59 protein-coding genes and 1 tRNA gene (1 of these 60 running past the window's edge) are annotated in these 54,454 nt (G+C 68.2%); 16 read left to right on the forward strand and 44 right to left on the reverse strand.

The genetic code is table 11. From position 1 onward, the window contains the following. Positions 1–152: 152 nt before the first annotated feature. The 10 genes from fxlA to ACFWVV_RS09100 all read right to left on the reverse strand — a co-directional run bounded on the left by fxlA (position 153) and on the right by ACFWVV_RS09100 (position 5,928). Entirely contained in the window at positions 153–356 is a 204-nt protein-coding gene (gene fxlA / locus ACFWVV_RS09055; RefSeq protein ID WP_248585341.1) for an FxLD family lanthipeptide, read from the reverse strand. A 50-nt stretch (positions 357–406) separates the two neighbouring features. Next, the gene (gene fxlM, locus ACFWVV_RS09060) at positions 407–1,645 is read right to left on the reverse strand and encodes a methyltransferase, FxLD system (RefSeq protein ID WP_384311971.1); all 1,239 of its coding nucleotides are present in this window, start codon (positions 1,643–1,645) and stop codon (positions 407–409) included. A 203-nt stretch (positions 1,646–1,848) separates the two neighbouring features. Further along, positions 1,849–2,496: a hypothetical protein gene (locus ACFWVV_RS09065; protein WP_384311969.1), complete on the reverse strand. Its 648-nt coding sequence runs from the start codon at positions 2,494–2,496 to the stop codon at positions 1,849–1,851. After that, on the reverse strand, positions 2,493–2,696 hold the full coding sequence (locus ACFWVV_RS09070) for a DUF5999 family protein (RefSeq protein WP_055643646.1): 204 nt from the start codon (positions 2,694–2,696) through the stop codon (positions 2,493–2,495). Before ACFWVV_RS09070 ends, ACFWVV_RS09065 begins: the two co-directional genes overlap by 4 nt. A 53-nt stretch (positions 2,697–2,749) precedes the next feature. Further along, positions 2,750–3,214, reverse strand: coding sequence for a DUF6302 family protein (locus ACFWVV_RS09075; RefSeq protein ID WP_384311967.1), 465 nt, complete (start codon positions 3,212–3,214; stop codon positions 2,750–2,752). Continuing rightward, complete coding sequence (locus tag ACFWVV_RS09080; RefSeq protein ID WP_384347742.1) at positions 3,208–3,570, reverse strand: DUF6415 family natural product biosynthesis protein; 363 nt, start codon at positions 3,568–3,570, stop codon at positions 3,208–3,210. Before ACFWVV_RS09080 ends, ACFWVV_RS09075 begins: the two co-directional genes overlap by 7 nt. Before the next feature lie 152 nt (positions 3,571–3,722). Then, the gene (locus ACFWVV_RS09085; protein ID WP_384311973.1) at positions 3,723–4,139 is read right to left on the reverse strand and encodes an ATP-binding protein; all 417 of its coding nucleotides are present in this window, start codon (positions 4,137–4,139) and stop codon (positions 3,723–3,725) included. Between the two features lie 47 nt (positions 4,140–4,186). Beyond that, positions 4,187–4,381, reverse strand: coding sequence for a hypothetical protein (locus ACFWVV_RS09090; protein ID WP_384311963.1), 195 nt, complete (start codon positions 4,379–4,381; stop codon positions 4,187–4,189). Then, positions 4,378–4,626: a hypothetical protein gene (locus ACFWVV_RS09095; RefSeq protein ID WP_384347745.1), complete on the reverse strand. Its 249-nt coding sequence runs from the start codon at positions 4,624–4,626 to the stop codon at positions 4,378–4,380. Before ACFWVV_RS09095 ends, ACFWVV_RS09090 begins: the two co-directional genes overlap by 4 nt. An 81-nt stretch (positions 4,627–4,707) precedes the next feature. Beyond that, the gene (locus ACFWVV_RS09100; protein WP_384311961.1) at positions 4,708–5,928 is read right to left on the reverse strand and encodes a helix-turn-helix domain-containing protein; all 1,221 of its coding nucleotides are present in this window, start codon (positions 5,926–5,928) and stop codon (positions 4,708–4,710) included. Between the two features lie 174 nt (positions 5,929–6,102). Here ACFWVV_RS09100 and ACFWVV_RS09105 point away from each other — a divergent pair, with 174 nt between their 5' ends. Beyond that, positions 6,103–6,735, forward strand: a complete 633-nt coding sequence (locus ACFWVV_RS09105; RefSeq protein ID WP_055643649.1) for an HAD-IA family hydrolase — start codon at positions 6,103–6,105, stop codon at positions 6,733–6,735. Positions 6,736–7,293: 558 nt separating this feature from the next. Here ACFWVV_RS09105 and ACFWVV_RS09110 read toward each other — a convergent pair. From ACFWVV_RS09110 to ACFWVV_RS09205, 20 genes are all read right to left on the reverse strand, one after another. Next, entirely contained in the window at positions 7,294–7,797 is a 504-nt protein-coding gene (locus ACFWVV_RS09110; RefSeq protein ID WP_384311958.1) for a hypothetical protein, read from the reverse strand. Beyond that, complete coding sequence (locus ACFWVV_RS09115; protein ID WP_384347748.1) at positions 7,794–9,242, reverse strand: type IV secretory system conjugative DNA transfer family protein; 1,449 nt, start codon at positions 9,240–9,242, stop codon at positions 7,794–7,796. The genes ACFWVV_RS09110 and ACFWVV_RS09115 overlap by 4 nt, the downstream gene beginning before the upstream one ends. A 41-nt stretch (positions 9,243–9,283) precedes the next feature. Further along, positions 9,284–9,547, reverse strand: a complete 264-nt coding sequence (locus ACFWVV_RS09120; protein ID WP_384311955.1) for a hypothetical protein — start codon at positions 9,545–9,547, stop codon at positions 9,284–9,286. After that, positions 9,547–9,933, reverse strand: coding sequence for a DUF6238 family protein (locus ACFWVV_RS09125; protein ID WP_384347751.1), 387 nt, complete (start codon positions 9,931–9,933; stop codon positions 9,547–9,549). Before ACFWVV_RS09125 ends, ACFWVV_RS09120 begins: the two co-directional genes overlap by 1 nt. Beyond that, positions 9,930–11,366, reverse strand: coding sequence for an ATP/GTP-binding protein (locus ACFWVV_RS09130; RefSeq protein ID WP_384311953.1), 1,437 nt, complete (start codon positions 11,364–11,366; stop codon positions 9,930–9,932). The genes ACFWVV_RS09125 and ACFWVV_RS09130 overlap by 4 nt, the downstream gene beginning before the upstream one ends. Further along, complete coding sequence (locus ACFWVV_RS09135; protein ID WP_384311951.1) at positions 11,363–12,889, reverse strand: SCO6880 family protein; 1,527 nt, start codon at positions 12,887–12,889, stop codon at positions 11,363–11,365. The genes ACFWVV_RS09130 and ACFWVV_RS09135 overlap by 4 nt, the downstream gene beginning before the upstream one ends. Positions 12,890–12,895: 6 nt before the next feature. Continuing rightward, positions 12,896–14,527, reverse strand: a complete 1,632-nt coding sequence (locus ACFWVV_RS09140; protein WP_384311949.1) for a hypothetical protein — start codon at positions 14,525–14,527, stop codon at positions 12,896–12,898. Beyond that, positions 14,508–15,800: a hypothetical protein gene (locus ACFWVV_RS09145; protein WP_384347754.1), complete on the reverse strand. Its 1,293-nt coding sequence runs from the start codon at positions 15,798–15,800 to the stop codon at positions 14,508–14,510. Before ACFWVV_RS09145 ends, ACFWVV_RS09140 begins: the two co-directional genes overlap by 20 nt. A 21-nt stretch (positions 15,801–15,821) precedes the next feature. Next, positions 15,822–16,160 carry a hypothetical protein gene (locus ACFWVV_RS09150; RefSeq protein WP_007447287.1) on the reverse strand — a complete coding sequence of 113 codons (339 nt, stop codon included), beginning with the start codon at positions 16,158–16,160 and terminating at the stop codon, positions 15,822–15,824. 50 nt (positions 16,161–16,210) lie between these two features. Beyond that, positions 16,211–17,188 carry a bifunctional lytic transglycosylase/C40 family peptidase gene (locus ACFWVV_RS09155; RefSeq protein WP_055643658.1) on the reverse strand — a complete coding sequence of 326 codons (978 nt, stop codon included), beginning with the start codon at positions 17,186–17,188 and terminating at the stop codon, positions 16,211–16,213. Between the two features lie 10 nt (positions 17,189–17,198). Beyond that, positions 17,199–17,462 carry a hypothetical protein gene (locus tag ACFWVV_RS09160; RefSeq protein ID WP_327436076.1) on the reverse strand — a complete coding sequence of 88 codons (264 nt, stop codon included), beginning with the start codon at positions 17,460–17,462 and terminating at the stop codon, positions 17,199–17,201. A 784-nt stretch (positions 17,463–18,246) separates the two neighbouring features. Continuing rightward, positions 18,247–18,798 (reverse strand): hypothetical protein, encoded by a 552-nt coding sequence (locus tag ACFWVV_RS09165; protein WP_384311947.1) that lies wholly within the window; start codon positions 18,796–18,798, stop codon positions 18,247–18,249. Positions 18,799–18,881: 83 nt separating this feature from the next. Next, positions 18,882–19,997 carry a DUF2637 domain-containing protein gene (locus tag ACFWVV_RS09170; RefSeq protein ID WP_384347757.1) on the reverse strand — a complete coding sequence of 372 codons (1,116 nt, stop codon included), beginning with the start codon at positions 19,995–19,997 and terminating at the stop codon, positions 18,882–18,884. Continuing rightward, positions 19,997–20,416 carry a DUF6195 family protein gene (locus ACFWVV_RS09175; protein ID WP_384311944.1) on the reverse strand — a complete coding sequence of 140 codons (420 nt, stop codon included), beginning with the start codon at positions 20,414–20,416 and terminating at the stop codon, positions 19,997–19,999. Before ACFWVV_RS09175 ends, ACFWVV_RS09170 begins: the two co-directional genes overlap by 1 nt. Continuing rightward, positions 20,413–20,763, reverse strand: a complete 351-nt coding sequence (locus ACFWVV_RS09180; protein WP_384311943.1) for a DUF4326 domain-containing protein — start codon at positions 20,761–20,763, stop codon at positions 20,413–20,415. Before ACFWVV_RS09180 ends, ACFWVV_RS09175 begins: the two co-directional genes overlap by 4 nt. Next, entirely contained in the window at positions 20,763–21,491 is a 729-nt protein-coding gene (locus tag ACFWVV_RS09185; protein WP_384347760.1) for an ATP-binding protein, read from the reverse strand. The genes ACFWVV_RS09180 and ACFWVV_RS09185 overlap by 1 nt, the downstream gene beginning before the upstream one ends. 2 nt (positions 21,492–21,493) lie before the next feature. Next, positions 21,494–22,354, reverse strand: a complete 861-nt coding sequence (locus ACFWVV_RS09190) for a hypothetical protein (RefSeq protein ID WP_384311940.1) — start codon at positions 22,352–22,354, stop codon at positions 21,494–21,496. Positions 22,355–22,775: 421 nt separating this feature from the next. Continuing rightward, positions 22,776–23,363 carry a WhiB family transcriptional regulator gene (locus tag ACFWVV_RS09195; protein ID WP_384311938.1) on the reverse strand — a complete coding sequence of 196 codons (588 nt, stop codon included), beginning with the start codon at positions 23,361–23,363 and terminating at the stop codon, positions 22,776–22,778. Positions 23,364–23,420: 57 nt separating this feature from the next. Beyond that, positions 23,421–23,795 carry a hypothetical protein gene (locus ACFWVV_RS09200; RefSeq protein ID WP_384311936.1) on the reverse strand — a complete coding sequence of 125 codons (375 nt, stop codon included), beginning with the start codon at positions 23,793–23,795 and terminating at the stop codon, positions 23,421–23,423. Next, positions 23,795–24,109 (reverse strand): transcriptional regulator, encoded by a 315-nt coding sequence (locus tag ACFWVV_RS09205; RefSeq protein WP_384311935.1) that lies wholly within the window; start codon positions 24,107–24,109, stop codon positions 23,795–23,797. The genes ACFWVV_RS09200 and ACFWVV_RS09205 overlap by 1 nt, the downstream gene beginning before the upstream one ends. 345 nt (positions 24,110–24,454) lie before the next feature. On the opposite strand from ACFWVV_RS09205, the gene ACFWVV_RS09210 reads away from it, so the two are divergent. Continuing rightward, positions 24,455–25,321 (forward strand): helix-turn-helix transcriptional regulator, encoded by an 867-nt coding sequence (locus ACFWVV_RS09210; RefSeq protein WP_384347762.1) that lies wholly within the window; start codon positions 24,455–24,457, stop codon positions 25,319–25,321. Positions 25,322–25,361: 40 nt separating this feature from the next. Here the strand turns inward: ACFWVV_RS09210 and ACFWVV_RS09215 are convergent, their stop codons facing one another. From ACFWVV_RS09215 to ACFWVV_RS09230, 4 genes are all read right to left on the reverse strand, one after another. Beyond that, a complete protein-coding gene (locus ACFWVV_RS09215) occupies positions 25,362–25,916 on the reverse strand; it encodes a hypothetical protein (RefSeq protein WP_384347765.1) in 555 nt (184 codons plus the stop codon). A gap of 120 nt (positions 25,917–26,036) precedes the next feature. Then, on the reverse strand, positions 26,037–27,224 hold the full coding sequence (locus ACFWVV_RS09220) for an amidohydrolase family protein (RefSeq protein ID WP_384311930.1): 1,188 nt from the start codon (positions 27,222–27,224) through the stop codon (positions 26,037–26,039). A gap of 23 nt (positions 27,225–27,247) precedes the next feature. Then, a complete protein-coding gene (locus ACFWVV_RS09225) occupies positions 27,248–28,363 on the reverse strand; it encodes an MAB_1171c family putative transporter (protein WP_384311929.1) in 1,116 nt (371 codons plus the stop codon). A 3-nt stretch (positions 28,364–28,366) separates the two neighbouring features. Continuing rightward, entirely contained in the window at positions 28,367–28,945 is a 579-nt protein-coding gene (locus ACFWVV_RS09230) for a hypothetical protein (protein WP_384311927.1), read from the reverse strand. A 678-nt stretch (positions 28,946–29,623) separates the two neighbouring features. On the opposite strand from ACFWVV_RS09230, the gene ACFWVV_RS09235 reads away from it, so the two are divergent. Continuing rightward, complete coding sequence (locus ACFWVV_RS09235) at positions 29,624–30,061, forward strand: pyridoxamine 5'-phosphate oxidase family protein (protein ID WP_384311926.1); 438 nt, start codon at positions 29,624–29,626, stop codon at positions 30,059–30,061. A 103-nt stretch (positions 30,062–30,164) separates the two neighbouring features. Then, on the forward strand, positions 30,165–31,988 hold the full coding sequence (locus ACFWVV_RS09240; protein ID WP_384347767.1) for an SUMF1/EgtB/PvdO family nonheme iron enzyme: 1,824 nt from the start codon (positions 30,165–30,167) through the stop codon (positions 31,986–31,988). On the opposite strand, the gene ACFWVV_RS09245 is transcribed toward ACFWVV_RS09240, so the two are convergent. Then, entirely contained in the window at positions 31,983–32,411 is a 429-nt protein-coding gene (locus tag ACFWVV_RS09245; protein WP_384347770.1) for an NUDIX domain-containing protein, read from the reverse strand. The genes ACFWVV_RS09240 and ACFWVV_RS09245 overlap by 6 nt on opposite strands. A gap of 44 nt (positions 32,412–32,455) precedes the next feature. Here ACFWVV_RS09245 and ACFWVV_RS09250 point away from each other — a divergent pair, with 44 nt between their 5' ends. Beyond that, positions 32,456–33,295: an NTP transferase domain-containing protein gene (locus tag ACFWVV_RS09250; RefSeq protein WP_384347773.1), complete on the forward strand. Its 840-nt coding sequence runs from the start codon at positions 32,456–32,458 to the stop codon at positions 33,293–33,295. Positions 33,296–34,033: 738 nt separating this feature from the next. Further along, positions 34,034–34,993 carry a hypothetical protein gene (locus ACFWVV_RS09255; protein ID WP_384347775.1) on the forward strand — a complete coding sequence of 320 codons (960 nt, stop codon included), beginning with the start codon at positions 34,034–34,036 and terminating at the stop codon, positions 34,991–34,993. Between the two features lie 189 nt (positions 34,994–35,182). Here ACFWVV_RS09255 and ACFWVV_RS09260 read toward each other — a convergent pair whose 3' ends face one another. Then, complete coding sequence (locus tag ACFWVV_RS09260) at positions 35,183–35,893, reverse strand: DUF5324 family protein (protein ID WP_384347778.1); 711 nt, start codon at positions 35,891–35,893, stop codon at positions 35,183–35,185. A gap of 354 nt (positions 35,894–36,247) precedes the next feature. Here ACFWVV_RS09260 and ACFWVV_RS09265 point away from each other — a divergent pair, with 354 nt between their 5' ends. Next, the gene (locus tag ACFWVV_RS09265; RefSeq protein WP_384347780.1) at positions 36,248–36,775 is read left to right on the forward strand and encodes a peptidylprolyl isomerase; all 528 of its coding nucleotides are present in this window, start codon (positions 36,248–36,250) and stop codon (positions 36,773–36,775) included. Positions 36,776–36,794: 19 nt separating this feature from the next. Continuing rightward, positions 36,795–37,709, forward strand: coding sequence for a rhomboid family intramembrane serine protease (locus ACFWVV_RS09270; protein ID WP_384347783.1), 915 nt, complete (start codon positions 36,795–36,797; stop codon positions 37,707–37,709). Positions 37,710–38,016: 307 nt separating this feature from the next. Here ACFWVV_RS09270 and crgA read toward each other — a convergent pair whose 3' ends face one another. After that, on the reverse strand, positions 38,017–38,274 hold the full coding sequence (gene crgA, locus ACFWVV_RS09275) for a cell division protein CrgA (protein WP_384347786.1): 258 nt from the start codon (positions 38,272–38,274) through the stop codon (positions 38,017–38,019). A 415-nt stretch (positions 38,275–38,689) separates the two neighbouring features. Here crgA and ACFWVV_RS09280 point away from each other — a divergent pair, with 415 nt between their 5' ends. The 6 genes from ACFWVV_RS09280 to ACFWVV_RS09305 all read left to right on the forward strand — a co-directional run bounded on the left by ACFWVV_RS09280 (position 38,690) and on the right by ACFWVV_RS09305 (position 43,293). After that, positions 38,690–39,448, forward strand: a complete 759-nt coding sequence (locus tag ACFWVV_RS09280; protein WP_384347908.1) for a DUF881 domain-containing protein — start codon at positions 38,690–38,692, stop codon at positions 39,446–39,448. A gap of 192 nt (positions 39,449–39,640) precedes the next feature. Continuing rightward, positions 39,641–40,336, forward strand: coding sequence for a class E sortase (locus ACFWVV_RS09285; protein WP_384347911.1), 696 nt, complete (start codon positions 39,641–39,643; stop codon positions 40,334–40,336). Positions 40,337–40,393: 57 nt separating this feature from the next. After that, entirely contained in the window at positions 40,394–40,570 is a 177-nt protein-coding gene (locus ACFWVV_RS09290) for a hypothetical protein (RefSeq protein ID WP_384347789.1), read from the forward strand. Beyond that, positions 40,570–41,214, forward strand: a complete 645-nt coding sequence (locus tag ACFWVV_RS09295; protein WP_384347791.1) for an aminodeoxychorismate/anthranilate synthase component II — start codon at positions 40,570–40,572, stop codon at positions 41,212–41,214. The genes ACFWVV_RS09290 and ACFWVV_RS09295 overlap by 1 nt, the downstream gene beginning before the upstream one ends. Beyond that, positions 41,211–42,545: a class E sortase gene (locus tag ACFWVV_RS09300; RefSeq protein WP_384347794.1), complete on the forward strand. Its 1,335-nt coding sequence runs from the start codon at positions 41,211–41,213 to the stop codon at positions 42,543–42,545. Before ACFWVV_RS09295 ends, ACFWVV_RS09300 begins: the two co-directional genes overlap by 4 nt. 19 nt (positions 42,546–42,564) lie before the next feature. After that, positions 42,565–43,293 carry a class E sortase gene (locus ACFWVV_RS09305; RefSeq protein ID WP_384347797.1) on the forward strand — a complete coding sequence of 243 codons (729 nt, stop codon included), beginning with the start codon at positions 42,565–42,567 and terminating at the stop codon, positions 43,291–43,293. A gap of 237 nt (positions 43,294–43,530) precedes the next feature. Here ACFWVV_RS09305 and pknB read toward each other — a convergent pair whose 3' ends face one another. From pknB to ACFWVV_RS09335, 6 genes are all read right to left on the reverse strand, one after another. Beyond that, positions 43,531–45,582 (reverse strand): Stk1 family PASTA domain-containing Ser/Thr kinase, encoded by a 2,052-nt coding sequence (gene pknB / locus ACFWVV_RS09310; protein ID WP_384347800.1) that lies wholly within the window; start codon positions 45,580–45,582, stop codon positions 43,531–43,533. Between the two features lie 287 nt (positions 45,583–45,869). Next, positions 45,870–47,330 carry a peptidoglycan D,D-transpeptidase FtsI family protein gene (locus ACFWVV_RS09315; RefSeq protein ID WP_384347803.1) on the reverse strand — a complete coding sequence of 487 codons (1,461 nt, stop codon included), beginning with the start codon at positions 47,328–47,330 and terminating at the stop codon, positions 45,870–45,872. Next, positions 47,327–48,727, reverse strand: a complete 1,401-nt coding sequence (locus ACFWVV_RS09320; RefSeq protein WP_384347806.1) for an FtsW/RodA/SpoVE family cell cycle protein — start codon at positions 48,725–48,727, stop codon at positions 47,327–47,329. The genes ACFWVV_RS09315 and ACFWVV_RS09320 overlap by 4 nt, the downstream gene beginning before the upstream one ends. Positions 48,728–48,741: 14 nt before the next feature. Next, entirely contained in the window at positions 48,742–50,238 is a 1,497-nt protein-coding gene (locus ACFWVV_RS09325) for a PP2C family protein-serine/threonine phosphatase (protein ID WP_384347809.1), read from the reverse strand. Positions 50,239–50,388: 150 nt separating this feature from the next. After that, a complete protein-coding gene (locus tag ACFWVV_RS09330; protein WP_384347811.1) occupies positions 50,389–50,913 on the reverse strand; it encodes an FHA domain-containing protein in 525 nt (174 codons plus the stop codon). Positions 50,914–50,923: 10 nt separating this feature from the next. After that, positions 50,924–51,778: an FhaA domain-containing protein gene (locus tag ACFWVV_RS09335; protein ID WP_384347814.1), complete on the reverse strand. Its 855-nt coding sequence runs from the start codon at positions 51,776–51,778 to the stop codon at positions 50,924–50,926. Between the two features lie 311 nt (positions 51,779–52,089). Here ACFWVV_RS09335 and ACFWVV_RS09340 point away from each other — a divergent pair. Then, positions 52,090–52,172 (forward strand) — tRNA-Leu (locus tag ACFWVV_RS09340). Positions 52,173–52,284: 112 nt separating this feature from the next. Beyond that, positions 52,285–54,015 (forward strand): glycosyltransferase, encoded by a 1,731-nt coding sequence (locus tag ACFWVV_RS09345; RefSeq protein ID WP_384347817.1) that lies wholly within the window; start codon positions 52,285–52,287, stop codon positions 54,013–54,015. 132 nt (positions 54,016–54,147) lie between these two features. Here ACFWVV_RS09345 and ACFWVV_RS09350 read toward each other — a convergent pair whose 3' ends face one another. Continuing rightward, a protein-coding gene (locus ACFWVV_RS09350) for a MarR family winged helix-turn-helix transcriptional regulator (protein WP_384347820.1) crosses the window boundary here: on the reverse strand, positions 54,148–54,454 show its 3' portion. The gene runs 134 nt beyond the window's last position; only the last 307 of its 441 coding nucleotides appear in the window; its start codon lies off the right edge, out of view — the gene reads right to left on this strand; its stop codon occupies positions 54,148–54,150.

A 54,454-nucleotide genomic window follows, 5' to 3' on the forward strand; every position in this document is an offset into this window, starting at 1 on the left:
GGTTGTCGCGCACGTCTCCCGCGGGCGTCGGGCTTGCGTGGCCGCCGCCCTCCGCGTTCGCGTCCGTGCGCGCGGGGCCGGGGGGGGGGGTGGGGGGCCGGGGGGCGGGGCTCCCCGCGCCCCCCGGCCCACAGGTCAGGGGTCGGCCTGGATCAGGCCGGGTCCTCGGTGAAGGAACCGCAGGCGGAGGCACCGGTCGCGCAGGTGGTGCCGCAACCGTCGCCCGTGGAGCACATGAGATGGCCGTACGAGTGCTCGGCGATGACGACCTTCACGTCCAGGGGCGCGAAGTCGTCGTCCAGGCCCGCCAGCGGGGCGGGCGCGACCGGGGGCGGGGCGAGAGTGGCGCTCGTCATGATGTGCCTTCCTCTTGTTGGGGTGGTGCGGGACGACCTGGCTCCCGGTGTTACGCCGAGGGCCAGGAGAGCGAGACCCGGCTGTGCACCTTGTCGATGACCCGGTCGGCCGGGATCTGGTCATCGGGGGTGCCGGCCGGATAGACCCGGATGACCGGGCTGGGGCCGCCGCGCCGGTTGGCCTCCCAGTCGCGGAGCACGCCGGCGATCTTGTCGGCGAACTGCTCCGCGTGCGGACCGAGGGCGTGCACCCCGTACTCCAGGTGCTTGTTGTCCTCGGTGCGGCGGGTGACGAGATAGGCGAAGGTGTCGTCCTCGACGGCCGCGAGCGCGAACCGCTTGTTCACGGGGGCGACCACGCCCGTGTTCGAGTTCTCGTCGACGGCCATCGTGCAGAAGCCCGGCAGGGAGATCGCCATCGCCATCTGAAGGGTGTCGATGAGTTCCTGGATGCGAACAGTGACGCCGGTCCACAATTCGTGGCGCGGAAACGTGACGGCGTTGTCGAGCCGGTGCGGGTCGGCCGGCAGGCCGTCATCGAACTTGAGCCCGATCTCCGGGGTGCCGTTGACCAGGAGGAGTTCTTCCCGGTGGGCGGTCGAGCCCTGCATCGGGACGAAGCCGCAGATCCGCGCCGACTCGCTTTCCAGGTAGGGACCGTGCTCGCCCGTGACCTGGATGAAGGCGACCGACCGGGTCAGGCCGCGCATCCGCAGCGGGACGACGAGCCGGCCGCCCTGCTTGAGCTGCGCGGTCCACGCCGGGGAGACGTCCCAGGCCCCGGCGGTCACCATCACGACGTCGACCTCACCGAGGTCCGGGATGGGCTCGGCGGCGTCGGCGGTGACGACGTGAACTCGGCCGTAGCCGTGCTCGTTCAGGAGCTGGCGCGCGAGATCGGTGACGACGGGGTCAATGTCCACGGTGACGACTTCACCGTCCTCGCCGACGAGTTCGGCGAGGTAGGCCGCGTTCAGCCCGCCCGAGCCGATCTCCAGGACCCGCATCCCGGGCTTCACCTGGGCCTGCTCCAGCATCATGGCCTGGATCTGCGGCGCGGAGACGGAGCTGAGCTGCACACCGTGCTCGTCCGTCTTGGTGATCACGGCGGCGTACGTGTCGTACGCCTTGTCCAGCGGCGTGTCGGCGGGGGTGAACTCGTGCCGGGGCACCTTGCGCATCACCGCTTCGATCTCCGGGGAGGAGATGTTGCCGTCCGCGCAGAGCTCGTCCACCACCTTGTTCCGCAGGCGGGTCGCCTCGTCGGGCTCGACGGTCGTGTTCGTCATGGACTTCCTTCAGTCGTTCGTGTTCGGGGGGCGGGTGGGCCGGCACGCGTGCCGGGGCCGGGAGGCTATCGGCGAAAGCTCTCCGTTCTCGTCGGACCGCCGAAGGTTGGCGGGTTCGTGCTGGACGGCGCGCGAAGGTCCGGCGCCGGTGGTGAGCCGCCCGGAGGTCCTGTCTGTACCACTCAGGAGAGCCGGGCGGCCGTCTAGGCGGCGGGCCCAAGATCGTCCAAGTTGACGACCTTGTACTCCCGCAGTTCCCGTACGAGCTGGGAGGCCAGGAACATGCCGATCTGGGGATGGCGGTAAGGGATGGGGGAGTCCATGTCCGAGAGGGCCTGTAGGCCGTTCGCGCTCCACTGGTACGCGTGGCCGATCACGCCGTACAGCGGGAAACGGGTGGCGAGAAGCGCCACGTGGCCCCTTGCCCTGAGCCGTGGGCACCGGCCTGCCGCCATCCGGGCGTGCTCCAGACAGACCGGCGGCTGCGCGGTCTTCACTGGACCGTCGTAGCTCTCTTCACCCGCCGTTTCCAGGAAGAGGATGCCGTCGGTGCGCTTCAACTGGACGGTGCATACCTGGCACCGCAGCAGCGCCATCGTCACGCGTTGACGGTGCGGGTGAACCATCCGCCAGTGCGGTGTCCCCCAGGGCTGCCCGAAGGTGTCGAGCGACATGGAGTAGCGGGCCCAGAGCACGCCCTTGAGGTCCCGGTCCGGCGGCGCCTCATCCACGTATCGGAGACGTGGCCGGCCGTCCGGCCCGCGGCCCATGCGCAGATTGAGGAATGAGTCGGCCTCTTCGCCCTCCCGGGCGGTGATGTAGGGCACGACGATCTGGGGAGCGGTGGTCACGCGGTGCTCCCGGCGGCGAGCGCGACCGGCCGGTGCGGAGCGACGATCTGGCCGTCCGGCAACAGCTCGCCGGTGTCCTCGAAGAGCAACACCCCGTTGCACAGCAGGCTCCAGCCCTGTTCAGGGTGGGCCACCGTGGGGCGGGCGGCCTCTCGGTCGGAAGCCTCGGCCGTGGGACACGGCGGGGTGTGCTGGCACATCGTACTCGTCGTCCTCTCAAGGCAGTGTGGGGAAGTTGGGCCCTCTTCGGCGACTACGAAGCCGTGGGGGAACACGGAGTGGAGGTTGCCGAAGAGGGTGTCTGTGGGCGTGCACGTACAAACGAGGTGATGGCGGACTCGCTGTAGCCGTAGAAGCGGCCGAAGACCGCGTCGTCCTCCCACCACTCGGGAGCGGGATCGCCCCACTCGACGGTGTGGCAGGTATCGCGGTACGGCGACCATCGGACGCGGAGGTCCGGAAACCCCGGCCGGTTCGTGAGTAGGTCGCGTGCCCCTATTGCCAGGGACAGCAGATCGAAGGACATGTATCCGCCGCGACGCGGGGCGCCGACCGGCACGGCAAGCAGTGGTGCCCGGAAGACGCGTACCGCGACAGCGTGAGCAAGGACCTCGGGCCGGGCAAGGCGGTCCCGGAAGTGCTCGAAGTCGTACGCCTCCTCGGCAGGGCAGAGGGAAGGACCGAACGAACGCGCCGAAGCCTTGGTGGTCGTCAGCACTCGACCAGCCCCCTGACGATCCCGGCCTCTTCCAGAAGCTCGGCGAGATCGAGGGTGAGCCGCGCCAGCTTCCGAACGAGTCCGATGGTCTGTCCCGCGTCGCCGGCCACTACCTCGGCACGCAGCGTGCGGGCCTGTCCGATCAGAGCGGCGATGTCCGGGTGCTTCTCGTCGGCTTTGTCTCGCAAGGCGCGGGCTACAAGCAGCTTGAGCGCCATGAGGAAGCGCTGAGTAAGGGCATCGTTGTCGTGGTTGGGTAATGGTGCTCCGCCGGACGGGCCCGCGGCGTGGTGGCTGATCTCTTCCTCGCCGTGCAGGATGGTGTCGAGGTCGTCGTACACCTCGTTCCAATCCACGCTTGCCCACTCGCGCACTGCGCTCAGGTACCGCCGGGCCTCCTCCTCACCGTGTGGAGGAGTCCAAGGGTTCGTGGGGACCGTCGGGTCCTTAACGCGGACCGGCATGGTCTCTGGGCTAGTCGTCTCGTCGCGTAATGCGGTGTTCGTCATCAGCACGCCACCAAACTCAGCTCGCACCACGTGGTGGCGCCGTCGTCGCTGACACCCCACGCGCCGTGTCTGCTTCGGGCGATCTCTTCCACGAGCACCAGGCCGCGACCGTTCTCGGCGTCGTCCTCGGGGCACTGAGCAGTGGGGCGAGGTCCGGGCACGCCGTCATGGACACGGATGCGCAGGACGCCATCGCGCACGTCAAGGGTCAGCCGGATTTGCCTGCCACCGCTGTGCACGATGGCATTGGTGATCAGCTCAGAGACAACGAGTGTCGCGTCGTCGGCGACGCAGGTCAGACCGCGGGAGGTGAGACGTTCGCGGGTCACGAGCCTCATGGCGCGGACGCGGGACTCGTCTACGGGAGGGGGGCGCTCGCCCGGGGAGTGCTTGGTGATGAGGAAACGCTCCTCCAACAGGCCGCCGGTACGAGTTGCGGTCGGGCGCTGCGACGCCGGGCCGATCACCGCTCCGTCCCGATCTGTGAGGCGGCCCCGTCTTCCGGGGCGGCCCGGTCGTCGAGGGAAACGAGCGGGCCCGTCCGGCGCTGCTGGCCCGGGACGTGCCGGAGCAGTCCGGCAAAAGCGGGCAACGGTGTGTTCGCAGCGTCCGCGAGGTTGCGGCGGCGCTGACGATCTGCGGGAGTTCGTGCGGTCATCGGTGGTCCCCTTCCGTGAACGGGAAGAGGGCCCCGAGCCTGCTGTGCAAAGCAACCGCTTCATCGGCCGTCAGGACCAGCGGAATGGTCGCGGGCTCCGCGGCCCCCTCGTGCAGGTCGAGGGGGACCGCGAAACGACCGGCCTCCGTGTGCGCGACCTCGGCCTCACGGGCAAGGCGGAGGTGGCGCTTGGCGGGCGGTAAAGGCGCCGCGCCAGCTTCCGTCTGAGCGTGACTTGTCGTCATGACCCGTAAACGTAGGGCCACTTCGGAACCCCACCCCTGAGAAAAAATCAGGGCTGAGTAACGCTCAGGGTTGGCATATGCCTACGCGGCGAGCCCGATGTGCTTCGCTACCGCACGAAGGTCATCGCGCCACATCGGCTTCTCGCGCTTCAGTAGGTCGGCCACCGCCTCCCTGACCAGGGGAGAGAACACGATCTCCTCCGGAGACTGCTTCAGCAGCTTGCCGAGAATGTGCACCGTCGCGTAGTCGTCTCGCTGGATGCGGTTGAGGTTCATCACCTCGATCAGGTACCGGGTCCGACGTTCGAGCGGGACCTCTTCGTTGACGAGGACGTGATCGGCGGCGCGAAGCGCTTCGCTGGTGTCGCCCTCCTCCGCCTTCAGGTGTACCTCGTGCATGGCGAAGTTCGTCGGCCCGAAGCACGTGTGCCAGTGGTTGAGGTCCGCGCCGACCCGGTCCACGGCCTGCTGCGCTCCGTTGTACAGATCCCACGCCCTCGGGCCCTTTGTAGCGCGTACGGCGGCAACGGCACCTTGCAGGTGCAGTGCGCCGTACGCGGACCAGTGCTCCGAATTGGAGTCGTCGTGCGGTCGGCACTGGGCGATGGTCTGCCGGGCGAGTTCGTAGCTGTCTTCCACATCTCCAGCGGAAGTGAGAACGCAGGCCAGGTTCCAGGCCGCAGCGGCGAGGAGGGCTGGGTCACCGGCGTTGTCCGCGAGGGAGAGGCCGCGGTCGGCCGCAATGCGGGCGAGGGTCGGTTCACCGACGCGACGAAGCCAGATCTGGTGCAGGCCGTAGAGGCTGATGAGCTGCCGGAGGACGGTGCCCTCCTGCTCAGGCGAGGCGTCGCGCAGAGCGGCGTGTCCCTGCCGCAGCAGCGTGGGCAGCCGCTCACCGACATCGCGGTACCGGTCATCAGCCTGCGTCTCGTAGACCTTCCAGGCGTCCGTAACCGACGCCTCGAAGTCGTCGGAGGTGACCGACCCGATCCGTTGCGGAAGGAGGGAGGCGGGCAGCGACAGGGCCTGTCGGATGAGCGGAACGTGCTCGTGCTCCGTGCCCGCCGTAACGATTCCGGACACGTAGCCGCCCGTCAGGTCCTCCAGACTGCACCGCAGCTGCTTACTCAGGGCGATCAGGATCGGAAGCCGGTCCAGGGGCATCCGGTCGTTCTCAATCTTGTAGACCCAGTTCTCTGACCTGCCAATTAGGTCTCCCAGCATCCTTTGGGACAAGCCCCGGCGCTCACGCCACCACTTGATCCGTTGGCCGATGCTGAACAACTCTCCGTCATACACCATGGGTTGACCGTTCGCCGTAGTGGACAGGGCACTCGTGTCAAGCGTAGGCCCAGGTGCTTAGGGGAGGGGCGATACTGGGGGTCTCTCCCTCTGGGGAGGGCACTCAACGGTCCCCCTGTCGCCCCGCGACCGGGGGACCGCGTACAGGTAGGAAAGATCGGCAAGGAGGCCGCTTTGCCAGCCCCATACCGTGGCCTGATTCTCGACTTCGGTGGTGTGCTCACCACTCGGATGCGACTGAACGGGCAGGCGTTCGAGAGGACGGAGGGATTGACTCCAGGCGCGTATTTCGCGGCGCTGAATGAGCATCCCGACGGCGTCGCGATCTACGCAGCGCTGGAGGTCGGTGAGGCAACCCAGGAGGACTGGAACCGTGTCATCGGCGGCATCCTCGGTATCGACTCCACCGACCTGATGCGGCGCGCTCTGGCCAACCTCCACCCGGAGCCTCAGATCGTCGCCGCCGCGAAGCGCGCTCGCGCGGCGGGGATCAAGGTGGCCATGCTCAGCAACTCGTTCGGGATCGAGCCCTACAACCCGTACGAGGACAAGGGCATGTGGACGGACTTCTTCGATGCCGTGATCTTGTCGGAGCTGGAGGGCGTACGGAAGCCGTCGCCGCTCATCTATCAGCGTGCGCTTGACGCCCTAGACCTGACCGGTCCTGAGTGCGTCTTCGTTGATGACCACGCGGAGAACCTGCCGCCCGCTGAGACCCTGGGCATCCGCACCGTGCACCACACGACCGATCCCACCGGGACAGCTGCCATCCTCGACTCACTTCTCCTCGACCCCGCTCCCGCCTGAACGAACAGAGCGAAACAGCTCGCCGGGGACGTCACGCCGGCCAACGAACGGCAGCAGCGTTCGAGGAACCGCTAGGGCTCCTCGAACGCTGAAGGACAGGTAGGGGCTCTTGCTGGAGGGCGTTCTAGATTGCTGGGGACTCGGGCCCGTCGGGTTCGCCCGGCCCTTCTGAAACGGATACGCCCCCGTACGTAGGCCGCCTTGTCTCCGCTCTTCCAGGCTGATCATCTTTCGCGCCCACTTCGGGGGTGACCTCACCAGGCTCCCGAGCGGCGACCTTCGTGAACACCTGCTCCGCGCGCTCCAGGGTCAACCGCATCGTGCCGTAGGGACCCACGGAGTACCCGGTCCGGTGCCCGTGCAGGTGCAGTTCCTCCACTGCCTGAAGGCCGGCGTCGACCTCCGGCACGTCGTCCGGTGGGACGAGGGCGTGCAGTTCCTCCGCCCACTCCCAACCGAGATCACGGAGCACGGTCCGGGCTTCCTCCTGCTCCCAGCCGCTTCGCGCCACCAGTCCGTGACGAGGGTCCGTCGAGAAGACCATGTTCGGGTCCGTCATCATCCGGCCATCTCCTCGACTCGGCTCGCAGATCCCGTCTCCTCGCTCTTGGCCGTGGGCCAGGCCGCGAGCTGGAAACGCGCCGGACGGTCGTCGTGCTTGCCGACGCGGCATTCGTCGCCTGCCTTGCCCAACGACTTGTTCATTCGAGTGAGGAAGCGGTCGTACTGCTCGTGCCAGATTACGGACGAGCCCGCCTCCGCATACGCGTCTCCCCTGGCGAAGGCCAGGGCCGCGATCTCGTATGCCAGGCCCTCGTGCTTCGCCCAGCAGGGCGGGATGACGTCCTGCGGTTGCCAGGCGTAGGTCCTGTTCAGCCAGCGGCACACGGAATCGAGCCACGCAGGCATCGGCTCGATCAGCTCCGCTGACAGGGCGCCGATGTCCCACGGAGCAGGACCGTCGGCGGCCACAGATTCCTCCGTGCTCCGTTCCGCTATGTACTCCAGGATCAGTGCGGGCGGCTCGGGAAAGGGCTCGAAGCGGGTCAGGGTCTCGGTCATGCGGCAGCCGTTCCTTCACGGCCAGCCCACGCCGCCGCGTGGACCTTGGCCTGGTTCTTCTTCTCGGTGTCCCGCCGGGTCCGCTCGGCTTCGTTGGCGGCTCGAAGGTCACGGACGTGACCCTCGATCTCGGGCCAGGAATCCCAGGTCCACATGCCGTCGAGCCGGGTGACGATCGGCGGGAGGTTGTCCGCGAGGACCAGAGCGTGCCCCGCGGGCAGGCCCCTGATCTCGTCTCCTCGAAGAACGGGTTCGAGCGCCATGTGCGTGGCCGTCGAGTGGCCGCCGCGGTCCCCGCCGGACGTGGTCTTCGTCGTGCGCTCTCGCTCGACCTGACCGCACAGGTCAGACATGTCCTTCAGGAAGTCGGGGTCCTTGTCCCCGGGCAGGACGATGACGTTGTTGGTGAAGGCCGCCAGCTCCTTGGCGGTGTCCTCGCCGAAGCGGGCACGCGCAGACGCCCACGCCTGGAGGCCGTAGACGACCGTGATGCCACGGCCCCGGCCGTCGGCGACGCGTTGGCGCAGGGAGGGGATCGGCGCGATGTTCGGCGCCTCGTCCAGGGCCGCGAGGAGAGCGGGGTCGAGCCGCCCGGCCGGGGAGGCGAGGGCGTGCGCCTCCGCGAGATCCAGAAGGTCTTCGGCTATCGCGGTGGTCAGCGGCGCGACGCTGTTCACCTCGCTGTCCTTGCCGAGGAGGTAGAGGGTGCCCCCGGCGTCGAGGAAAGCGCCGAAATCCGTGGGGTCCTCTCGGTCTCCCTGGAGGGCGTTGATCACCGACTGGTGCATGAAGGGTTCGAGAGCCGCGTCCAGGGTGCTGGCCGTGTTGCCGACGGTGCGGCTGTCGCCGGTGGTCGCCGTGCGGAGCATGTCCGCCCAGCCGGGACCGGCACCGGGGTGAGCGTTGAGGATGCCGAGGGGAGCGGGGTCGGTCAGCTTGCGGGCCCACCGCAGCACCCAGTCGAGGGAGGCCCCGTCGAGGGCGGCGGCATGGAAGAAGGCAGCGAGGATCTTGGACGCCTGCCCCTTGTAGAAGGCGCTGCCCTCGCTGGATTGTGCCGCGCCGTTGGGGGTGCGCGAGCCCGCGACGAACGCCTTCCCACGCATCATCGCCACCTCCGTGTCGGCTGCGCCGTTGATCGGCGTCCACCGGAAGCGCGGGAGGCTCGGCGCGATGTTCTGCGGGTCGAAGACCGCGACGGGGCGGCCATCCCGCTGCCGCGCGTCGAGGGTCAGTTCGACCAGATCGGGCTTGGTCGAGGTGGCCAGGACCGGCCCGACCCAGTTGCGGACGAGCGGGGCGAAGAACCTCATCGTCTTTCCGCTGCCCATCGGGCCGATGACCCGGCATGCCTTGTCGGCGCGGGACCAGAGATCGACGCCCTTCGGGCGCTGCGAGGTGCCCAGCGAGTAGCCGAAATCGTGAGGATCGAGAAGGTGGTGCATGACGTACTCCGGAGCGAGGTGGGCGACGAGGAGAGAGAAGGTCAGCGAGCGGCGGAGCGGTCCTTCGCGAAGCTCACCCCGGCTGCGCGGCTGGGGTGGCCGTCGTCGCTGGTGAGGGAGGGCCGAATTTCGGTGGCCTTCAAGACTGCTTTGGCCGACATCTGGCGCTTGAGCTGTGCCTTGCTCGCGAACCCCGCGTTGCGTCGTCCGCGGTTCAGCAGGAACCAGAGCGTCACCAGGGCCACCGCGCACACGGCCGTCACGGCGTACAGGGCCAGGGAGATTCCGCCGGGCATGATGTCCATTACTCGGCCCTCCGGGCGACGCGGGCCGCCAGGTAGCGCATCCGCCGGCCGCACAGCCGCGACATCGACGCATCGGGCCCGGCACAGCGCGGGGGCGCGGTGTGGAAGGCGCTGTGCAAATCCTCGGCGGCTCGCCAGATATGGGCGACGGCCGTACGTACGCGACCTCCCGCGGCGGAGTAGTCGCCGTGGTCCAGCACGAGGGCCAGTTCTTTCATACGCCGGGCGAGGTCGAGCGCTTCGGCGTGCAACTGGTCGATGTCCTGTCGCACCGCGCGTTCGTCGGCGGGAAGCGTGGTGTGGTCGGTGGTGACGGTCATGGCGAGGGCTCGTTCCGAATCTGCGTAAAAGGGGTCGGCGGCGGAGAGGCGGCGGTATCCGCTCATTCGGCATCCGGCGAGGTGCTCGTCAGGTCAGTCATCGAGCCGGAGGAGAAGCACAGGTGCTGCTCGGCCTCCACCAAGAGGTGCTGGACGCCGGGGTAGATCACCTCGCCGACCTTCCACAGCGCGATCCCGCGACGCAAGCGCATGATGTGCTCGGCAGTCCAGGACGGCAGACCCAGCCGGGCCACCGTCGCTTCCGCCTCCGCCTTCTTCTGGCTGTAGATCACGATGGTGTCGGCCATCTTCAACGCCGCTTGGGTCTCCGGGCTGTCGTCAATGTCGGACAGGTGATGGACGATAAAGATGCAGCTCAGCCCGTAACCCCGCGCGAACTTCAGGAACTTCTCAAGCAGCGATGCGAGTTGGGGGGTTCCGAGGATGTGCCAGGCTTCCTCGCAGACGAGGATGCGCTTGCGCTGCGTGTAGCGGCGGCAGCCGGAGCCGGGGTTCGGCCCCAGCTCCCAGGCCCCGGAGTTCGCGTCGACCACGACGCGGTTGTGCTGCCCCGGCTCCGTCCCGCATTCGCACAGCGGGCGCAGCCAGACCTCTTCAAGGAAGACCGAGATCACAGCGACGAGGATGGTCATGGCGACGCCGCCGGACGGAACCTTTGTCAGGTCGAAAACGATCATGTCGGCGTCGAGATCCACGCCCAGGCTCGTCGGGCCGTCGAGCATGCCCGTCAGGTCGCCGGTCGCGTCCTGTTCGCTGCCGCACAGCCGGTCCAGGACGTAGGACGCCTCCAGGCCATCACCGAGAAGTTCGTCCCGCGTACGCTTCTTGGCCGTCGCGTCGGACTCCTCCGGGGACCGCAGCGCGGCGGAGACATCGGCCAGGACCGGGGTGCGGCCGAGTTCTCCCGCCCTCTGGTGGGCCCTGCGGATCGCGATCCGCAGGGCAGAGCCGGCGAACTCGTCCAGGGCCTTGCCGAGACCCAGTTCAACGATCGTGCGCACCAGCTCGACTTGCCGCTTACCCGCGATGGCCGGGTCCATCGGGTTGATGCACGAGGCACCACGACCGCCGCCGGGCGCGAACTTCACCGGGGACTTTCCGGTCAGCGAGCGACCGAGCGCGGCCCACTCGCCCTCCTCGCGCTCCTTCTGCTCCTTGGTGTCGAGGACGACGACCTGACGCCCGAGGCGGATCTGCCGGCCGGCGTACGTCTTGGTCAGGGCCGACTTCCCCCGGCCCGTGTCCCCCATGACGATCATGTTGCCGCCGGGCAGGCCGTCACCGAACGCCGAAAATGGGCAGTAGATGAACGCCTTGCCCGAGTACAGCTCCCGGCCGATGATCGCGCCCGCCGTGCCGAGGGTCGGCGGGGCAATCGGCAGATACAGGGCCTGGCTGGTGGTCGTCTCGGTGTAGAGGGGACGGCGCACCGTCTCGTGCATCGGCGACAGCGGGGCGAGGTCGAGCAGGTCGGTCACTTGATGCCTCCGGCGAGGGGCAGGGTCGTGGCGAAAGCACGGGCGTGTTCGAGGTCGAGCCATTCGATCCGCAGGTGCGCGTTGCGGGCGCGGGAGGCGGTGGTGCGCTTGGTGCGCTCCAGTTCTTCGGCGCTGCGCGAGGAGATGGTGATGTAGCCGACGACGGCGGAGCCGGCCGCGCCGGAGGAGGCCAGGGTCATGCCGCGTGATCCGGTAGCGCTGGCGGCGATCTGGTCGCGCGGGTCGATGTTCTTGCCGCGCTTGCGGTCGCGGTCGATCTCGGCCTGGTTGTTCGTGTCCTCCGCGAGCATCCGCTCCACGGCCTTGTCGTTGGGTTCGAGCTGTTGCGTGATCGAGATGGTGCGGATGACGTCGGGCATCCCGATCAGCAGAGGCGAGAGGAAGTCGGGGCCGACGGGGCTCGTGGGCCATCCGACGACGGCGGCCGTGGCGTGGTACCAGCTGTCCGTGGAGCCTGCCGCGCGGGTGGCAACGTGGGCGCCGTCGCGGACGTCGACGTTGCGGGGGAAGGCGTGCGCCTGTCGGAGGTCTGTGTCCCAGATGGCGTGGTCAGGGTCGTAGGAGTTGCGGATGAACGCCGTCATCCGGCCTTCGTCCAGGGGCGCGATCACGGAGAGGTCGGCGTCCTCCGCGCGGGACCACAGCTCATCCAGGTACGCGGCCATGGCGGCGGCGATTCCCTCGTCACCGGTACCGCGGGCGGCGCCCTCGGCCGCCAGGTCGCGGGTGAACCGGGCGTGGATGGTGATGTAGTAGCGGTGTTCCTCGGCGCTGGTGGAGACGGCGTTGGCCAGCACGTCGTACGAGTCCTTCAGCCACTGCGGGGCGTCCGTCGTCGCGGCCGACTCGTCGCGCTGCGCGATGTAACGCTGGTGGGCGTAGGGGTCCGACTTCATCTGCCGGGCCAGGACCTGGATGCGCTTCACTGGGTGTTCTTCGACGTTCCCGAAGGCGTCGAGGAGTTCGCCCCAGCGCTCCAGGGCCACGATCTGCTCACCGACTTCCTTGCCGCCGAGGCCGGGCGAGGCGATCTCCAGAGTGGCTGTGACGCACCCGGCCTCCGGCTGGAGGACCACGATGGCCTGCTGGCCGCGAACTGTGACCGGCACCCACGTCATGCCCGTGACGCCTTCCGGCTCCACAAGAGCGGCGTCCGGGGGCGTGCCATTGGCACGCACGCCGGCCTCGACAGCCGGGGACACCCACACGCCGCCGGTACGGCGGAGCGCCTTGCGGTGGTAGCGGTTGATCCGCCACCAGCGGTAGATGGTGCGCCGCTGGGACGTGCCCTTGGGCCGGTACGGGGCGTACACGATGACCAGGGCGAGCAGGATCGGCAGGACCAGGGACGTTGCGGCGATGGCCGTCACGCCGTTGAAGAGGTAGCCGAAGAGGATGCCGGTGACGGCGCCGCCGCCGAGAACGACCTGTTCGCCGAGGTCGCGGCGGCCGACCAGCCCTGTGGGGCGGTGCTTTCCGAACTGATACGTACGAGTCGACATGGAGGGTCACTGATCCTTGCTGGGGTTCGGTCGTCCGGGTGCCTGGCCGCCCGAGCGCCGCGAGGGCGGCGGGGGCGTGACGGAGGGCCCGGAGCCCGAGGTGGTTCCTGATGAGGAGGAGGGGGAGGCGGGCGGTGTCGGGCCCGAGGTTCCCGTGCCGGTTGACGGCGGGGAGGGCGGCTGTGCTGTGCTCGGTGCCCCGTTGGCTCCCGGTGGGCGTCCGGCCGAGGCGTGCCCACCGGCCGAGGACCAGTCCGGAGAAGAGCTGACGACCGGGTCGGAGGTCGCTCCCTGGGGACGAGCGGCGGCCGGTGCACCGGACGTACCGGCGGTGTCGTCGCCGCCCTGCTGGCTTTCGGGCTGTTCGGGCTTGCCGCCGCCTGCGGCGTCGGTGCCCTGCGCGCCCGGGGAACTGGTGGCCTTGTTCTTCGCCATGTCGACGCCGGCCTTGGCGATGGCGGCACCGGCCGCGACCGGTCCGGCCACAGCAGTTCCGCCGCCCATCTTCGCGCCAGCGGTCTTGGCGCCAGCGGTCTTGGAGCCGCCGACCAAGGAGTCCTGGACACGAGCGCCCATCGCCCTGTTGGCGTGCTGGGCGGGGCCGTCGATCGCGGCGGCCGGGCCGGAGGACTGTGCAGTCTTCCGGTCGTGGTGGAGGCTGGCCATCTCGTCGCCGAAGGCAGGCACCCACTTGTAGAGCGTGGCGGACGCGAAGACGGCGAGCAGGAGGATCAACGCGCCGACCAAGGTCTTGGAGACCGCGTCGGACATGCTCCCCGATGTGTCGCTGAGGATCGCGCCGCCCAGGCCCAGCAGGGCGAACAAGATCGGTTTACTCAGGCCGATGGCGAAGATGGCGCCGAACCACTTCTTCGACTTGCCCCACAGGTCGCGATCGACCAGCCCGGCGTTGACGATCGGCCCGAGCGCGACGGCCACGTAGATGGCCGCGCTGCGGATCAGCAGCTCGATCCACATCAGCAGGGCGCCGCACATCATGATGAGGTTGACGACCAGCAGCTGTCCCACGCCCTCCGTGGGGTTAGCTGCCATGACCTTGAGGATGTTCTCCAGGAACGGCTTGAAGTTGCTCGTCGCGTACGGCTCGAAGACGGCCGTGACTTCGTCAATGGCCTTCATCAGCAGCGCGATTGCGCCCGGCGTCATGGCGTTGACCACGAACTGGAGGAGCAGGAAGCCGATCGCCTCGGAGACGGCGGTGGTCAGGGCGACTCCGCGGACCGCCCGCTTGGCCACAGCGATCAACCAGAGGGCCACGGTGAGCAGGCTGGAGGCCGCGAAGATGATCGCGTACTGCTTCAGGAAGCCGGGGCTCGTCAGGTCGATCTTCGTGGTGTTCTGGATCAGCTCCAGCATCTTGCGCAGGAACCAGATGTTCGCCTCGGTGAGCTTCTGGAGCAGGAACCCCAGCGGGTCCTTGACGAAGTCAATGGCCGCCTTCGCCTCACACACCATCGGGATGTAGCAGAAGGGGTTCGCCACCGCCGAGGGCACAAACACGAACCCGATGATCACGTTGACCATCGCCACCGCCTGGAGGCGGCGGCGCCAGCGACCCGGCGCTCCCCGCTCGATGGTCAGCAGGCCGGGGGCGTCGTCACGCAGTCGCAGGCGCATTGCTGGCACCCCCCACGTCCGCGAAGCTGTCGGCCGGGGCCGCCTCCTGCATGGCCGGCGGAGACGGCACGAGCGGTTCGGACGGCGTGACGGCCGTCGTCTTCCAGGTGCCGTCCTCCCAGACCAGATCCACGGTCATCCGCAGGAAGGCGACCTGCGGGCGCTGAGTCTCGTCCTTCCCGGCGACGCCGCCCACCGACGCCGTCCACAGCTCGATGCTCGCGGCTTGGTCGGAGTAGGAGATCGAGCGGGTGGCGAGCGCCGCAGTCCGCGTGATCAGTTCGCTGCCGTCGGCGGTCTTCCCGTCCGCGCCGACCCCGCGGTTCTCCATGACCAGACGAGCCGTCGAGTCGGTGTCCGAGGTGATCGAGTGCAGCACGCTCGACGCGGCGGTGGCCGCCAGCATCCGGTGCCGCCAGCCCTCATCGGTGAAGAACCGAGGGTCGCCGTAGAGCATGGTGGCGCTGACGGCAGCGGCACGAGCGCCGCGCTCGTTGTGTCCGTACGGTGCCGGGAATCCACTTCGGTCTTCGGCGCCGCTCAGCACGGGGTCTTCTGCAGCGGCCGGAACGTAGTCCGAGAAGTCGCCCGGTACGTTGGATGCCTGCCGCACGTCGCTCGGAACGACCAGTCCCGTCGAGGCCGAACTGTCCTTCAGCTTCCAGTCGTCGGACTCCCAGGTGAGGGTGACCGTCACCGACTGGAAACCCGTCTTCGGTGTCGCGTGCCCGGCCGTGCTGCCGCGAACCGTCGTCGTCCACAGCCGCACCATCGCCCCGTGGGCGTCGAAGCCCAGGACATGCGCCGAGAGGACACCGGTACGCGCGACGGTCTTCTTGACGGAGACCTTGGAGGTGTCGCCCCGCAGGGAGCCGACCGCGTCCTCGGCAGCGTGGTCGGCCTTCTTCACCGCCGCATCAGCCGAGCCCTTGGCCGCCATAACTGCCACCGCACGGTGCCGCGCGTCTTTGTCCGTGAGGAACTGCGAGCTCCCGCTGACCGTCGTGTAGTTGGCCGCTGCCGCCTTGGCGCCGGATCGAGTGTGCGGGTAGCCGACGGGGACGCCGTGCAGCTCCCGCACGCCTTCCCCGCTCGCCTGCGGAGCCGAGTGGGCGGGTGCCGACGCGGAGGGGGCCGTGGCCGGAGGGGTGCCCGTCGTCATGCTGACGACCACCCCGGCCGCGGTGACCACGGCCGCGCCGCCGGCCGCGATGCCCCAGAGCCTGGCCGACGAGCGGCGCGCTCCGCTGGCTTTCGAGGAGGAAACGTTCATCCGGGATCGGGTAGGCATGGGTCACACACCCATGCCGTACGTGATGGCGAAGATGGTGCCGAAGCTGGCTACGAGGAAGACGCAGGTCAGGCCGCCGACCATCATGCCCTTGCCGCGCGAGCTGTCCATCGTGGAGTGGCCCTCACCGAACCACCCCTTCGACTTGCCGACACCGGCGAGGAAGGCACCGGCGCCGACGACGAGGACGACGGCGGCGATGACACCCAGGATGACCTTCGCCGTGCCGCCGAGCTTCCCGAAGGGGCCCCAGTCCGGCTTCACGCCGGACACGACATCGGCTCCGGCGGCGAGGGTCGTGTGCAGGGAGGGATCGGCAGCGGCAGAAAGGAGGTTGTGCATGGTTCAGCCCCTTGGTGCTGTGAGGAATGGTTTGGGATGTTTTGGCATGATTAGCCAACGTGCCGCATCGCGATGATCTGCGGTTTCCAGTAGCTGAGCGGCTTGATCCGCACCTGAGCCCCGGTGTGCGGTGCGTCGATGACCTGGCCGCCGCCGATGTACATGCCGACGTGCTCAGGGCCGGCGCTGCCGGGGACGCTGAACAGCAGGTCGCCCGGGACGAGTTGGGAGACGGCCTTGACGGCGGTCCCGGCGTGGACCTGGTCGTACGTGGTTCGCGGCAGGTTCACTCCCGCCGCTGACCAGGCCATCTTGGTAAGCGAGGAGCAGTCACAGCCGCCCACGCCCTCGTACGGCATGACGCAACTGCCGCCCCACCGGTACCAAGTGCCCAGAGCCGTCTTCGCGGCCGAGATCGCGCGGGCGGCGCCCTTGCCGGCCGGTGCGTCCGGGCTTACGGCGTCGGCCCATTTCGAGGCCAGAGCGCGGATGCTGCGCACGTAGTTGCGGGTCTCGGGGTACGGGGGGATACCGCCGTACTTGATCACCGCGCCGCCGCCCGCGTTGTACGCGGCCAGCATGTTGTCCGTCGAGTCGCCCGGCACCTTCTTGACCTCGTCGGCCAAGGTGCAGTCGTACGCGGCTTGCGCGGCGATGGCGTCGGCGGGGTTGCGGACGTCCTTGACTCCGTCGCCATCGCCGTCCTTGCCGTGCTGGGCCCAGGTCCCCGGCATGAACTGGGCGATCCCGAGAGCGCCGACGGGTGACGTCGCGCCGGAGTTGAAGTGGCTTTCCGTGTAGAGCTGAGCCGCCAGGAGCGAGGCTGTGACCTGCGGGCACTCGCCCGCGTGCTTGTTGATCAGCTCACGGACCCAGCCCGGCACGGGAGCGTCCGTCGTGATGCCGCCACCCGGACCGGCTTCCTGCGCGGAGGCGCTGTCGGCCCCTCCGAACGTAGTCAGCATGGCGACACCGGTGATGAGCCCGGCCGTGACGAGTCCCAGGCCAGCTTGCGTGCCCTTGTTCATCGCGGCCCCGTCACGCCCAGGGCAAGGCGGTGACGCGCCAGCCCTTGGAGGTGTGCTCCAGGCGGAGCGCGAGCTGTTCGCTACTGCTGCGCGTGTGACCGGACTTCGGGGTGGTCGTGAGGGTGTAGCTCACGCGGACGAGAGCGGAGGAGGCCGTTGCCGCAGGTGCGCCGTCGGGGACGGCTGCTGACGTGATCTTGGCCGTCTGATGTGCCTTCTCGGCCCGCAGGGCGGCCCAGGCGGCGTCTTGACCCGGCCGCTTCTGGGCAAGCACGCCAGCGAGTTCCCCCGAGGCGAGCCGCGCTGCCCGGGCGCCGGCATCCGCGTACGAGCTGTCGGCACCGTCGCGGGCGTCGTGTTCTGCGTAGGCCGTAGCGAAGGCCCGCGCCGTCCGCTCAACGTCAGCTGGGAGCCCGGTGGTTGACGAGGAGGCGGTAGCGCTGCTGTGCGGCGTGGCCGTGTCGGGGATGCCCGCAGAGACGGAGTGCGGCTGCGCGGACACGGTCGAGGCCGCAGAAGCGTCGTTGGTCGAGCTGGAGCAGCCGGTCGACAGAAGGGCCAGGGAACCAGCCACACCTATTGCGGCGCATATGGGTATGAAACGGGTGGATCGAGGCATGCGGGGACCACAACCTTGGTGCAAGAGATTCCGGAAGTGCGAGCGGCGCGGTCCCGCGGGGGCTGGGGGCCGCGCCGCTCCTTCGCAGGAAGGAGGGGGATTCCTTCTGCGGGCTTTACCGGCGAATGCCGGGGAAATCGCAAAGCAGGCCGGAGCGTATAGCTCTATCTGCCTGTCTCATCTGCGGAAGAGTTCGATCTTGTTTCGCCTCTGCGAGACGGTTGAGCTGGCGGGCGCGTTACTCATATCAAGGCCATCAGCCCCTTCCGTGATTCGGGCGAGACCGTGAGCAGATCTCTACGGCCGGAAAACGCCTTGTGGCGTTGGCCGTGCCTGAATCCTTGCAGGGGTTCGCGGACAACTCGAATCACGAAAAAAGCCGGAACTTAATTCCAGGAATTAAGTTCCGGCTTTCGCTCGGGGGGAGGCTTTGCGGGCCCTATGCGGCCCCGTGGCGCAGGTGCTCGATCGCCACGCCGAGCCACGGCGCGGCCGGGCCGGAAAGGAGCAGGGGTGCGCACGTGCTGTACGAGAGGACGACGGCGGACGGCTCAGCAGCGACCCCGGTCAGAAGGGCGTGGTCGAACGGCATCCACTCACGAGCCCTCAGCGGCAGGAGCCGTACCCCGGTTGAGGTGAGCACCACTCGGGCGGCGGTGTGATCGCGCCACTGCGGAAGGGCGGCGTCCTCCGCTTCCTGGTGCCGCCGGGCGTCGAGACGACCGTTGCTCACCCACCGCCGGCCGAAGGTCGGGTGATCCTCGAAATACCCGCTGGCCGAGGTGGGGTAGTCGACCTCCGTCCCGTAGAAGCGGGCGGCGGAGCACGCTACGTCCGCGAAGGCGACTTCACCGGCCGCAAGCGCAAGACCGTCCGCCTGGACCGGCACAAGACTGCCCCCGCCCTGGAGGTGAACCGTGAGGGCGGACGCTGCCTGTACGGCATCGGCGCGGATGGCGTCCTCCGTCCGGTCGCGTCGGCGAGACCACATCGTTGTTCCTTCCTGATCAAGCTGACCGGCCGGGGCCTGCACGGCGCGAGCCACACAGGCCCCGGGCCCGTCATGAGATGAGATCACCAGAGGGCGCTGGAGGCAGCGGCGGGTGTCCTCGCCCTCTCGTCGTCCTCTTCCTTCAGCCGGGCCAGCAGCACACCAAGACGGTCGTTGCTGATCGCCTGGTGCTTGCGGACGGCGTCCCCTACAACCTCACGACTCGTCCGTCCGGCCCGCTCGGTGGCGGCTCGCGCGATTGGCAGCAGCTCTGCCAACCAGTCGTCGTCCGCCTCCCGGTCCTGTGGGCATTCCGCGTCGTCCGGGACGGACGGTTTTTCTCCGTCCGTAGGGGTGCGGACCGCCGTGGGTTCAGAGGATTCCGTGCTCTCCGGCACTGCTGTGGTCGGCGGGTGGTCCGCAGGTCCGCCGTCCGGTCCGTCCGCGCTCTTACCCTCCGTCTCCTCTCCGCCCGCTTCCGCGGACGGATGAGACGCGGCGTCCTCCGTACGTGGTTCTACGTCGGGGTGGGGCTCGGCTTTCCGCAGGTCAACGGTCGCTGTGGCGGCGACCTGCGGCGCGGACGAACCGCTTGTCAACGGTCGTGGAGGCATCGAAGCCGGTACTTCCAGCGGACGAGGACCTTGCTGGACCGCGACGCGTTCGAGCGTCGGAGACTCCTCGCGGACCGGTCCGGGACCAGTGGCGGCCCGGTCCGGGACCGCCCGCTCAGCCGTCCGCGCCATCAGGATGTAGAGGTGGACCGATCCGGCCAGTGCGAGGGGCGCGAGCATCGACAGCACACCGACGACGCTGTCCGTGAGGTGCAGCGCGGACCGTCCGGCCTGCGGAGAATCGTTCAACGTGATGGCGTGCAGAGCGTTCGCGCCGAGGCTCGCCCCGGTCGCCGCGAGGAACAAGAACCAGGCGTAGAGCCGTGCGGCGAACCGCTGGTGCCGAAGGAGCACGATCGCCCGCACGCCGTAGGCAATGAACCCGTCGATGAACACCGGGAACAGGTAGGACAAGGTCTCCCTGGCGTGGATCGCGAGGGCGATCTGACGCAGTGCGTCGTATGAGAAGGCGAAGCCGGCCGCGCCGAGCAGGATGATCGCACTGCGGTCCCAGGCCGTCATTCCGCGCAGGCTGTAGCTCTCCTGCCCTTCGGCTTCCGCCGTGTCTATGTGCGCGTGTGACATCAGAGCTTGCCCCCGTCGCGCGGGCTGATGTCCTGCCAGGCCGGGGTCTGCGAGAGGAGCTGCCCGAGCTGTTCCAGAGACGTGACCTCGTGCACGTGCTGACTCGGGCAGCTCACGCACGACACCCGCAGGGAGATTCGTTCTGTGCCGCCGTGATCGGTGTAGTACAGCTCCAGGTGCTGGCCTCCGGTCGTGTCGAGCGACGCGAAGGCTTGCAGGTGTTCCTCGAAGCTGAGAAGTCCCAACACCTCCCAGTCGAGCGTGACTGCGGCGTCCCCCAGGAGGGTGCGTGCGTACTTGGACGCTGCGGTGATCGACCTCGGACCCCAGGAGCGGAACGCGGCCTCCCGAGCGGTCTTGCGCCGCTCCTCTGCGGTGGTGAGGTGCTTGGCCGCAGCGAACATGATCGGGTGACTCATCGGAGGCCTTCCAGAAGATCGGTAGTGCGGGGTGCGGCGCCGTCGCCGGGCTCGTTGGCGAGACGAAGGAGAACGTCCGCGTGGCACGGAGCGTCGAGGGGGCATGTGCACATCAGGTGGAGCCCGCGCAGCGCTCGGGCGAAGCGAGCGGCGTAGTGGCGTCCGACCGGGCCCCGGAGTGTGGCCTCGAAGAGGTCCACCGACTCCGCAGCGTCCATCGGGGGACCGAGCGGGGACCGAACCCCGGTTGTGAACGGGTTCGCGTACCGGCTGCGGGGGCCGACGTATGCACAGGCTGTGGACAAAGCTGCGGCGTCGCGGGGTGCTCCGCAGAGGCGTACAGGCATCAGGCCGCCCTCCCGCCACGGCGCCTGTCGGCGCCGATCATCGGCACGAGGGTCGTGACCATCTCGGCCAGGCGGCTCGCCACGCGGGCCCCGACGAAGTCGCTCAGGTCCGGGCCGTTCTCATCACGGGCCGGAAGGTTGGACGTGATGATCGTTGGCAAGCAGTGGTTGTACCTGTAGTTGATCAGCCGGTACGTGACCTCTTCGGTCCACTCCGAGGTCTTAGCCGTGCCGAGGTCATCGAGGAGCAGGTACTGAACCCGGCTGAGCCGTTGCAGCTCGTGTTCTGCTGCCCCCATGACCTGTGACGGGCGCAGGTTGCCGTACATGTCCGCTGAGTTCACGGCGATCAGCTCGAACCGGTCCGGTCCGCCGGCCGCGATCCTCCGCAAAGCCCCGTATGCCTGGTGCGTCTTGCCCGTCCCCGTGAGACCGGTGAGGAGCAGAGCGCCAGCGGCAGCGTTGTCCGTGAGTGCCCGGTCAGCCCAGCCGATGACCTCCGGCAGCGTGGCCTCGGCATCACGGAAGCGGGGAGGGGTTGCCCGCTGCCAGCGGCTCACGGCGTAGTCGGCCCGAGCCCGGCAGTGCCATTCGCGGTCTCCCGGGTTCTCTTCCGCTGCCTCGTCGGCGGGGTTGACGTCCGGCACGGCCTGAAGTCCTTTCGCAGCGAGTATTCGTTCCATGGCGCGCATCGACCTGGCGCTGCCCGCGCGTTCCGGCTCTGCCATGATCAAAATCCGTTCTGGTAAGCGCTGGGGGCGGCGGTGTTCTGAAAGGGAATCCAGCCTCCGGACTGCCGACGCAACGGCACGACATTCCCCGGGGAGGCTGCTGCGGGAGCGTGCGAGGGCAGATCAGCCCAGATACGCAGCAGATAGCGGGCGGACTTTGGCGGGCGGTCGGCGTTCCATCGCCGCGCCACCATCTCGACCAGCCGTTCATTTCCCCAACGTGCTGCGAGAGCTGTTACCCGATCCCATTCTGATTCGGTCAGTCGCCAGCCGACGAGCATTCCAGCGCTTGTTATGGCTGTTACCAGGTCCTTGGCTCCGTCGGGAACCCTCACCGAGTCCTGCTTGGCGATGGTGTTCTCTCGACGTGACCCCAGCAAGCTAGCTTGCTCTTTGGTGGTGGTAGTACTCCCGTAGGGAGTACTACCACCACGTACGCGCGAGGAAGAAACTTCCAAGTCTGTGTGCTGAAACTTCCCACTTCCGGCTTCCGGAGCGGAGTTCTGGGAGAGAAGTTCCTGGAACCTGGTTCCCTCTTCTGAATCTTCAGGGTTGGGAGTAGGAAGTTCTTTCTCTGAACCGACACGGCCAACGCCATTGCTGCACAGCAGTATCGAGTAGGTGTTCGGGTTGGACGCTCCCCCTCCCCGCTCGTGGCTGAGTTCCCCGAGCTTTGCCAGCTCTCCGAGGCACTTCGTTATCGAGCGAGGCGTAAGACGAGTGAGCGTGGATATTTCGTCCAGGGTCAGCGTGGCTTTGCCGTCGTCGTCCGCCTCACGGGCCAGGGCCAGCATGACGAGGCGTGAACCCCTGCACGACTTTGATTGCGACCAGATCAGTTCGGTTGCTTTGTCGCTCATCAGTGCTCACCGCCAACTATTGCTATGCGACGGTGCAAGGAAAGGCCGAAAGAGTGGTCGTCCTCCGGGATGTAGCCATGCTGGTGCGGCTCTGGGGTGAGGTACAGCGTTTCGGTAGGAAGGTAGAAATCGTGGGCAAGACGCCAGTCTGCGACCTTGCTGAATCCGCGCCTGACCATGCGCGCCACTTCTTCTTCGGTCCTGCGGTCGATAAGCATGCGGTAGAAGTCCGATTCGAAGAGGTGGGTAACAGACCGGCGCTCGGGATAGACCCGCACGAGTGCGGCTGTAGGTGCAATCTCACGGATCGCGGCACTGATATTTGCGCGTCGAAATCCGGAGGGGCTGTTCTGAAGCATGGGGTGAACTCCCGTGAACGCAGGGTCCGCCGTGCGGAAGAATCGTTTCCTCGGGGGGAGCGTCAGGCCGCGTCTGGGACGACGTGGACCGAGGGCGTGCCCCGCCCGGCCTGCGACTTTCGGTAGCGACGGGCGAGCTTCAGCAGGTAATCGTGCGTTACCCCGAGGCCGCGAGCGACGGCGGCAGCGTCCAGTGAGGGATCAGTGGCGAAGCGCGCAATTACGGCGTCCCGGGCGGGCTTGGTCAAGGCAGCGGTGCACCCTCGAAGCGCGCCTTCTACGGCTTTTTCAATGTCCCGGTCTTGCCATGCAAGCCGCAGCTCTGAACGCTCCGAAGCCAGAAGGCCGCCCCGGATTCCGTACTCGTCGTCATCCTTGAGGGATTCCACCAGACACCTGGCGGCGACGGCCAACGGGCATGACGCGCAGAGATTACGAGGACGGTTTAGGGAGATTCCCAACTTGGTTTTCACCAATTCGGGATCTTCTCTCGGTCCGTCTGCGAGAGGGACGAAAATATTGATGTCCTGATTCCCGCAACGGGCAGATTCGGCCCAGTGCTTACCCGGAGCCTTCTTCGACTCCTCCATGAGGGGCAGCCAGTTTCCCTGGCGCGCAGCCTCAATGAGGCTGAATATGTCAGTGCTCATTTGTGTCTCGCGATGTTCGCAGCGCCGCGAATTGTTGCAACCGGGCGCGAGAGGAGATCAGGAACGCTTACGAGAGCGCCTGGAAGGCTGAAGCGCCATCAGTGCCGACTCGTCATCCCGTGGGGTCTTTGCGCCAGGGCTGACGAAATGCATATCGGAAATCGCGTGGAGGTCGTCCTCCGTGAACTGAACGAACTTCCCGAATTTCCGGTGCGGGAGCGTCGATATGCGCTCACGGAGCCACTTTTCCGGAATGTTCAGCCGTTCAGCGGCTTCGCTGTAACCGATGTGCAGTCGCTTGTCGCGGGAGTCCGTAGCCTGACTGCCCAACAGGGCGTCCAGACCGCCGGCCTGAGCCAAGAGGCCGACCACGGTCGCGAGTCCCTGCAAGTCCACGGCCGGGCCCGCATTCGCCGGTGCCACCGCCGCCATCACGCTTCCAGCCCGCGCAGTTCAGCGGTCCGCAGGTCGAAGGCGTGCCCACCGGATGCCGCCCATCCGGCATGAGGGAACGAGCGGATGATCCACCGGGCGATGGTGAGCGCCTTCGCCCGAGGAACGCGAAGGGTGCGTCCGCGGTCGTTCACGGCGGTGAGTCCAAGGTGGGGCCACAGGGTCCGGGGGCCCTGGAGACGCACCTGTACGACAGCGGCTTCCGGCAGCATGGACGCCAGTTGCGCCGCCAGCCGTTCGGCCGGGCCTGAAGGGATCTCCACCTTCGGGTTGCAGTCCGTAGTAGGGGACATGCGACACTCCTTTATGTGGTATGCCGCTCCGTCGTGCCGTGCGAAAGGACACGGAGTGGCCGTGCGAGTGACCAGTGCCCTTGTCGGGGGCCGCGGATCACGAGCTGTCTGGCGTCCGAGAGGTGCGAACTCTCGGACGCCGATGGCGTTTTGAGGGGAGGCAGCGCACCCGAGTGATGCGCGGTAGCTCCTCTCCACCAAGTCGGTCCAAGATGCGAACCGCAGGTGTGCGAAGGCTGAGAGGGGTGCGAACCCCCTCATTTTTCGCTAAGATGAAGCTATCTTGGTTCGCATCAAAAGTCAACAGTCCGAGGATTCCTCGGGTCACCCAAAAAACGAGGTCCGATGCCAGCTCGCCGTTTCGACAGAGAACATGTGCGTGCGGTACGTCGAGCCGCGGACGTCTCGCAGGCCGACGTGGCGTCCGCCCTCGGTGCTGCGGACTCGACCGTGGCGGGGTGGGAGTCGGGAGCGACGACACCCGATCAAGAGAAGCTGCCTGCTCTCGCCAGGGTGCTGAACCGGGATCTGGACGACCTGTTCCCGCGCGACGGCTTGCCCGATCTGACCGACCTACGGTGCGACGCCGGCCTCTACCGGTACGAGACGCGGGCGGTCATCGGAACTAAGAGCGATGGGCCGGTGGCTGGAGCTGAGCAGGGCGTCCGACGGCTCAAGGAGCGGTACGTCCCTCTCCTGGCGGCTGCGTATGGGGTGACCGAGGACGAGCTGAAGCGTGCCCAGGACCGGTCTTTCGGAGAGGCTGACGAGGACGCCGCCGAGGCCGAGAAGGTGCCGGAGACGCTGGCTGAGAAGATCACTCTCCTGCTGGAGCGCTCCTACCCGGGCAGAACCGCTCCGGGGGATCAGGAGATCGCGGACTCGGTGAATGCCTACGCGGGCTCCCAGGTCACATCGGCCGAGGACATCGAGGCCCTGCGGACGGGTGGAGACGACGCACCGGTGCCCGTGGTCCTCGAAGGTCTGGCCAACTTCTTCGACGTCTCCAAGCTGTACTTCGAGCCGAACGAGTCTGTCGCCCGGCAGGTCTACGAAGGACTCCGCCTCATGTCGGCTGCCAAGCAGGGCAAGGTGGGCCGAGTCCGGGCCCGCGGAATGAGCGCCGAGGGCCTGCCGGCCGATGTCCTCTCGATCCTGAACGACCTGGCCAGCGAACTGGACAAGAAGGCCGGTCCAAGCACCAACAACTAGTGCCGCATCAGGCGACGTTCGACCTGGACTGTGGTGATCGTCAGGGCGTATGGATGAGCGGGGTCAACTGCACGCCGAGCTGATGTTCTGGCTCACCGTGCGGGACACCGTCCGCGCCGAGGAACAGGTAGAAGTACTGCGTCGTCAGCGGCCTCGACGGCGAGGTCTCGCCCGCAGTGGAGCCGCTCAGGGCCCCAGCAGAGTAAAAGTGCGGCAGCCACTTGGGGCCCACGATCGCTTCCACCCAGGCCCGCGCCTCCCCCGGGTCAACTGCCTGGCGAGTGCCGAGCTGCTTGTGCCGCGCGGCGACCGACAGTGTCAGCACAGCCCCTTCATGGCCAGGGCGGTCCAGGAGTACGGCCTGGTCGATGATGTCCCCGACGATGGTAAGGACAGCATGCCGGTCGGTCACCGAGCGCACCGGTCCGAAGCGGTGCGGCACCGTCTTTCCCTCCGCCCGCAACTGCTCCAGCATCTCTTTGGGCAGTACTGAGGCCAGTCCGCTATCAGCCGGCTCCGTAGAGAACAGGTCCCGGCGAAAGTGCCGCAGCTCATCCTCCTGCTTACGCAATACAGTACGAATATCCACAGACATGCCGCCTACGGTACAAGCCGACCTAATACGCATCGAATCACCAACTGTTCCTGGAGCGGCACTGGTGCCCTGTTCTCCGGACCCGCGAGGGTCAGGGAACAGGGCACCAGGGTGAGGTTCTTACTGTCCCGTGCTATTCGGTTCATGGCGCAGACCGGAGGCGAACACGGTTTGGACTCCGCTCAGTGCGGAGAGATCCGCGAGCGGGTCACCGTCCACCAGGAGGAGATCCGCTCGGTAGCCGGGAGCGACCTTCCCTGTGATCTCGCCCAGGCCCAGGGCAGCAGCCGCTTGCGACGTCGCCATGTCGATGATCGAGGCGTTCGACAGACCCAGGTGCGAGTAGAACGACAGGGCCTGAGCAAGCCCGTCGAAGCCAGCACGCTGCACGCCTGCATCTGTCCCCGCGATCAGGCGGACTCCGGCGTCGGCCATCTGCCGCACCAGGTCGAACATCGCGTTGGCGCGCTCCTCGCCGAAGAAGCGCGGGAGCATCTGCCAGTGCGGGCTTACGGCCGGGCAGACGGTGATGTCCTTCGCGATGATCTGCTGAACCACGTCGGGCCGGAAATCCAGGCCATCGCTCGACATCCAAGTGCAGTGCTCGATGGTGTCGACGCCGGCCTCTACGGCTGAGGCGATGCCGTCGGCACCGTGCGCATGGGCCGCGACAGGCACGCCCGCTTTGTGTGCTTCCTCCACAAGGGCGGACAGTTCCTCCGCCGTGAACTGAGACTGGTGGCTCCTGGGGCCGTCCTTCGTGAGGCCGCCGCCGGTGACCATCGCCTTGATGACGCCTGCCCCGGCCGCGAGGTTGCGCCGTACGAGCTCGCGGATCTCGGTCTCGCCGGAGACTTCGCCGCCGAGGAAGTGGCAGTGTCCGCCCACGGTGGTCGCCGGGGTGCCCGCGGAGACGATCCTCGGTCCTGGTGTACGCCGATCATTGATTTCCGCAGCCAGACGAAGCGCCAGTCCGCCGCGGTCGCCGAGATCGCGGACGGTGGTGACGCCACTGCGCAGGAGCTGTTCGCTGCGGCGCCGCATGTCCTCGAACAGGGCTTCATCCGTCGAGCCCTGGAGGGTGGAAACCGGATCAGGCCCGCCATCGAAGGCCAGGTGAACGTGAGCGTCGATGAGCCCCGGCAGCACGGTTCCGCCGAACTCGAATCGAGGCACGTCGGCCCCGGCCCGCTCCTCGATCTCCTTGCGCGGACCGACGGCAGAGATCGAGTCGCCCTCGATGAGAACGGCCCCGTCCTCCAGGTAGGTCCCCGACTCGACGAGCACTCGTCCACCGGTAATCAGCATCGTGACTCCTTGATCTTGCGAGGTCATGCGGCTGCGCGCAGTTCGTCGGATACCGCAATCAGTTGTTTCACATCCGACTCGCGGTCGCTCCCCAGCGCCATCGCGAGCGGGACCGCGCGGCGGGGCGCAGGGGCCCCCTTCTCGATCCGAGCGGAGGCCCGGCGGAGCCGGGCGGCAAGCTCGGCGGAGTCGATGTTGAGGACTGTGCTGTCGTCACCCTCGTCCAGCAGGTACGGGCTGATGTCCACCAGGCCGTCGCGGCACTCCACGATGCGGCGGTGGTAGCGCCGGTGCACGCCACGGGCCCGCCATCGGTCCAGCGGAGCAGAGGACGCCGGCCTCAGCACGTTGTCCGGATACGCCTCCGCCAGCAACTCCCACAGAGGCGCGAGGCGACGGTGATCACGCCGGTGTTGAAGCCAGAGACGTAGGGAGGAAATTCGCGCTCGGGCTCCGGAATAGGTGACACCCGCGGCGAACAGCAGGATGGATGCGACCAAGAGGAAGGCCACGGCCGCCATAAGGGGATGGGGCACATCCACGTCTGCTGAGCGAACGGCGACGATGACGGCTCGAATCGCGCACGCTACGGCCATCGCTCCCAGACCGACGGCGGTCATCCAGAGCCCGGTGGAGTGCGGGCGTCGGGACATGCGGGCGTATTGGCGAGTCCACCGAAACGCCATGCCGAGGGCATACATGAGGTAGAGGCCAGCGCCGCCGTAGAAGAAGGCGATCTGGGGAATCGTCATGTCGGCTGTGCTGAAGCTGCCGGTGAAGACCTCGTGCGGCACCGACACCGCAGCCACGGTGATCGCGACTGCGACGACCCCGACGAGCACGGCCTCCCTGCGTGCCCGCCGACGCCCCGCTTCTTCGTCAGCAGCGGAGTAGAGGTAGAAGCACATGAGGAAGTAGACCGTCAGGAGCAACAGCACGTTCTGGATCAGCTTCGCCGTCCCGTGGCCGGCGACGGTGTCGACTCCGGACGCGCCGCCGGGCATCGCTACGGGGTACGAGAGCGCAGCGCAGAGCAGGCAGAGGGTGACCGAGCGAAGAGGTGCGTCATGCGGGCTTCGCTTCCACTGGTAGAGCTTCCAGACCAGTGCGGCCAGGAGCCCCAGGAGCAGGAGTTCCACGAGTTACAGCCATCCTCGCCGGTCGCCAAGAGCCGCCTCAACCCGGCGCAGGGCGGGATCATCAGCCGGAGGAGTGGAGTTTGCGAGCAGGGCCGACCACTCCAGGATGATCGTCGCCACGAGTTCGACGGAGCACTCCTCGCCGTCGTCGTACGAGCAACGCTGGGCGACACGCTTGACCGCCTCAGTCCCGAAGACCGGCAGCAGGGTGGCCCACCCCTCCACGTCGACGGCCGCCGCGTCTTCATCAGGGGCGGTATCCGGCGTATCCGTCTCCACCTCGCGGGCGGAATCCTCGGCTGCCCTCTCGTTCTCCGCCACGAGGATGTGTCCGACCTCGTGCAGGATGATTCCATCCTGGTGCAGCTCGGTCGTCTCCTGCTGGTACAGGATCACGTCGTAGGTGTCGTACTCGGCCCACATCCCCGAGGGGCCGGGCTTGGGCAGCGGAGCTGCACGCAGAAACAGAGGACGCCCGCGCCGCCGGCTCAGCTTCTCGCAAAGGTCGTGAACGTCGAGCGGGGGAGTGACCCCGAGGTCTTGCAGCTCCCGACGAATCAGACGGTGCAGATCCTTCTCCACCGTCCGGGCCGCGGCTGAACGCCAGCGCCCAAGGCGTCGGCGGTTGACTCCGTCCTGAGCGGGAACCTTGGACTCCGCCGAGTCTCGACCACTCTTATACGACCACACTGAGTAATCCCTCCAACCGGCAGGTGATGGCTCCCCGAGCCAGGCGACACCGCGCCCATGTCGATGACGTCCGGTTCCCGGCGCCGGAAGCGACCGCAGGCGGCTGCGCCTGCGCCCCACAAAACCCCCTTGGAGGGGGGAGGGATGCCAGGCATCCAGGCCGTCCCGTCGCTTCGGATGTCACGTACGTGAACACGCACTGACGCCCCGAGCGGGGCCGCCCCGTGGAGCTCCCGGGAACCTCTTTGGACAGTACGTGACGCTTCCGACAAGGCATGGCCTGAAAGTCATGATCGATTCGTGTAGATGGCAGGTAACTTCGACCGGTCAAAGCGATGTAAATCAACCTTGTTCAATCCCGTACGAGGCTCTGAACTGGGGCTTTGCGGTCTGGCGTGAACGGATCAACTTTCACGAGTCTCTGGGTGACTCCGTTATTAACCTGAGACTTTAAGTGGGACGGGCACTCTCGCAAACGCCCGCGAAATGGACAAAGTGGCTGATCGGAGGGGGTGTGGTGGCGGTCACTCTGGGGCAGTTCGGGCAACTAAGGCGTTTACGCTTTCAGTCATGTCGAACGCGATATCCGCCCAGCCGGACAGTTACCTGGAGTTCTGGAACGAGTACCATCTGTGCACATTGACCACGCTGCGGCCCAATGGGCGACCGCATGTCGTGCCCGTCGGTGTGACGGTGGATGTCGCCGCTGGAGTGGCCCGAGTTATCACCCGCAAATCGAGTCGTAAAGTGGCCAACATTCTCGCGGGTGGGGGCGAAGCCCGCGTGGCCCTGTGCCAGGTCGACGGAGGCCGGTGGGCCACGCTCGAAGGGGTGGCGGAGGTGTGCACCGACGAGGCTGTGGTCGAAGACGCGGTTGCCCGTTACGGAAAGCGATATGGCCGTACGCCAGCCCCGGACCCTGAGCGGGTCGTCATCCTGGTCTCGGTAGAACGGGCACTGGGCCAGACCTTGGGCGCCCGACCCCAGGCAGCCCAGGCCGCTGCGTAGCGTCAAGCGACCCACGACATAGGCATATGCAGACCCTGAGCGTTACTCAGCCCTGAGTTTTCCTCAGGGGTGAGTGACCGAAGTGGCTCTACGTTTGCGGGTCATGACAACAAGTCACGAACAGACGGACCCCGGCGCGGCACCCTTACCGCCCGCGAAGCCGCACCCCGTGTTGAGCGCGGCTCTGCCCGACGGCACTATCCGTAGCATCGTCGTGCGTCTGGCCGCCCACCTCAACGAGCAGGACGGAAGGCCAGCGTCGCCACCCGCGCTGGCCCTCGGCATCTTTGAGAGGGTCGGATCGAACTGGCTGTCCGACTCGTTGCGCGGGGCAATGCCGCAACACAACGAGCCTTTCCGCCAGCAGCTCGGTCGCGAACACCCGTTGTCGCCTGGTAACCGCGTGCCGCCGAGTTTTCAGGGAACCGGACTCAGCGGCTTGGGCTGGCACCATCTCCTGTGCGCGCTCAGCGACCTGCACGGGCAACCCCGGCACTTGGTCAAGGAGACGAATCTCTTCTTCGCCACAGACACCGTGCTGGGCATGTTGCCTGAATCGCCGGCCGTCGTCCTGACCCGGGCGCCCATCGGGATCGCTTCCTCGTTCGCCCGAGGTCGGCTCTGGGACCGGTGGCGCTACGGCGACCGCTACGCGCAGGTTGCCGCGACGGCCCGCGCACCCAGGTGGCGCACGGTCTTCGCCCCGCTCCTTCCGCAGGACGATCCCGATCCGGCCACCGCTTTGGGGCGGCTGATCGTCGTGAACTCGCTGCTGCTCGCCCGCGCCCTCTCCGACGGAGACGAGCCGTCCCGCCGTCCCCGCCTGGTCATCCCGTACGAACAGCACGTCAGCGATCCCGGACGTACAGAAGTGGGCCTCACCCAGTTCCTCGGTATCGGAATGCCGGAACCGGCCGACGAGTCGCCTAACGCTGCTGGCACCACGACTGCGACGGACACCACCTTCGCGACCACCGGACGCAAGGACACCTTGGTCGCCGAATTGGCCGCCGGTGTGGTGGACCTCGTCAGCGCTGCGGTAGAGAAGACGGTCGCCCAGGCCCGCCAACAGCTCGACCCCGAAGTGACCGAGACCGTCACCCAGTGGCTCGCAGGTGACGATCAGTACGAGGTGCACGAACCCGTGCCCCGGCCCAACCGCCGCGTCCGCCCCCAACCTTCTCCCCAGAGGATGGCCAAGCCGGCTTACAGGCCAGTAGGGCAGGCCCAGTGGCGCAATCTGCTGGTCACTAACGCGGAAATGGCCGAGCTGCTGACCATGCTGCACGCGGGCGGGGCAGTGAACTCCCGGCTCGGTACCAATCTCCTGGTGTGCCCGATGCCCCACGAACGTGGTGGACGACTCCACCACGACCCGGCCGATCGGCGCTGGCGGGTCAGCCGCGGATACGAGTCCCATCCCGCGTACTGGGTCACGTGGATCGGGGCGGCCGTCGCGGCCGCATGGTTCGGAGCGCGGTTACCCAGCCGGGCCGAAGCCTTGGCCGCCACGAAAGGAGCGCGGGCGTACAACAGCGGCTATGTCGTGGGCGACAGCTGTCCTGTGGTGGAACCCGGCCTTGGCGATCGGGAGATTCACCACCTGATCGGCAACGTTCAGATCTGGTGTGGCGATGGCCCCGCGCTGCCCGCATCCCAGCCCATGCAGCGGTACCTGTTCGGTGCCGCCTGGAACACGCCGAGCACCGAAGATGCCGTGTCGGCTGTCCGCTCGCGCTACCTGCTGGGCTCGTCACGAGGCGTTGGGGTTCGCTTGGTGCGCGACCCCCGCACCACCGATGCCGCCCGGCTCGGAGCATGGGAGCTGGCGCACCTGCTCAATCAGTGGGTCGACGCCGTCAACGAGTCCGCCCGGACCACGCCAGGCGGACTCGACCGGTTGCTGATCAGTTCGCTGGGCTTATAGGCCGATCGCGGACTTCGGCCCCATGTACGAACCCGCGCCCGGGAACCCGTCCCGGCAGAGCTTCACGAACACGTCACTGAAGCCTCGGTCGGGCAGATCGTCCAGCGCCACGAACTCGACGCCTCGGATCGGGCGCGTGTCCGCACCCTCCTTGACCGCTCCGATCTCTCCGCCCACGATGCGGGCCTCGAAGGTGATGTGAACGACGTGAGCACTCGTGTTGTCGCACAGGTACAGCAGCCGGCCCACTTCAACCTCGGCGCCGGTCTCCTCCTTCATTTCTCTGCTCAGCGCCTCTTCCAGAGCCTCGCCGTCCTCGACCTTGCCGCCAGGCAGGGACCAGGTCCTGGGGCCGTCGGTGTCCTGGTTGAGCACCAGGATCTTGTCGTCCTCGATGACGATGCCCGTCACACGTGTATGCATCCGCCGACGCTATCGCTCGGGGGACCGGCCCGAAGGAGACACCGATGAAACGGCCGTCAACCTCCGCCGTGCCACCCGTGGTGATCGCCGCCGGGGGATTGGGCACCCGCGTAGGCAGTTGGTCACCGTACCTGCCCAAGGAGCTGCGGCCTGTCTGTGGCCGGCCGGGCCTCGCGCACATCGTGGATGAGGTCGCTGCCATCGGGAGTGATCGCGCCGTGGTAGTCCACCACCCGTACTACACGCCGCTGATCGACTGGACCCGCCAGGTCCTCGCTCCAGGGGCTTTGGCCCGCTACCGGAGCCTCACGAACCAGCTTCCGGCTCAGCCCCGAGCCGCCGACCACCTGCAAGTCGACTTCATCGCCCAACGCGGCCGATACGCCGATGTCACGTCCGTGTTGAACGGTTCCGAACACCTGCGCACCGGGGAGTTCTACGTGGTCTTTGCTGACAACGTGGACCCCACCCATACAGCGCTCTCCGCGCTCGTCACAGCGACCCCGTCAGCCATCCCGGCGGTGCTGGCCGCACCCTTTGACGCCGGCGCGGCAAGCAGCCACGGAGTGATCCTCTGCACCGGCGAGGGCCCAGTGCAGAGGATGGTGGGGCTGGTCGAGAAGCCTGACCGAGACGAGACGATCCGGCTGGAGGCGGAGTGCGGCATCGCCAATCTCCGGCTGCTTCAAGGGAGGATGAGAGTCACGCCGAGGCTGCTGCGCTACCTTGCGGCAGTGGCTCAGAGCACGATCAGCGAGCCGAAGTTCTCTTTGGCCTTGGCCTCATACGCGAGATCGCATCGCGTTGACGTGGTAACGAGTAGGCAGCCCTTGACGGATCTCGGCGTCCCGAGTCCGACGAGGGAACTGGTGCCGGGCCACTGACCCCAGGCGCGGGCAAGGGCCCGTGCTGACGCCAACAGGACCGCTTGCGGGTGACAGGCAGCACTTTGCTGGCGCAAGTAGCGCCGGTCAGTGCGCTTATCGCCTGTATGGCAAGGTGTGTAAGGGCTTGATCGGAGCTGGAGATTTCCTTCAGCAACGTGTGCCGGGGCCGTGCTGACGTGTCAGCACGGGAGCCTGATCGAGGCGGACAGAGCAGGACGCAGGAGGATGGAAACAGGGCCTAATGTCCGATTCTCCGGCGTTTCCGCAGGTCAGAGAGGTAACAATTTCGGGTTCGAATCTCCTAGGCTCCACCCCCGAGAGGCCCCCTGACCTGTGGAAACACCGGTCAGGGGGCCTCTCAGCGTTCATCGCGGCAGCACCGTGGCCAGCACGGAGCCCAGTGGAGTTCCGGCGAGGGCAGTGGGTCCTGTGGTCGAGGGGACCGCCTTCCGGTACGGGGCGTTGCATGGCTACGGGCGCCGCATGGCTACGGAGTGCCGTTCGGAAACGGGGGCCGGACCGCGTCCGGCAGCGCATCCCCGAGGTGGCCTGCCCGGTGCTCGGCTCCCGAGGGTTCTCGCGCGTCCTGAAGCCTTCGCGACGCTTTCTGGAGCCGGTCCGCCCGTAGGAAGGGCGTTGGACGGTCCCGGCGGGTTGATGCCAAAATGAGAGGCTCACCCCGCGCAGTCAGCCCGAATTCCCCCTTCGCGGGCCGATACGACAGGAGCTCCAGCCGTGTCCAACGCGCGGACGGTCCAGCAGTTCGAGAAGCGCATGGCGGAGGTCTTCCGGATTCGCCCGGCCCAGGTGAAGGACCTTTTCAAGGGGGCGAGGCCGACCGCGATCCGCGTCAACCGCCTCCTCGACGAGGGCACCTACCAGGACACCCTGCGCGTGGTGCGGGAAAAGGCTCCGAAGGCCTTTCCGGTCGACTGGTGCGAGCACACCTTCCTCTGGCCCGAGAACGACGGTTTCGACGACATTCTGCCGATGGCCCACGAAGGCCGCGTCTATTTGCAGAACGCGTCCAGTCTGATTCCGCCGGTGGCCCTTTCCGCGCGCCCCGGCGACAGCATTCTCGATGTGGCCTCAGCCCCCGGCGGGAAGGCATTCCACGTCGCGGCCCGGGTGGGGAACGACTGCAGCCTCTGGCTCAACGACGCGGCGGCTCCGCGTGCCCGCAAGCTGGGCGAACTGGCCGAGGTGTACGGCGTGAAGTACACGGAACTGACCACGCACCCCGCGCAGTACCTGGACAAGTCCCTTCCGGCCGACTCGTTCGACCGGATTCTGCTGGACGTGCAGTGCTCCGGCGAGGGCCGGGTCGATCTGCGCCGCCCGGTGACGCTGCGGTACTGGTCCGAGGAACGCATCGAGAAGTACAAGTTCCTCCAGACGAAGATGCTCAGCGCCGCCTACCGGCTGCTGCGGCCCGGCGGCGTCATGGTGTACTCCACCTGCACGCTCAGCCCCGAGGAGAACGAGTTCCCGGTCAGCAAGATCCTGCAGCGCCACTCGGATCTCACCGTGGAGCCGCTCGGCTTCTCCGAGCCGTCGTTCCTGCCCGGGGTCACCTCGTGGCGGGGCACGAAGTTCGACCCGCGTCTCACGGATGCGGTCCGGGTAGCTCCGACGGAGACCTTCGAGGGCTTCTTCGTGGCGAAGATCGTAAAGGCCGGCACGGGAAGCGCGTAGCCCTGCGGGGAGCCGGGCCGGCCCACGCGAAGACCCTCCGACCCGCACTTTCATCGGGTCGGAGGGTCTTCGCACGTTCCTGTACTGCTTGCACTGCTTGCACTGCTTGCACTGCTTGCACTGCTTGTACTACCTGTACTGCTGCTTTTACTGCTCGTTCTTCTGGTGATGCGGGGGGCGGGCCGGTGATCAGCGGTCCTTGGGGTCCGCCGCCTCGGCCTCGGCCTGCTTGGCCTGCACCTCGGGGTCGAGGTCGGCCTGGGCACTGCCGTCGACCGAGGTCAGCGGCGTCCGGTCGTGGACCTCGGTGGCGGCAGGCGGCTCGACCAGCCAGTCCGGGTTGGCCTGCTTGTCCCACCACTTCCACGCGGCGAAGGCGCCACCGGCCAGCAGACCCAGCACCGCGAGGCGCTTGGCGAGACGGCCGGAGCGGGCCCGGCGCTCGTGCTTGCGCACCAGCTTCTGGACCTCCTTCGCGGTGACCTGCCCGCGCAGCGCGGCGAGCGCGGCTGCGGAACGGGCCGCTGCCTCCTCGCGCACCGGCTGAGCCACCGCCACCGCATGCTCGACGCGCGGAACGGTGTAGTCCGCGGCCTGCTTGGCGGCCTTCCTCGTCACGACGGCCGCCTTCTGCGCGGCCTCGTCGACACGAGCGGGCACATGGGTGCGGGCCTGCTCGATCCGGGGGGCCAGATGCGCCCCGTACTGCTGGCGGGCCTGTTCCGCCGCCTGCTGGGTGGCGTGGGAAACCCGGGGCGCGAGCCGTGTCCGGGCTTCGTGCGCGTAGTGCACGGCCGTCTCCTTGGCCGTGCCCGCGTAGGGCGCCACCACTTCGGCGGCGTGCCGCACGCTGTCCTTGGCCGTACTGGTCGCGTGGCGCACGCTGTCCTTACGGGTCACGGAAATCCTCCTCCTCGGTGGCGCTTCGGCTATGCGCCTTTCCACCCGAATCGAAATCATGCCCGGCGAGAGCAAACCCGGCACGTGCGGCCGGGCATCCGGGTCATGCACGGCCAGGGATGCCGACCGTGGGGCAAATACGGTGCAAGGGGAACTCCGGACGACAATGCCACGCTTCGCGTCCTCGCGCGCCGGTTCGGTGCGGACTCGTCCGAAGAATGCCGGTCATCGGTGGGGTGAACCCTCGCTGAACCCATCCGGCCGGAACGGTGCCGCGGGCCTCCGTGGGAGGATCGGCCCGAGCCCGGCGGAGCACCTCCGGCGGGCGCGGGACTCCGGCGGGAAGGCAGGACCGTGGCCGAGCAGCTGTACGCCACACTCAGGACCAGTCAGGGCGACATCGACGTTCTGCTGCTGCCGAAGTACGCACCCGAGACGGTCCGCAACTTCGTCGAACTGGCCAGGGGCGAGCGGGAGTGGACCAACCCCGCGACGGGCGCCCGGACCAAGGACAGGCTCTACGACGGCACGATCTTCCACCGGGTGATCAGCGGGTTCATGATCCAGGGCGGCGACCCGCTCGGGAACGGCCTGGGCGGCCCCGGGTACGAGTTCGCGGACGAGATCCACCCCGAGCTCAGCTTCCGCAAGCCGTACCTGCTGGCGATGGCCAACGCGGGCCCGGACACCAACGGTTCGCAGTTCTTCATCACGGTGGAGCCGACGACCTGGCTCAACACCAAGCGCACCATTTTCGGCGAGGTCGCCAACCAGGCGAGCCGGAGGGTGGTGGACGCCATCGTCCGCGCCGAGGTCAATCCGCGGACCGAGCGCCCGGTGCGGGACATCGTCCTGGAGACAGTCGTCGTCCAGACGCGCTGACATCGCGACAATGGTCCGCATGGAGCAGCCGCCGAAAAGCCCGGACCAGCAGCCCGCCGACGCAGCAGGAGCGGTGCCGCACTGTTATCGGCACCCCGACCGGGAGACCGGCATCCGGTGCACCCGTTGCGAGAAGCCGATCTGTACCGACTGCATGGTCGATGCCTCGGTGGGCTTCCAGTGTCCCGACTGCGTACGCGACGGCTCGGGGACCGGCCACCCGCCCAGCGCCGGCCGGCCGCGGAACGTCGTGGGCAGCCCCCTGCGCGCAGGCGACCCCCGGCTGGTCACCAAGATCCTCGTCGGGCTGAACCTTGCGGTCTTCGCTGTGGTGCTGCTCCCGGACACCGGTGAGCGGATCGTCCGTGACTTCTTCCTGATCGGAGGGTGGCCCGCTCCGCCGTACTTCGTCACCGAGGGCGTTGCCGCGGGTGACTGGTACCGGCTGTTCACCTCGATGTTCCTGCATCAGGAGATCTGGCACATCGCCTTCAACATGCTGGGGCTGTGGTGGCTGGGCGGACCGCTGGAGGCGGCTCTCGGGCGGGCCAGGTTCCTCGCCCTGTACGTACTGTCCGGGCTCGCGGGCAGTGCGCTGACGTATGCCGTCGCCGCACCGAACCAGCCTTCGCTCGGCGCTTCCGGTGCGATCTTCGGACTGCTCGGTGCCACCGCCGTACTGATGAAACGCATGAACTACGACATGCGGCCGGTGCTCGCCCTGCTGGTGATCAACCTGATCTTCACCTTCGGCGGCAGCAACATCGCCTGGGAGGCACACGTCGGCGGTCTGGTGGCGGGCGCGGTCCTCGCGCTCGGCCTGGTGCAGGCGCCGCGCGAGAAGCGGGCTCTGGTGCAGTACGGGGTCTTCGGGCTGGTCCTCGTCGCGGTGCTGGTGACCGTGCTGGTCAGAACGGCCTCGCTGACCCTCTGATCCGCCGAGGGCTGTGGGGGAACGGACTTCCGACCCGTTTCCGCGCCCGTTGTCCACAGCGCGTGGCCAAAGCTGTGCATGCTGTGGGGAAGCCGGGGAACATCTGAGCCCCTTGTCGCTGAGCTGGGTTTTCCCGGCCAGGACAAGGGGCGTCAGAGGGGGTGTGGGGTGAGGATGCGATCACACTGGCGTCAACAGCGTGAGAGTTATCCACAGATCGTCGTAACTTTTCCTCAGGTGTGGATAACGCTGTGGACAGTTCTGGGCAGGGCTTGCGCCACGGGCCCGGAGATGCCTGGGAGAGGCGCTACTTCCACTGCGTGGAGACGCCGAAGCCGGCGGCGATGAAGCCGAAGCCGACCACGATGTTCCAGTTCGCCAGGCTCTTGATGGGCAGGCTGCCCTCCGTCACGTAGAACAGCACGATCCAGGCGAGACCGATCAGGAACAGCGCCAGCATCACGGGGGCGACCCAGCTGCGGTTCGTCAGCTTGATCGCTGTCGCCTTCTTCGGGTCGGGCGTAGCCGTGAAATCGGCCTTCTTGCGGATACGTGACTTCGGCACGAGGGACTCTCCTGTCGATGCGCTGCGTGACCGCGCAGGGAACTGTGGCGTGACGCCAAGGGGCAGGGGCGGGAGCCGACGGGAGCACGCTGCCTCCCCCGGGCGTCCGTTAGCGTAGTGCTTCCGCGGCGTCGAAGGAGATAAGGGTATGAGCAATTCTGCCGACGCCCCGGACCAGTCCCCGGACGGGGCCCTGGACAAGGCCCCGGACCGGTCACCGGACCAGCCCGTGGACCAAGCCCTGAACGGGACCCCGGGCCGGTCACCGGACGTGGCACCGGGGCAGTCCTCCGACGGGTCCGAAGACGTGGCACCGGGGCAGTCCTCCGACGGGTCCGAAGACGTGGCACCGGGGCAGTCCTCCGACGGGTCCGAAGACGTGGCACCGGGGCAGCCCTCCGACGGGTCCGCCGGCCTGCTCCCCGCGCCCCCTGCCGGGCGGCGGTTCCGGCTGCGCCCAGTGCAGCTGCTCACCGCTGGGGTCTTCGCCCTCGCCGGGCTGATCTTCATCACCAGCTTCAGCACCGCCAAGGGCACCAACATCCGCACCGACGACTCCCTGCTGAAGCTGTCCGACCTCACCCGTCAGCGCAGCGAGAAGAACCAGGAGCTGGAGAAGGCCACCGGCATCGTGCGCAAGGAGGTCGACGCCCTCGCCCGCCGCGACGACGGCAGCACCAAGGCCGAGGACGCCGAGCTGGGCGCCCTGGAGAAGGCCGCGGGCACCCAGAAGCTGGCCGGCCAGGGTCTCACCGTCACTCTCAACGACGCCCCGCCGGGGGCCACCGGCAACCCCGGCTACCCCAAGCCGCACCCCAATGACCTGGTCATCCACCAGCAGGACCTGCAGGCCGTCGTCAACGCCCTGTGGGAGGGCGGCGCCCAGGGCATCCGGATCATGGACCAGCGCCTCATCTCCACCAGTGCCGTCCGTTGCGTCGGCAACACCCTGATCCTCCAGGGCCGCGTCTACTCCCCGCCGTACACCGTCACCGCCGTCGGCGACCGCGGCCGTCTGAAGAAGTCCCTGGCCGCCTCGCCCGCGCTCCAGAACTACCAGCTGTACGTCAAGGCGTACGGTCTCGGCTGGAAAGTCGACGAGCACGAGGCGATGACTCTGCCCGGCTACTCCGGCACAGTGGATCTCCACTACGCGAAGCCCGTGCAGCAGTAACGCGCGGCGCGGTGAGGGGGGGCAGCCATGCCGGTGCGGGAGTCCGCGCGTCCGCCGGTGCGGGTGTCCGCGCGACTGGTCGTGCGCACCCTCAGCGAGATCTGCATCACCGCCGGCGATGCAGCAGTAACGCGCGGCGCGGTGAGGGGGGCAGCCATGCCGGTGCGGGAGTCCGTGCGTCCGCCGGTGCGGCTGTCCGCGCGACTGGTCGTGCGCACCCTCAGCGAGATCTGCATCACCGCCGGCGCCCTCATCGTCCTGTTCGTCGTGTACGTGATCTTCTGGACCGGGGTGCGGGCCGCGGGCGCCTCCGACGGACAGATCGACTCCTTGCGCGCCGAGTGGGCGCACCGGCCGGCGGCCCCTGCCCCCGCCCCGGGCACCACGTCGGCCCAGCCGCCCCCGGGGCCCGCGTACCGCGACGGAAAGCCCTTCGCGGTGATGTACGTCCCCCGGCTCGGCAAGGAGTGGGACTGGCCGGTCCTCCACGGCACCTCCACCGCCACCCTGAAGAAGGGTCTCGGCCACTACGCGGGCACCGCCCGCCTCGGCGAGAGCGGAAACTTCGCGGTCGCGGGACACCGCAGGACCTACGGCGACCCCTTCAAGGACTTCCCCGCCCTGCGGCCCGGGGATGCCGTCGTACTGAACGACGGCACGACGTGGTTCACGTACCGCATCACCAACAAGCCGTACCGGACGGTGCCGAGTGACGTCGGGGTCGTCGACCCGGTCCCTCGAGGGGCCGGCTTCGACGGGCCCGGCCGCTATCTGACGCTCACCACCTGCGAGCCGGAGTGGGGCAGCAGCCACCGGCTGATCGCCTGGGCGCACCTGGACGCCACACAGCCGGTGGGCAGGGGCAGGCCGGCCGCTTTGGGCGGCTGAGCCCGGACGCTTGCGCGCGCCCTTTAGTCTGGTCACCACCGAACGGGAAGGGACACCATGTACGGCTGGATCTGGCGGCATCTGCCGGGCAACGCATGGGTGCGGGCACTGATCTCGCTCGTGCTGGTCCTCGCGGTGGTGTACGTGCTTTTCCAGTACGTCTTCCCGTGGGCGGAGCCGCTGCTGCCGTTCGGTGACGTGACGGTCGACGGAAAGAACGGATCGAACGGCTGATGAGCGCACGCATCCTCGTTGTCGACAACTACGACAGCTTCGTCTTCAACCTGGTCCAGTACCTCTACCAGCTGGGCGCCGAGTGCGAGGTGCTGCGCAACGACGAGGTCGCGCTCGCGCACGCCCAGGACGGCTTCGACGGCGTACTGCTGTCCCCCGGGCCCGGCACGCCCGAGCAGGCGGGCGTCTGCGTCGACATGGTGCGGCACTGTGCCGACACCGGGATCCCCGTGTTCGGCGTGTGCCTCGGCATGCAGTCGATGGCGGTGGCGTACGGCGGTGTGGTCGGCCGGGCACCGGAACTGCTGCACGGCAAGACCTCGCCGGTGCGGCACGAGGGCGCGGGCGTCTTCGCCGGGCTGCCCTCCCCGTTCACGGCGACCCGTTACCACTCGCTGGCCGCCGAGCCCGAGTCGGTCCCGGCCGAACTGGAGGTGACCGCGCGCACCGAGGACGGCATCGTGATGGGGCTCAGGCACCGTGACCTGCCGGTCGAGGGCGTGCAGTTCCACCCCGAGTCGGTGCTGACGGAGTGGGGCCATCTGATGCTGGCCAACTGGCTCGTGCAGTGCGGGGACACGGAGGCCGTGGGGCGTTCGGTGGGACTGGCCCCGGTGGTGGGTGCGGGCAGGGCCTCCGCGTGACGGCGCTGCGCCCCGAGCACGACGCCGCCGGGTACGGGCCTCCCTACGGTGAGGAGTACGGCGGCGACGGCCTCGGGGCGGCGGTGGACCGGCTCGACGATCCGCTCAACGACCCCCTGCCGGGCCGGCAGGCCCCCAGCTGGGCCCAGGAGCCCCAGGGGGCGTACGACCCGTACGCGGCGCAGCAGGGGCCCGTACAGCAGCCTCCTTACCAGGCATACCGAGAGCCGCAGGAGTTCCAAGAACCGCAGGAGTGGTACGACCCGGACGGGTACCGGCGGGACTGGTACGGCCAGCAGCAGGTTCCGGCCTCCGCCCCGGCCCCCGCCCCGGCCCCGTACGAGGCTCCGGTCGGGGGTTACGTACAGCCGCAGCCGCAGCCGCAGCCGCAGCCGCAGCCTCAGTCTCAGGCGCAATCGCAGCTGCAGCCGCCGGTGCCTCCGGTGGACGAGCCGACCTACGCCCTGCCGACGGTGGAGCCGGTCTCCCGATGGCGTCCGGCCGAGCCGGAGCTTGAGCCCGAGCGCTTCGCCCCCGAGCCCGAACGGTTTGCCTCCGAGCCCCAACGGTTCGTGCCGGAGGGCGGCGGGCGCGCCGAGCGGCGCAGGGCCGCGCAGGGCAAGCCCCGGCGGAAGGCGGGGGCCCCGAAGGAGGGCGCCGGGGTCGTCGTCAGCCGTTTCGTCGGGGAACTGTTCATCACCTTCGGCGTCGTGATGCTGCTGTTCGTGACGTACCAGCTCTGGTGGACCAACGTCCGTGCCGGGATGCAGGCGGACGGGGCCGCGCACAGCCTTCAGGACGGCTGGGCGAAGGGCGGTGCGAAGCCGAAGGCGGCCGGGGTGTTCGAGCCGGGCCAGGGCTTCGCCATCATGCATATCCCCAAGCTCGACGTGAAGGTGCCGGTCGCCGAGGGCATCGACAAGCACAAGGTGCTGGACCGGGGCATGGTCGGGCACTACGCGGACGGCAAGCTGAAGACGGCGATGCCCTCCGACCGGCAGGGCAACTTCGCCGTGGCCGGCCACCGCAACACCCACGGCGAGCCGTTCCGCTATGTGAACCGGCTGGTCAAGGGCGACAAGATCGTCGTCGAGACGCAGGACGCGTTCTACACGTACGAGATGACGTCCATGCTCCCGCAGACGTCGCCGTCGAACGTCGGTGTGATCCAGCCGGTGCCGCCGGGGTCCGGTTTCACCACGCCCGGGCGGTACATCACCCTCACGACCTGCACCCCCGAATTCACCAGCACCTACCGGTTGATCGTCTGGGGCAAGATGGTCGACGAACGGCCGCGGAGCAAGGGCATGCCGCCCGCGCTGGGCAACTGAGCGACGAGGGACGGGTGCGGTGGCAGCGAGGACCGAGCAGGACGAGCGGACGGACGGACGGCCCCCGCGCACCACTGCCCCCCGGGGGCGGATCGCGGCCGCCATCGGCGTCTTCGGCGAACTGCTGATCACCGCCGGGCTGGTGCTGGGCCTGTTCGTGGCGTACTCACTGTGGTGGACGAACGTCCTCGCCGACCGCGAGGCCGGCAAGCAGGGCGACGAGGTGCGGCACAGCTGGGCGAGCGGCGGCCCTGGCGCCCGCGACATCAAGAACGGCATCGGCTTCCTGCACGTACCCGCCATGAAGAACGGCGAGGTGCTGGTCACCGGGGGCACCGACACCAAGGACCTCAACTCCGGCGTCGCGGGTTACTACACGGACCCCGTGAAGGCCGCCCTTCCCTGGGACAAGCAGGGCAACTTCTCGCTCGCCGCGCACCGGGACGGGCACGGCGCGAAGTTCCACCACATCGACAAGCTGAAGAACGGCGACGCGATCGTCTTCGAGACGAAGGACACCTGGTACGTCTACAAGGTGTACGCGGCCCTGCGGGAGACCTCCAAGTACAACGTGAAGGTGCTGGACCCGGTCCCGAAGGAGTCGGGCAGGTCGAAGGCGAGCCGCTACATCACGCTGACGACGTGCACCCCGGTCCTCACCTCCAAGTACCGGTACGTGGTGTGGGGCGAGCTGGAGCGCACCGAGCGGGTGGATTCCCGGCGGACCCCGCCAGCGGAACTCAGGTAGCTAGGCGGCGGTTCGCCGGCGCGGTGGGCGGTCCGTGCGGTGGGCGGTCCGTGCGGTGGGCAGTCCGTGTGGCGGCGGCCCGTGCGGCGGGCGTCCGTGCGGCGGGCGGCGGTCGGTCCGCGTGGTGGGCGGTCCGCGTGGCGGTTCGTCAGAAGGGGGGAGGGCCCCGGCACCTTCACTGTGCCGGGGCCCTCCCCCCCTCGCCACTCTGCTGCGCCCAGATTCTTCCTGCGTCCGTTAGTCGAGACCGCCGAGGAGACCGCGCTCCCCGCCGTCGCCGTGGCCGTCACCGCCGCCGTGGCCGTCACCGCCGCCACCGCCCATGGTGAACAGGACGACCGGGGTCTCCTTGGAGATCGTGCTGCCGCCGGGCGGTGTCACCGAGAGGACCTTGGCCTTCGGCTTGTCCGATGCGCCGGGGGCGAGCTGAACGGTCAGCCCCAGGCCTTCGAGGGTGCCCTTGGCCTCGTCGTAGTTCTTGCCGACGAGGTCGCCGGGGATCTGGACCTGCTCGCCGACCGGCGGCGTGGGAGTCGCCGGAGCCTTGGCGACCGTCAGCACGATCTTGGTGCTTGCGGGGGCCTTGCCCTTCGTGGACTGGGAGATGACCGTGTTCGGCGGCTTGTCCGCGGACTCCTGCTCCTGCTTCTCGACGTTGTCGAAGCCCAGGTCGTTGAGCGTCTTCTGGGCGGCCTCGTAGGGCTGCCCGGCCAGGTCCGGGATCACCAGTTCCTTCTCCTTGGCGATGGTCAGGGTGATCTCGGAGCCCTTCTCCACCGACTCACCGCCCTTGGGATCCTGGTTGATGACGGTGCCCGGGGTCTTCTCGGACTGGGCCTCCTTGACCCTGGGCTTGAAGCCCGCCTCGGTGAGGCGGTTGGTGGCCCGCTCCCGGGTCTGCTCCATGACGTCGGGGACCTCGCTCTTGGGGGCGCCCGTGGAGACGACCACCGTGACCGGAGAGTTCTTGTCGACCTTGGTGCCGCCCGGCGGGTTCTGCTTGCAGATCGCGCCCTTCTCCTGGTCGGCACAGGGCTGGTCGTCGCGCTTGAGCGTGAGGCCCAGGGCCGTCGCGTTCTGCTGTGCCTGGGCGAACTTCTGGCCGACCAGCGCGGGCACGGCGACCTGTTCGGCCGGCTTCTCCTTGCCGCCGAAGATCTCGTTGCCGATCAGGACGGCGCCGACGAGGACCAGGATGCCCGCGAGGACCAGCAGGATCGTCGAGGTGTTGCTCTTCTTCGGTTGCTGGCGGCGGCGCCCCTGCTGGTCGTCGTAACCGCCGTTGCCGCTGCCGTAGTCCCCGTTCCCGTTGCCGCTGACGGGCGGCATCATCGCCGTCTGACCGCCTTGGCCGGCCTGGCGCAGGGCTGTGGTCGCCTGGTCGTTGCCGCCGTACGAGTCGTAGCCGCCGTAGCCGACCGCACCCATTGCGGCCGTCGCGGCGACCGGACGGCCGTCCAGGCACGCCTCGATGTCGGCCCGCATCTCGTCGGCGGACTGGTAGCGGTAGTCGGGGTCCTTGGTCAGGGCCTTGAGGACGATGGCGTCCATCTCGGGCGTGATCTCGGAGTCGAAGTTCGACGGGGGCTGCGGCTCTTCCCGTACGTGCTGGTAGGCGACCGCGACGGGTGAGTCCCCGATGAAGGGCGGACGGACCGCAAGCAGTTCGTACAGCAGGCAGCCGGTGGAGTAGAGGTCGGAGCGTGCGTCAACCTGCTCGCCCTTGGCCTGCTCCGGGGAGAGGTACTGCGCGGTGCCGATGACGGCGGCGGTCTGCGTCATCGTCATGCCCGAGTCACCCATGGCGCGGGCGATGCCGAAGTCCATGACCTTGACCTGCCCGGTGCGCGTCAGCATGACGTTGGCCGGCTTGATGTCGCGGTGGACGATCTGGGCGCGGTGCGAGTACTCCAGTGCCTGGAGGATCCCCACCGTCATCTCCAGGGTGCGCTCGGGGAGCAGCTTGCGCCCCGAGTGCAGGAGTTCCCGCAGGGTTGAGCCGTCGACGTACTCCATCACGATGTACGGGATGGAGACGTTGTCGACGTAGTCCTCGCCGGTGTCGTAGACGGCGACGATCGCCGGGTGGTTGAGCGAGGCGGCCGACTGGGCCTCACGGCGGAACCGGGCCTGGAAGGACGGATCGCGGGCGAGGTCCACCCGCAGCGTCTTCACAGCGACGGTGCGGCCGAGCCGGGTGTCCTGACCGAGGTAGACCTCGGCCATGCCACCACGGCCGAGCACCGAGCCCAGCTCGTACCGGCCGCCGAGGCGACGCGGCTCTTCCATAGCTAATCCAGCCCTCTCCGTCTGTCCCGACCGCACCCGTGCGTGGTCCGGCGGTGTGCTGTTCGCGCATACGGTACCGGGCGGCCCGCAGCCGATCGGCCCGCGACCGTCACCTGATACCTGACCGGTACGTCAACGTGGACGAACGGTGTGGGCCGGTGACGGGCGTCACTGCGGGCCTGCTTTCGCTGACCGTTTCACGTGAAACATCGCGTTTTCGTCCGCTGTCCCTGTTTCACGTGAAACATCCCCGCCGCTCTTTCCGTCCTCCCGCCTCTCGGCCGGGGCTACTTCGAGCGGTCGAGCACCGCCTGCATGACGTTCTTGGCGATGGGCGCGGCGAGACCGCCACCGGAGATGTCGCCACGTGCGGCCTCGCTGTCCTCGACGACGACGGCGACGGCGACCGGGGAGCCCTTGTCGGTCTTGGCGTAGGAGATGAACCACGCGTAGGGGTTCTTGTCGTTGTTCAGGCCGTGCTGTGCGGTACCGGTCTTGCCGCCGACGGTGACGCCGTCGATCTTGGCCCGCGTGCCGGTGCCCTCGTTGACCACCGTCTCCATCATCTGCTGGACCTTCTGGGCGTTGTCGGCCGACAGCGGCTGACTCATCTCCACCGGGTCGGTCTGCTTGAGGACGTCCAGATTGGGGTCGGTCAGCTTGTCGACCATGTACGGCGTCATCAGCTTGCCGTCATTGGCGATGGCGGCGGTGACCATGGCCATCTGGAGAGGAGTGGCGGCGGTGTCGAACTGGCCGATGGAGGACAGGGCGGTCTGTGAGGGGTTCAGCTCCTTGGGCCACACGCTGGCGTTGGAGCGGACGGGCGTGAACTGTTCGCTGTTGAAGCCGAACTTCTCCGCCGTCTCCCGCATCTTGTCCTTGCCGAGGTCGGACCCGAGCTTTCCGAAGACGGTGTTGCAGGACCACTGAAGCGCCACCCGAAGGCTGGCGTTCTTGCAGGGGTGGTTGCCGTCATTGGGAAGCACCGTGGTGGTTCCCGGCATGGTCCAAGGGAGCGGTGACTCGGTCGCCGCGTCGATTTCCCCGACCTTGCCGTGCTCCAACGCCGCAGCCGCCGTGACGACCTTGAACGTCGAGCCAGGCGGGTAGGTCTGGCGCAGCGCCCGGTTGAGCGAGATGTCGTCCGGGTTGACCTTCTTGTCGAGCTTCTTCCACGCCTCGTCGTCGCCCATCCCCGCGATCTTGGACGGGTCGTAGGAGGGGGTGCTTGCCAGGGCGAGGATCTTGCCGGTCTTGGGGTCGAGGGCCGCGACGGCGCCCTTCTTGCCCTTCAGCCCCTCGTATGCGGCACGCTGGGCGTCGCCGTTGAGGGTGGTGACGACATTGCCGCCTTTCTTCTCCTCGCCGGTGAACAGCGAGAGCGTGCGGTCGAAGAAGAGGCGGTCGTCGGTGCCGGTGAGGATGCCGTCGTTGAGGTTCTCCAGCTGGGTGGCGCCGTAGACCTGCGAGGCGAAGCCGGTGACGGGGGCCCACATGGGGCCGTCCTTGTAGGTGCGCTTGTACTTGAGGTCGCCGCTCTTGGCTTCGACGGACCCGGTGATCGCCTTGCCGTCGACGATGATGTCGCCGCGCGGGTGGGCGTAACGCTCCACCAGGACACGGCGGTTGTCCTTGTGGCTCTTGAGTTCGTCGGCCTGGACGAACTGGACCCAGTTGACGCGGACGAGCAGCGCGAGGACCAGGATGCCGCAGAAGATGGCAACCCGGCGCAGGGGCTTGTTCACGGGCGGACCACCTGGGTCATTTCGGCGTCGGGGGACGGGGCGGGCGCGGGCGCGGGGCGCCGCGCGGTGTCACTGATGCGCAGCAGGATGGCCACCAGCGCCCAGTTGGCGATCACGGAGGAGCCACCCTGGGCCAGGAACGGCATGGTCATACCGGTCAGCGGGATGAGGCCGGTGACGCCACCGGCGACGACGAAGACCTGGAGGGCGAAGGCACCGGAAAGGCCGATCGCGAGGAGCTTGCCGAACGGGTCGCGGGCCGCCAGCGCCGTGCGGACGCCGCGCTCGATGAGCAGGCCGTACAGCAGGATGATCGCCATCACGCCGGTGAGGCCCATTTCCTCGCCGATGGTGGCGAGGATGTAGTCGCTCTTGGGAGCGATGCCGCCGATGAAACGCGAGTAGCCCTGGCCGAGCCCGGAGCCGAAGAGGCCGCCGGAGCCGAAGGAGAACATGGCCTGGGCGGTCTCGGTGACACCGCCGTTGGGAGCGAGCGCCAGCGGGTCCAGCCAGTTGTTGACGCGGCTTTGCACATGGCTGGCGAAGGTGGCCACACCGACCGCCCCCGCCGCGCTCAGCGTGAGACCGAAGACGACCCAGCTGGTGCGTTCCGTGGCGACGTACAGCATGATCACGAAGAGGCCGAAGAACAGCAGCGAGGTACCGAGGTCGGTCTCGAAGATCAGGATCATCAGGCTGAGCGCCCAGATCGCGAGGATCGGGCCGAGGTCGCGGCCGCGCGGCAGGTACATCCCCATGAAGCGCCGGCTGGCCAGGGCGAGGGCGTCGCGTTTGACCATCAGATAGCCCGCGAAGAAGATCGCGATGATGATCTTGGCGAACTCGCCCGGCTGGAGCGAACCGACGCCGGGGATGGTGATCCAGATGCGCGCGCCGAACCGTGCCGGGAAGAACACCGGAAGGATCAGCAGGATCAGCGCCACGACCATCGAGATGTACGTGTAGCGCTGGAGGACACGGTGGTCCTTGAGGAAGAACAGCACCGCCAGGAAGAGCGCGACACCGAGCGTCGACCACATCAGCTGTTTGGCCGCCATCGGCCCGCCGAGGCTGGCGGTGGTGATGGTCGGCTCCTGGTCGAGCCGCCAGATCAGCACCAGCCCCAGCCCGTTGAGCAGGGTCGCGATCGGCAGCATCAGCGGGTCCGCGTACTTGGCGAACTTGCGCATCATCAGGTGCGCGACTCCGGCCAGCAGACTGAGCCCCACCCCGTACCCGAGCATGCCGGCGGGCAGGCTGCCGTCCTTGGCGAGACCCACATTGGCGTACGCGAAGACGGGGATGGCGACGGCGAACGCGAGCATGAGCAGCTCGGTGTTGCGCCTGCTGGGTGCTTCGATCGCGCCGATGGTGGTCGTGTTGGTGACAACGCTCATAAGTGGTGGGCCCCCTACGGTGTGGCCGGCTTACCGCACTGCGAGGCCAGTTCCTGCTCTTCTTCGGAGAGCGTGGGACCGGGAGCGGGGGCGCTCGGAGTGGGCTTGGCTGCGTTCGGCGGATTCTTGGCGCCAGGAGTGGTGCCGGGCTTGGGCGTGGCCGGCGGCTTCGCCGGTGTGGCCGGGGGCGGCTGCTGGGACTTCTTCTTGCAGGCGGACGCCTGAAGTGCCAGCCTCTCGATCTTTTCGCGCGCCTGCGCGAGATCGCTGGCGCCCAGCGACTCCTTGACCTCCTTGGACTGGAAGTCCGGGAGGTACTTGAGTTCGATCTCGGGGTGGTCCTTCTCGATCTTCGAGAGCGACACGAGCGGGAGGTCCTGGTCGACGCCCCGGTAGAGCGCGACGTGCTCGGCGTTGGCCCCGACGTAGTACTGGGTCTGGGTCCAGCGGTAGCCGCCGTACAGACCGCCGCCCACGACGATCAGGGCGAGCGCCAGGTAGACGGATCTTTTGAACCACTTGCGGCCCGGGGACTTCACGAAGTCCTCGCCGTTGTACATGTCGAACGTGTCGTCGGGCATGCCGCCGCCGTAGCCGCCGCTGCCTGCCGGGCCGAAGTTCCCCGAGGGGGACTGGGCCTGCGGCGGAGGCGTGGGACGGCCGAGTCCGGCGGCCCGCCCGGCGGGGGTCTCCATGGCGCGGGTGTCGCCGAGCTGCATCTGGTTCTCGGCGACGGCGCCGACCACGACGGGGGTGTCGTTGAGCTGCCCGGCGAGGGTGTCGTTGCCGTCGACGTCCAGGACGTCGGCGACGATGCAGGTGATGTTGTCGGGGCCGCCGCCGCGCAGCGCCAGCTCGATCAGGTGCTGGATGGTCTCCTGCGGCCCCTGGTAGCTGGCGAGCGTCTCCTCCATCGTCTGGTGGGAGACGACGCCGGACAGGCCGTCGGAGCAGATCAGATAGCGGTCGCCGACCCGCACCTCGCGGATCGAGAGGTCGGGTTCGACGTGGTCGCCACTGCCGAGCGCCCGCATGAGCAGGGAGCGCTGCGGGTGGGTGGTGGCCTCTTCCTCCGTGATGCGGCCCTCGTCGACGAGGCGCTGCACCCAGGTGTGGTCCTGGGTGATCTGGGTGAGGACGCCGTCGCGCAGCAGGTATGCCCGGGAGTCGCCGACGTGGACCAGGCCCAGGCGCTGTCCGGTCCACAGCAGGGCGGTGAGCGTGGTGCCCATGCCCTCCAGCTGGGAGTCCTCCTCGACCATCATGCGCAGCTGGTCGTTGGCGCGCTGGACGGCGGTGCCCAGGGAGGTCAGGATGTCCGACCCGGGTACGTCGTCGTCGAGCTGGACCAGGGTCGAGATCACCTCGGAGGAGGCGACCTCGCCGGCGGCCTGGCCGCCCATGCCGTCGGCGATCGCGAGAAGGCGGGGGCCGGCATAACCGGAGTCCTCGTTCCCCTCCCGGATCATGCCCTTGTGCGATCCGGCGGCGAAGCGCAGGGACAGACTCATACGCACCTCGCCCGTCGGCTCCGGGTACACCGGGTTTCGAGCCACACTGCCCACCCTCCGGTCGGGAGCGCGCTCAGGCCCGTGGCCAGGGCGCTGTGGCCCTGTGCCGGGACCGCTGCGGCTCGCTCGCTCCGCTCGCTCATTGTCGTACTACTTCCGCAGCTCGATGACGGTCTTGCCGATGCGGATCGGTGCGCCCAGCGGAATCGGTTGCGGCGTGGTGAGCCGGTTCCGGTCGAGATAGGTGCCGTTGGTGGATCCCAGGTCCTCGACGATCCAGTTGCCGTCGCGGTCCGGGTAGATCCTGGCATGCCTGCTGGACGCGTAGTCGTCGTCCAGCACGATCGTCGAATCGTGCGCCCGGCCCAGCGTGATCGTCTGCCCCTGGAGCGCCACCGTGGTTCCGGTGAGGCTGCCTTCGGAGACGACCAGCTTGGTCGGCGCGCCGCGGCGCTGCCGCTGCTGTTGCTGGGGTGGGGCGGCCTGTTGGCGCCCCCCGCCGGTGTTCTGCTGTTGTTGGGCACGCGTGTCGGACGCATTGCCGCGGCGTGAGCCGCGCTGCGTGACACGTGTGCCGAACAGGTCGCTGCGGATGACCTGGACGGCCACAATTACGAATAGCCACAGGACAGCTAGGAAACCTAGCCGCATGACCGTCAGGGTCAGCTCTGACATTGCCCCCGCTTCACCCTTCGGCTTGCCGGTAAACGATGGTGGTGCTGCCCACGACGATCCGCGAGCCGTCGCGGAGCGTAGCGCGGGTGGTGTGCTGCCCGTCCACCACGATGCCGTTGGTGGACCCCAGGTCCTGGATCGTCGAGGGCGTTCCGGTACGGATTTCGCAGTGCCGGCGGGAGACGCCGGGGTCGTCGATCCGTACGTCGGCTTCGGTGCTGCGTCCCATCACGAGGGTGGGGCGGGAGATCTGGTGGCGGTTGCCGTTGATCTCGATCCAGCGTCTGATCTGGGTGCCGGGCAGCGGGCCGGGGCCCGCTCCGGGGGTCCGCCGGTCGGCCGTCGGCGCGGGGCGCGCAGGGCCGCCGGGCGGGGCCTGCGGCATGGGAGGTGCGCCGCCGGAGGACGCGGGCGGATATCCGTAACCGCCGCCGCCCCGGGGGGCGGAGGGGGTGCCGGGACCGCTGTCCGGTGCGGCGACCTGCGAGGTACTGGAAGCGAGCGTGCGGCTGCGTACCCGGTAGAGGCCGGTGTCCAGGTCCTCCGCCTTCTCCAGGTGGACCTTGATCGGTCCCATGAAGGTGTAGCGCTGCTGCTTCGCGTAGTCGCGGACCAGGCCGGAGAGTTCGTCGCCCAGCTGGCCGGAGTACGGGCTCAGTCGCTCGTAGTCCGGGGTGCTGAGCTCGACGATGAAGTCATTGGGGACGACGGTCCGCTCGCGGTTCCAGATCGTCGCGTTGTTGTCGCACTCGCGCTGCAGGGCGCCGGCGATCTCGACGGGCTGGACCTCCGACTTGAAGACCTTGGCGAAGGTGCCGTTGACCATGCCTTCGAGCTTTTGTTCGAAACGCTTCAGGACTCCCATGGGGCACCTCCTCCGTCGTTGTCGTCCTGGTACTGCTTACTGATCGTATCCACGCGCCGGGAAAACGGCTGGTTCCCCTTGTCCGCCCAGTCCATGAGTGTCACCCCTCACAAGGGATCGTAGAGGTGGCTTCCTGACAGTGTCCCGTACGCGTCCCGCTCCCTTGAGGAGTGGGTGCTGGAGGCGGACGTTCCACTGGCGGGTCCCCGCAAACTATGCGTGTGAATCCACCCCGGCCAGCGTGCTAATCTTCTTCTTGTCGCCAGCCGGTCGCACAAACCAGTGCGGCAAATCGAACGACATCACTCAATGCGCGAGTGGCGGAACGGCAGACGCGCTGGCTTCAGGTGCCAGTGTCCTTCGGGACGTGGGGGTTCAAATCCCCCCTCGCGCACTTCAGGGATTCGGGTCCCACCGTGAAAACGGTGGGGCCCGTTTCTGCATGTCCGTTTGCTGTGCGCCGGGCGAACTGCCCCTGCCGCACGGCGCGGTGGTCGGAGGCGGTTGTGGGGCGGTCGGGTCTCTTCGGTGTCGGTGCGGTCGTCACGACGGTGCTGGCAGCGGCGCAGCAGTTGATGCTGGCCGCCGGTCTCGGGGGCTGGCTGCCCGGCTGGCAGCCGTGGCCCTATCTGCTGCTCGCCGCGGTGCTGTGGCTCCTGGCGAAGCCCTGGTGGCTGAGGAACGGGCCGCGGCCCCACGGAGTTCCCGGCCCCGCACCCGGCTTCTGGATGCGCGCCGAGGCGTGGCTCCGGCGGGTCCCGGCGTGGCTGTACGTCGTCGTGGTGCTGGCCCTGGCCGCCGGGGCGTGGGCGTGGCTGCAGGACTTCGAGCCGTATCTCGGTCACGAGGAAGCGGTCTACGCGAACAAGGCGCGGTTCTGGCTGGACGGCACCCCGGACGCCGGCTGGGGCGTCTACCGGCCGCTCGGCCTGCCCGCGCTGGGCACGGTCGCGCTGTGGCTGTCGGGCTACGAGGGGTACGCCTCCGGCAGCGGCACGGGGGCACTGCGGGCGGTGGCCCTGGTGCTGGCGCTGGCGATGCTCTGCACGACGTATCTCGTGGCGCGCGCGTGGACGACGCCGCGGCGGGCCGTGGTGGTGGTCCTGGTTCTGCTGAGCGGACTGGGATTCCTGCGACGGGTGCCCGAGTACCTCAACGACATCGGCTCCACCGCACTGCTGCTGACCGTGGTGTTCCTGCTGGCCACGGCAGTGGAACGGGCCGGGACGAAAGCGGGCGCCCGGGCGCTGCTGTGGGTGCCCTTCGTCGCGCTGGCCGCCTTCTATCTGCGCTACGGAGTGGTCGGAAACCTTGTGGCGGTCGCCCTCGCGGGGATCCTCGCCTACGGGCCGCGGGCCTGGCTGGCGCTCGGATGGCGACTGTGGGCCGCGGTCGGAGTGCTCGCCCTGGGGCTCGTGCCCCACTTCCTTTATGCCGTGGAGCGGACCGGTAAACCTCTCGGGATGATCCTGTCGGCGACTTCGCAGGCCAACCGGGAGTACGTGGGCGACGGGCTGGTCTATTACCTGAGCGTCTTCCCGTACCGGCTGGCCGGGGACCTGGGTGCGGTGGTGATGGCGGCCGGGGTGTGCGCGGCCTTCGCGGCCTGGCGGCGGACGCGCAAGGGGGCCGAGGGACCCCGGGGGCGTACGGAGGACCGGCGCCGGGTGTTCCTGGGGGCCGCGGCACTGCTGGTGTTCGTGGTGCTGGGGGTGGCGACGGACGGCGAACCGCGCTTCGTCTACCTGCCGGTGACCCTGCTCACGATCCTCGGCGTCCAGGCTGTGGCGGAGCTCACGCGCGCGTGGGCGCCCCGCGTGCTCGCCGTGGTGGCGGCCCTGGCCGCGCTGACGGTGCTCGGTACGGCACAGGTGGTGGCACACGGAGCGATGCCCGGACCGACGTCCCTGGGCACCTCGACGGTGCCGGTGGCGCGGGCGCTCGCGGCACAGGACGGCGAACGCTGCCTGATCGTCACCGGATACGAGCCGGAGTTCGGCTGGTACTCGGGGTGCGACGCGCTGACGTACCGGCAGTACGGGCAGCTGCGCGCGGAGGGGACGCAACTCCCGCGGGGCACGCGCGTCAGCTTCGTACGGTTCGAGAAGGGACGACTGCAGCCGGACGCGGCGGGAGTGCGGCGGCTGATCGGCGGCCGGGACGCGACGCTGCTGCGGATGCCGGCCGCGGAGGGCGGGTCGGCGGGGGCGGCGACGGTGTGGAGCGTGCGCTTCTAGGAACTGCGGGGCTCCCGTGGCCCGATGGGTGCGCGGGGGCAGGTGGGGGCCTGGCGTCGAACGGGGGCACGGGGACGGGTGGGGGCCTGGCGTCGGGCGGGAGTGCGGGGGCGGCAGTGATTCGCCGGGGTCTCAGGAGCGGCTGCCGTTGTTGTAGCGCAGGAGGTAAGCGGCGAAGCGGCTGAGGTCGTCCTCGCTCCAGTCGGCGAGGCGCTCCTGGTAGGCGGCATGCCGACTGGCGTGGGTCGCGGTGAGGGCGGCGGCGCCCGCTTCCGTGGGGTGCAGAACCTGGACGCGGTGGTCGTCCGGGTCGGGCCGGCGTTCGACCAGGCCGAACTTCTCCAGGGTGCTGAGCTGCCTGCTGACGGTGGACTTGTCGAGCATGTAGTGGGCGGCGAGGTCGGTGGCACGGCAGCCCCGCTGGTCGTGGATGTGCGCG

This window comes from Streptomyces sp. NPDC058663 (assembly GCF_042716745.1).
Taxonomy (GTDB): domain Bacteria; phylum Actinomycetota; class Actinomycetes; order Streptomycetales; family Streptomycetaceae; genus Streptomyces.

Excerpts from the sequence above, each read along its gene's own strand:
- fxlA (WP_248585341.1), bottom strand. The coding sequence starts at position 356 with ATGACGAGCGCCACTCTCGCCCCGCCCCCGGTCGCGCCCGCCCCGCTG.
- fxlM (WP_384311971.1), bottom strand. The coding sequence starts at position 1,645 with ATGACGAACACGACCGTCGAGCCCGACGAGGCGACCCGCCTGCGGAAC.
- ACFWVV_RS09070 (WP_055643646.1), bottom strand. The coding sequence starts at position 2,696 with ATGTGCCAGCACACCCCGCCGTGTCCCACGGCCGAGGCTTCCGACCGA.
- ACFWVV_RS09090 (WP_384311963.1), bottom strand. The coding sequence starts at position 4,381 with ATGACCGCACGAACTCCCGCAGATCGTCAGCGCCGCCGCAACCTCGCG.
- ACFWVV_RS09095 (WP_384347745.1), bottom strand. The coding sequence starts at position 4,626 with ATGACGACAAGTCACGCTCAGACGGAAGCTGGCGCGGCGCCTTTACCG.
- ACFWVV_RS09100 (WP_384311961.1), bottom strand. The coding sequence starts at position 5,928 with ATGGTGTATGACGGAGAGTTGTTCAGCATCGGCCAACGGATCAAGTGG.
- ACFWVV_RS09110 (WP_384311958.1), bottom strand. The coding sequence starts at position 7,797 with ATGACCGAGACCCTGACCCGCTTCGAGCCCTTTCCCGAGCCGCCCGCA.
- ACFWVV_RS09115 (WP_384347748.1), bottom strand. The coding sequence starts at position 9,242 with ATGCACCACCTTCTCGATCCTCACGATTTCGGCTACTCGCTGGGCACC.
- ACFWVV_RS09120 (WP_384311955.1), bottom strand. The coding sequence starts at position 9,547 with ATGGACATCATGCCCGGCGGAATCTCCCTGGCCCTGTACGCCGTGACG.
- ACFWVV_RS09125 (WP_384347751.1), bottom strand. The coding sequence starts at position 9,933 with ATGAGCGGATACCGCCGCCTCTCCGCCGCCGACCCCTTTTACGCAGAT.
- ACFWVV_RS09135 (WP_384311951.1), bottom strand. The coding sequence starts at position 12,889 with ATGTCGACTCGTACGTATCAGTTCGGAAAGCACCGCCCCACAGGGCTG.
- ACFWVV_RS09140 (WP_384311949.1), bottom strand. The coding sequence starts at position 14,527 with ATGCGCCTGCGACTGCGTGACGACGCCCCCGGCCTGCTGACCATCGAG.
- ACFWVV_RS09145 (WP_384347754.1), bottom strand. The coding sequence starts at position 15,800 with ATGAACGTTTCCTCCTCGAAAGCCAGCGGAGCGCGCCGCTCGTCGGCC.
- ACFWVV_RS09150 (WP_007447287.1), bottom strand. The coding sequence starts at position 16,160 with ATGCACAACCTCCTTTCTGCCGCTGCCGATCCCTCCCTGCACACGACC.
- ACFWVV_RS09155 (WP_055643658.1), bottom strand. The coding sequence starts at position 17,188 with ATGAACAAGGGCACGCAAGCTGGCCTGGGACTCGTCACGGCCGGGCTC.
- ACFWVV_RS09165 (WP_384311947.1), bottom strand. The coding sequence starts at position 18,798 with ATGTGGTCTCGCCGACGCGACCGGACGGAGGACGCCATCCGCGCCGAT.
- ACFWVV_RS09170 (WP_384347757.1), bottom strand. The coding sequence starts at position 19,997 with ATGTCACACGCGCACATAGACACGGCGGAAGCCGAAGGGCAGGAGAGC.
- ACFWVV_RS09175 (WP_384311944.1), bottom strand. The coding sequence starts at position 20,416 with ATGAGTCACCCGATCATGTTCGCTGCGGCCAAGCACCTCACCACCGCA.
- ACFWVV_RS09180 (WP_384311943.1), bottom strand. The coding sequence starts at position 20,763 with ATGCCTGTACGCCTCTGCGGAGCACCCCGCGACGCCGCAGCTTTGTCC.
- ACFWVV_RS09185 (WP_384347760.1), bottom strand. The coding sequence starts at position 21,491 with ATGGCAGAGCCGGAACGCGCGGGCAGCGCCAGGTCGATGCGCGCCATG.
- ACFWVV_RS09190 (WP_384311940.1), bottom strand. The coding sequence starts at position 22,354 with ATGAGCGACAAAGCAACCGAACTGATCTGGTCGCAATCAAAGTCGTGC.
- ACFWVV_RS09195 (WP_384311938.1), bottom strand. The coding sequence starts at position 23,363 with ATGAGCACTGACATATTCAGCCTCATTGAGGCTGCGCGCCAGGGAAAC.
- ACFWVV_RS09200 (WP_384311936.1), bottom strand. The coding sequence starts at position 23,795 with ATGGCGGCGGTGGCACCGGCGAATGCGGGCCCGGCCGTGGACTTGCAG.
- ACFWVV_RS09205 (WP_384311935.1), bottom strand. The coding sequence starts at position 24,109 with ATGTCCCCTACTACGGACTGCAACCCGAAGGTGGAGATCCCTTCAGGC.
- ACFWVV_RS09210 (WP_384347762.1), top strand. The coding sequence starts at position 24,455 with ATGCCAGCTCGCCGTTTCGACAGAGAACATGTGCGTGCGGTACGTCGA.
- ACFWVV_RS09215 (WP_384347765.1), bottom strand. The coding sequence starts at position 25,916 with ATGTCTGTGGATATTCGTACTGTATTGCGTAAGCAGGAGGATGAGCTG.
- ACFWVV_RS09220 (WP_384311930.1), bottom strand. The coding sequence starts at position 27,224 with ATGCTGATTACCGGTGGACGAGTGCTCGTCGAGTCGGGGACCTACCTG.
- ACFWVV_RS09235 (WP_384311926.1), top strand. The coding sequence starts at position 29,624 with ATGTCGAACGCGATATCCGCCCAGCCGGACAGTTACCTGGAGTTCTGG.
- ACFWVV_RS09240 (WP_384347767.1), top strand. The coding sequence starts at position 30,165 with ATGACAACAAGTCACGAACAGACGGACCCCGGCGCGGCACCCTTACCG.
- ACFWVV_RS09245 (WP_384347770.1), bottom strand. The coding sequence starts at position 32,411 with ATGCATACACGTGTGACGGGCATCGTCATCGAGGACGACAAGATCCTG.
- ACFWVV_RS09250 (WP_384347773.1), top strand. The coding sequence starts at position 32,456 with ATGAAACGGCCGTCAACCTCCGCCGTGCCACCCGTGGTGATCGCCGCC.
- ACFWVV_RS09270 (WP_384347783.1), top strand. The coding sequence starts at position 36,795 with ATGGAGCAGCCGCCGAAAAGCCCGGACCAGCAGCCCGCCGACGCAGCA.
- ACFWVV_RS09290 (WP_384347789.1), top strand. The coding sequence starts at position 40,394 with ATGTACGGCTGGATCTGGCGGCATCTGCCGGGCAACGCATGGGTGCGG.
- ACFWVV_RS09295 (WP_384347791.1), top strand. The coding sequence starts at position 40,570 with ATGAGCGCACGCATCCTCGTTGTCGACAACTACGACAGCTTCGTCTTC.
- pknB (WP_384347800.1), bottom strand. The coding sequence starts at position 45,582 with ATGGAAGAGCCGCGTCGCCTCGGCGGCCGGTACGAGCTGGGCTCGGTG.
- ACFWVV_RS09320 (WP_384347806.1), bottom strand. The coding sequence starts at position 48,727 with ATGAGCGTTGTCACCAACACGACCACCATCGGCGCGATCGAAGCACCC.
- ACFWVV_RS09325 (WP_384347809.1), bottom strand. The coding sequence starts at position 50,238 with ATGAGTCTGTCCCTGCGCTTCGCCGCCGGATCGCACAAGGGCATGATC.
- ACFWVV_RS09330 (WP_384347811.1), bottom strand. The coding sequence starts at position 50,913 with ATGTCAGAGCTGACCCTGACGGTCATGCGGCTAGGTTTCCTAGCTGTC.
- ACFWVV_RS09335 (WP_384347814.1), bottom strand. The coding sequence starts at position 51,778 with ATGGGAGTCCTGAAGCGTTTCGAACAAAAGCTCGAAGGCATGGTCAAC.